Source organism: Paenibacillus assamensis DSM 18201, from assembly GCF_000422445.1.
Classification (GTDB): Bacteria; Bacillota; Bacilli; order Paenibacillales; family Paenibacillaceae; genus Paenibacillus_B; species Paenibacillus_B assamensis.
Window position 1 is genome coordinate 402,836 of sequence record NZ_AULU01000003.1, and the last position, 57,671, is coordinate 460,506.

The window sequence follows — 57,671 nt, forward strand, 5'->3', positions numbered from 1 at the left end:
CCCGTACACTCAAAGCTTCTGCAATCGTAAGTTCATGACTCATAACTTATATGCAACCCCCTTCTTAATTATGGAAGTTTTGTATGTATTGCTTGTTCATACGCTCATATTTAAAGGAAGTTGTGCTATTCTATGAAAATTACCAACAAGTATGTTAAACGTAGAACTTCATATGATGCTTCTCTTTTTTGTAAAAGTCTAACCTATCTTGCAAACAGCCCGTATGCAGTTCAAATTTATGACCGTCCAAATCTGTAAAATAGATGGATCGCCTATCCTCAATATCTCGTGCTCTACCAGAGAGAATATTCACGTTCAGCCGTTTCAACTTCTCCTGCCATGTTGCAAAATCCTGTTCCTCTATCGTAAAAGCCATATGCGTATAGGATTCATGAATCTCGTTCCGTGGTATATCCCGCTCTTCATTTAAAGCAATCCATAGTCCATTGAGATCGAAATAAGCAAGCTTGCGGCCTACGACTAACAACTTCGCATCAAATACTTGCTCATAGAAGGCCACAGACTGCTCCAAATTAGAAACAGAAAAACAAATATGATTCATAGGCCCCAATTTCATCATGATACCTCCTCAGCCCGGAACAGGATTTTCTTTGTAGTGACTGACATCTCCATGCAGCAAAATGCTTGGCTCATCACCTACAAATTTCACTTTGCATAGGCAAGCTGGATGAATATAAGGAAGGTCCCAAAGCTTGTTCATAGCTCTCCCTTCAAAATAAGCCATAAGCACCTTAACGACCACCGTATGTGTAACGATAACAATGGACTTCCCCCGATGCTCACTAACGATCTCATTCAGCTTGCGAACAGCGCGTTCAGATACTTGTTGAAACGTCTCGCTGTTGTCCACTTGGAATTGTGCGGGGTCCTTCCAAAAATAATCAAACTGCTCTGGATACCGCTCTTTCGCTTCCGTTTGAGAAATACCTTCCCAACTACCTAAGCCAATCTCTTTAAAATCATCCGTATCAATAATATCAATAGATCTTGATCCTCTTATAATCTCAGCTGTTCGATGCGCTCGCCCGCTAGAACTCGAATACATCTTATCAATGGCCTCATTTTCCATTGCCTCTCCTAACCATTCCGCTTGCCGCACACCAAATTCCGTCAAAGGAGAGTCTTGATGTCCTTGCAATCGATGCTCCACATTCCATTCCGTCTGTCCATGTCTGACGATATATACGGTAGTAATATGATTTGCCACGCTCAAAACCCCTCTCAAAGATGTATCTAGCTGCTGTTTCTACCTATCCAACTGCTCTTCTTGATGCACAGAATAGCTTCCCTATTTCCTATATAGAATCTTATCTATGAAATTAAAATTACTATACCATATTGCACCAATCACCCAAAATCGTCATACTAGCATTTATAAAATAAACTGCTGAAAGTAGTTTACCTCATCTTTTTTCACCTTCTACGAATTTTTACTTTCTCTACCATCACCAATAATAAAATAGAATTAGCAACTAGTACTTTCATAAAGGAGAGTTCCTCATGACACCAGAACACGTGGTTAGACAATTTTTTGAGCAAGTACGTTCAGGTAAACAACCTGATTTCGCAAATCAATTCATGGCAGAACAAGTAATCGCGCATCAAATTGAATCGGAAGAAGAACAAACCGTATTGCGAACACCCCAAGAGTACGCTGAACACGTCGTCGAGATGTTGGAAGCCTATGGTCAATTTTCAATAGAGATTCAAGAGTGTTTAGCAGCCGGGGATAAAATATATGTGCGCTGGAAACAAACAGGTACGCATATAGGAGAAGTGAATGGATACCAACCGACGGGGCTTCCAGTCATCCAACTGGCCAGTGCGGTATATCGAGTAGAAAATGAAAAAATTGCAGAGTACTGGATTCAAATTGATCGAGCGGGAATCCAGAAGCAATTAGAAGACAATAAAATAAGAACGGCAGTTAACTAAACAAAATATTAAATTTACATACCGATTATCAGTTTTAATATGTAAGTACCAGTAGTAATGCAGCAATGCAACTAAAGCTAGCCTGAACATACTGGTGCCAATCTACTTCGTTCCTCACTGAGCGAAAATAGGCTGGCACTTTTTTATAAAAAGATGAATTCTAGGACATTGTAATTGAAGCATCTAATGCCTTTAAAACCCACTACGTTCATGAAGTATCACACCATTTCTTCTAACGACTGCCACTGACGTTATTTTCGTGAAATCGTTCGTTTTTAATTTGTAACGGTTGCAGTGGAGCTTATTTTAGCAATAATCGCGAATAAGAGCGCTAAAACCAACAAATAAGCGCTCTCACGTTCGTTACATTTCAAAGTCGCCTCATTTTGACGAAATAGCCTCCATGGCAACCGTTAGCGTAAGCAGCCAGTAGCAGGCAGCATCGCTATACTGAACTCCCACAACATTTTTTGTGTTTTTTCCCACTTCCGCAAACACAAGGTTCATTTCGCCCGATTTTGAAAACATTAGCATGTTGTTTACTACCACTCGATGCTGCCACATCGTCTCTATTGCTCAACGCCCGAAGCTCAACAGGAGTATGCCCGCGATTGGACCATAATCGCGTATGATTATAAACATCCATCACGAGGCTTGCTACTTTTTTTACCTGATCATAATTTTTGAAGTCTATTCCTCTTCTTGTTATTTCATCTATTGCTTCTTGCATAGGGAGTTCCATCGAACACACAAGTTGTATATCATCTATTATGTAATCGGCGTTCTCTTCATTTTGACGGAGTTCCTTCTGAATGAAACGTTTAAGCCGAAGCAATTGGGGAGTTATTTCATAATAATCGGATGCAGCATACTGAACGAAAATTTCTTTCTCCGGCATATAGTACGGTTTGGCTTTAGACCTAACTAATAAGTCTTCTAATTCATGCATGGTAGCTTCTTCAAAATAATCACTAACGAAGTAATCATCATGCCAATAAAAGCTCTGCAGTCTTTGACTATGGAATGAATCCACCGTGCATAATTCCTGCTCCGTAATCTGATTCGCATGATGTGCATTAAATAGTTGAACAACTAGTTCAGGTTTACAGGCTCCGTACAAATTTACAGCTGACTTGATATATTTCAGTATTACTTGCTGATCTTCTCTACTCTTGAATAGATGATGCCAATCAAGCTTCTTTACTGCTTCTTTCGTTTCAAGTGGAATAAAGTACTCATACTGAGTATCATCATGCCAAATACAATTTACAATTCCCCTATCAATAAGAAATCTAAGCTTGAACGGCATAATTTTACACGGAATTTCCCTCTCCGCCTTCATGACATACTGGTAAAAGTCATACTCTTCTTCATCTAATAAGAGCATTGTTTCTTGCAATACATTCGGATCGTTAATAACTTTAACTAATGTGGATATAAGCTCTAGCTTCTTCATCTTGGATCGACCGGCTATTCCGTGAGCAACAGCCTTTTGCATCAGCATTTTTTTGTTGTGCTGCATAAGTACATGTCCAATTTGCAAGTTAGATACATGATCAAGTACATAATCATGATTTATTTCTCGCTGATATGCTGTAATGTCCATAACGCTACCTCACTTAGTCACCATAATCGGAATAGTATTGAGCTCAAACAACATCTGAACTCACTTTTCTTTTCATTACTATCTCATACAACGTTTACACGAAACAATGACAACGTCTAATTTAGACTGTAAAAAGTTAAGTGAAACCCAACATTTTATACACTATTCTCTCTATAATATCGAAATAGAAAAATGGCGACGCAGGAACAACTCCTACGTCGCCATTAATTCATGATGCCCCATGAACTAATTACACACTACCACACCACATCATATCAACGTTATCAACGTAAGCGTCAAACCCACCACCCACAAAGCCAGTTATACTCATGAGAAAATGAGATATGAATCCATTTTGGAAGGTACCCCATTACCAAAAACAAAAACGTGGGCTTGAACGGTAAACACCCATAGCCAACTACCAATTCAGTGGACTAACCATGTCTGCCTAGTGCCAAGCTCGAACTTGTTCATTCATTATTGTGCAAATGCCGTCTCAATAATAGTTATAATTGGGTTCTCTACGTCCTCGAATGAAAGTACATTCATATTTGCAGCGATTACATGGTTCCCGCCCTTACTACCGCCCGCATAAGAAGCCCATCCATCTATACTGCCTCCATGTCCCCAGATCGACTGTCCGTTCGGTAGCATTTGTTCCATAATACCAAGCCCATAATGTATACCATAGCCGGTATCTACTACTGTAAACATCTCTTCCAGTTGTGACCGATTCAACACCTTACCAGACAGCAGTGCTTGAAAAAAGGTATTCAAATTGTCTACAGTAGAGATCATATCCCCAGCGGCAAACACGAACGACGGATTGATCTCCGTCACATCATGAAACTGCCCCGCCTGATACATATACCCTCTCGCATGAGACCAAGGAATATAGCTTGTGTGGTCAGGCACATACGTCCTTGTTAGTTGTAAAGGTGTGAGAATGCGTTGCTGTACTTGGTCACCATAGGTTTCTCCAGTAACTTTTTCAATGACGAGCCCTGCAAGCACATAATTCGTATTTGAATAATTCCAACCCGTGCCTGGAGTGAAGTAAGGCGCATGCTTCAACCCTTCTTGTATCAACTTTTGCGGTGTAAATGACTGATACCTGTTTTGTGCGTATTTGTTTATAAATTCTAAATCGGTATAATTAGCAACACCACTCGTATGGTTCAATAATTGCCGAATTGTAATTTGACTACCGTCATATCCATTTCCTTGTACCACGCCCGGCAACCATTTTTCTACCGAATCATCCAAACTAAGTTTATTCTCGCCCGCCAGTTGCAACAATACAACGGCTGTAAATGTTTTTGTAATACTGCCAATTCGAAATGCATTTTCCACTTTAATCATCTGAGCATCATGCACGCTGGACTCACCGGCCGCATAAGCCTGTCGTTGTCCATTCTTCAACTCCACCGCAACAATACCTGGAATATGCGGCAAATTCGCACCGTTTTCAACGGCTTGTTTAACAGCAGCTCGTTGATTTTGTACAGATATAGAAGATTGTGATTGTACTGCGTTCGCATGGGCTTGTTCTTGAACTGGTAACACAATTGCTAAGGCCGCCGTTGCTGAGAGTGTGAGCAACAATCCTTTACGCCACCTTGATTTCGTCGCATATAAGTTGGTCAACTTCATCTTACTCCCCTCGATCCTTAAAAGTTTAGACTGAATCGACCACAGCTTCTGCTTGTTGTGAAATAGATATCGAACGTCATCCAACTCGCACGCTACCTGTACATAATGTTTAATGCCGCAGTTGATTTTCATCCAATAAGACGGGAGTCGTTAACACTCTCCTTCATATGCTCTATGTTGTGCCGCAATTAAGGAAATGTTATTTTGAGGGCTTCACTATATCAGGTCATATTTCTAGAAAACCATTTCGACGCAATAGACCAATAATAATTGCACCTCAGAATAATCTCACAAATTCTATTCTTCTAACGAGTGCCGCAGACGTTATTTTCGCGAAATCGGTTAATATTAATTTGTAATGGTTGCAGTGGAGCTTATTTTAGCAATAACCGCGAATAAGAGCGCTAAAACCAACAAATAAGCTCTCTCACGTTCGTTACATTTCAAAATCACCTCATTTTGATAAAATAGCCTCTGTGGCAACCGTTAGCTCAAGCAGTTAGTAGCAGAAGCAAACAGCAGCGCTATACTGAATTCCCGCAACATTTTTTGTACTTTATCCAGCTTCCACAAAAACAAGATTCATTTCGCGCATTCTACAATGACAGCATCTACATAACAGTATAAAAAGTTAAATACAGCCCCACATTGCATGCACTATTCGACTTCATTTATACAAATATACAAATAGAAAAATGGCGACGAAGGAACAACTCCTACATCGCCATTTTTTCATGATGCCCCATGAATTCATTTCACTACCATATCACGTCATATTAACCTACATTGCATCCATTATCATTCCGTCCAACACTTCATCCACTGATACTCTATGCTATATATAAACTTGCATCACTAGCCACTACCGAGCGCCTTGCAGCTCATAGTTATTCGCATGCCATTCCTTCACCATCTGATTGAGCAGAAATTGATCCTGATTACTCAAGCCGTACTGATTGTCATGCACCAAGTACTGTTGAATATTCCGTCGCAAAATTTCATTCCGTCTGTCCATCATTTCGATCTGTTCTGTCGTTTGTATCACCAAATCACTCCAATTAACAAGGATTTCCTGTTAAGGATAGGTCCAGTTTACAGGAAATCCTCCCCAATTGAAAATTGGATGTGAAAGGATTACTTCCCATTTGCAAGAGTGAGCAGGGCTGAGCCTGCCTCAGCAGGTCGAGATATACAATTACGCACAGATCCTCACGAATCCTGACGATAACGACAAAATAGTCTAGTCCAAATGCTCATGCAGCTTCGAGAAAATAGCAACGATCTCGTCCAATTTCATCCGTACAAGTCCACTAGATGATGGTGCAACGAACTCCCGGATCCCTTCTACAACAGGTGTTTCCTGAAACCCCCACTGTATGTCATGACGGGCACTATATTTTTCATACACACCTTTGCCAACAAAGCATACGATCTTTGGACGGTATGTACGAATCTTGTCTCGCAAAATAATTCGGCCTTCTGCGTATTCCTCAGCTGTAATATCTGCTGCTGCCAACGTTGGTCGTGCAACGATATTAGTAAATCCATATCCTAGCTCCAGCAAGTCCTGATCTTCATCAGGGCGATAACGCCGTGGCGTTAAACCTGCCTCATGGATGATCGTATAGAAACGATTACGGGGATTCGCATAGTGGTGTCCTGTCTCTCCTGAGCGTAAGCTCGGATTAAAACCGACGAACAACAGCTTGAGACCTGGCTGGAGATGATCATTGATGGCTGCTAACATTGTTGTTTCCTCCTATCCAGTACACCCTACTAGCTAACGGGACCAAGCAGCCCAAGCTCATAGCCTTTTGCAACAGCACTGCCGCGGGATTTAACCCCAAGCTTCTGATTAATCGAAATAATATGATGCTCAACCGTTCTCATACTAATCGCCAATTCATAAGCGACCTGCCTGTTATTTTTTTCTTCCGCGATGCGTCTAAGCACTTCTCGTTCAATAGCAGACAATTGTTCCTGCTTCAAAGGATTGGTCGGACGGCTAGGAGATAACAGGTTGCAGCCTCCAGCAACTTGTCTAATCGTATAAAGAATTTCTTCATAGGGGGATTGCTTAGAGATATAGGCATTGATACCAATTTGAAAAGCTTTCTGAATGAGTACGTTATACATGTAGCCTGAAAGCATGACGATCTTCATGGAAAAGGATTCAAGCTCCTTTAACTTAGAGGATAATTCGAAACCGGTCATATGAGGCAGCGAAGCATCTATAACGATTACATCAGCTTGGAGTTGGGGCGTATCTTCCAGCAAGAGCAATGGATCTGTATAGCTTGCTACGACTTCTATATCCGGTTCTAGTTGCAGCCGATTATGAATCCCCTCAAGGACTAGAGGGTGATCATCCAATAAAATAACTCTTATGGATTCATTCATGAATAATTCCCTACTTTCGAATTAGTTACATTATGTATGAATTACAGGCGGTTAGTAAGCAACAAATATCGAGAATAATGCTTCTTATTCATGTCTTTATGTTCATGGTATATTCGAACTCGCATGAATGGAGGGTAAAACGAATACTAGCTTGGAGATTGCTAATGGGGAGATAACAAAACAAACACTTCTAAAGAGTATAATATACACAGCTATCATTGTAAATTATTTCATCAACAAATTCGTATTCCTTAAAAAGTTATAGCGCTTATCTATAAGATGACACAAATGATGGAAAAACGCAAGATCAGCTTAGCTCTTATGCGCTGTTAATCACGCCACATATTTGTCAGCATAGGAACGGTCCATCAAACCTATGCTAAGACCACTTCTTGATTAGCGGTTTCGCCGCCCGCTGAACAGGAAGTAACGGGCTCATATCTATCGCTTCATCGTTAATAGTTGTCAAGCTTCAATTCGTAACACGTACTCAACTTGCTTCAAAAGTACCACCGCATCTCCATCATCAGATTAAGGGGGATTTCTTAATGTCCGTGCAGAAACGCCGTCGGGAAAATGCAGACAAAATCCGCAAGCAAACCCCACATCCACACGGTAAGATCAAATCTTTCCGTGAGCTGTTCGAACAGTAACGGTACAGACGCAAGCGACTTATCGCTTGCGTCCTCCCTTATACATGTGTAGTATAACCCAATTCAATCATCATCATGAAACAGAGCACGAAAACAGAAAACAACCGTAAACTTTGTAGCCATTAATGAGTGTCGCAAAAGTTATAATTTGAATCGAGATGCAGAATCCTGCAACGTTTCAGCAATCTTGGCGAGATGAGCAGCTGATGCAGCAATTTCCTCCATGGAGGCTGTTTGCTCTTCACTTGCTGCTGCTACCAAATCGAATTCTTCAACCGATTGTGCAATCAATTTACCCGTAGAATCAAATGAGGACAGCATCGTTGCATTTGTTGAACGCAATTGTCCGCTGCGATCTGCAATACTTTGCATATGGAATGCCATTTGTTCCAAAGAAGCGAATACTTCGTTAAGCTTATGTGTTACAGATATCGTTTGTTCATGACCTTCTTGTACAGAAGCAGCGCTCACCTGCATTGTTGCATATACGGTGTTGGAACGGTCCATAATCTTCGTAATTATATCCGTGATTTGGGAGCTTGCTTGAACCGTTTGTTCCGCAAGTTTGCGTATTTCACTAGCAACAACAGCAAATCCACGACCTTGCTCACCAGCATGAGCAGCTTCAATAGCTGCATTAAGCGCGAGGAGCTGTGTTTGCGATGCGATATTTTGAATAAACGCAACGATTCCCTGTACCTGCTGCGCTTCTTCGTTCAGCGCTTCACTTTCAGTGCTCGCTTGTACAGCATGTTTCTTCATATTTTCCATCTGCACGCCGACGTTGAATAATTGGTGCTGACCCTCAGATGCCAAGCGATTCACGCCTGATGTGGTCGCAGAAGATTGTTCCACCATCTGTACGATTTCCATAAGCTCCTGTCCAGCTTCCCTAGCTAGAACTTGCACTTCTTGCAAGCTTTCACTCGTCTCCTCCGTTTGAGAGGATACTTCTTGTAAGGATTCAGACACTTGTGTTATCGTACTCACATTTTGATCCGAATTTGCTGACAGCTCTTCAGACGCAGCTGAAACATTTTCAGAAGCCTCCATAATCTGCTTCATCATCTCGGATAGAGAATCGGACATCTCATTGAAATGGTTTTGCAATTGTCCAATTTCATCTGTGCGTGTGCTGTGCTCTGTACGAACCGTAAGATCACCCGCTGCAATACGTCCAGCAAGTCCTTGAATATGTCCAATTGGACGAATAACACTGCGTACAATGACTACAATATAGAACACCAACATCGCAAGTAGTAACACAACGAAAATGAATGCAATTTGATACAGGCCATATATCAACTCCTCCACTTCTGCTAGCGGAAGTACTGCTACGATATTTAGCCCCAGCAAGTTGCGTTTATCAAAGCTGACATACTCTTCTTGTCCATTTATCGTAATGTTCATATTGCCGTGATCGCTGGCTTTGAATGGAGCAAATTGAGCATCCGTAAGTTTGTCTCCAAATTTCATTTGTGGATGAACAAGCACATTGCTATCCTGATCCAGCAAACTTATGTATCCTGATTTACCTACCTTGTAGGACTTAATTAAATCGCTAAAATTATCGATCGACACGTCAATGCCGACTACACCCTCATTGGCTGCTAACGTTTTGGAGAAAGTTATGACGATTTTCCCAGTCACTTTATCTTGATAAGGCTTGGAAATAACTACTTGTCCTTTCGCCTTCATGGCATCCTGATACCAAGGCCGTGACTTTGGATCAAATCCTGCCTGCAACTGACCTGTGCTCTCATAGTATTCATTCTTATACGCAACGAACACCGCCAGCAGGTTGTTCATGTCATGCGACACATCACGAACTCGATTGTGCAAATATGTTGGGTCGGAACGATCTGGTGTAATGCTTTTAATCAATCCATCCAGCGTATGCGCGTAATTATCATAAGCTTGATTTAGCACCGTTGTAATCGTAGCCGTTGATTGCTCGACATCACCAAGCAGCGTATTTTCATTTTGATTAACCGCAAAATTTGTTATCGCAAACGTCATTGCCAATACAGGTATCATCACTAAAAGTATTAATCGTACCAGCGTTTTCTTGGCAAGTGAACGATAATAAGCCTTTCTCCACCTAATAAGCACGGCCTTACCTCCTCAATCATGCATGAAAATATCTAAATGTCCGTATACGATTTATCGGAGGAATATTTGAAAACTGAATAGGTAGAAAATTGTAATTGTTGGGATTAATATTTATAAATTATTAACAATTTTATTATCTTATATCTATCCAATCTAACATGTGTAAGTTGAGCAAGCTTATCTTTCTCCCCTAAGAAAACCGCGTTGTGATAGTGATTATCATTATACTGAGACTAATAATCAATTCTATTATCTATAATATCGTCAATATTAATTGTAAAAACTGTATCACAAATTTATAAATATAAGTTATGCTACATACATAACAAAACAACAAATAAACAAGCACCTTACTTTTGAGGAGGAATTATAAATGTCTATTATCAAATGCCCAATCTCTGAATGTGTGAACTGGAAAGAAAACAACTGTGGAGCTTCCGTCGTACAAATCAAGCAAGAGAGTGCTGAGTGCCTAACGTTCGAAAAGAAAGAGAACAGAAAGTAAGTTAGAAACATCATTTGTCTTGGAGACCCAATCATCATGAAGAGTCATCCATATAAAAGCCCCTTCCTAATGCTGCAAGTTGTTATTCGTACATGTGAATGACAACGCACATAAGCGGGGCTTTTTTGCTTTCTTATATTAGCTTCTAATTTATGGAGCACACGTGCATCTCCTAATCTGCCGATAACATAACTATAAGGAGGTGTTAGCTAAGATGAATGTAGCTGCAATATCTGTTCGTATGAATCAGAACATGTTGTCCCAAGCCGTCAGCCTTCGGGTCACAAAGATGTCGCAAGACCTAGCCAAGCAAGCTGGTAACGATATGGTCCAACTACTGCAACAAAGTATGCAACCAAACGTAGGACGCACTATTGATATCAAAGTGTAAACGCTTATTTTTTCCGCATCCCTCCACACCCCTTTTGAATGCCATAACAAACAAAAATGCAATCTTTCACGTTCTAATCAATGTGACAAGCAAATACATATGGAAATGTACCATAAATAAAAAGTTGTGTGGAGGGAATTCCAAATGAACGAATTAGCTCGTGAATTTATTGCCAGTATTCGATCGGAGAAAGCACCTTTAGACGGACAAAAGCATCGCTCTAGTGGAAACTTTAGTACAGAGGTTCTTCCTCCAGGTACGAAACGCTTGCTTTGGGAAGTAGAAGGCGGCGGCGTAGATCCGTACGATATTTCATTCGATGTAAAAAGAGATGTCTCCGCTGGAACCGATCCTACGGAACTAGAAGGTGTGATTACAGGCAATGCATCTAGAGTGATATCAGCCCGCTCCTTATATATCGCTAATCCAAAAGGCGCACAGTCATCCTTCATCGTGAAAGTTTACGCAATCACGTAATTATAGCTCCCCATAGATAAATAAAAGGGCATGCCTCGCGTCTATATGACGCAGGCTGCCCTTTTTCTCGTATATAACTACTGCATCGCAATTGAAATTTTGTCATCCTGCTTCGACCAGTTTACTTTGGCACCAAGCGTCTCACTGACGAAACGCAGTGGAAGAAACGCGGTATCACCAGATATAAATGGAGCCGTTTGCAGCTTCACGGGCTTATCATTCACTTTCGTCTCTCCAGTAGCAAAGTTAATAGAGATGACGGTTGTCGTTTCATTGGCTTGCTTCTGCGTAATAAGAGCTTGCTTATTTTCGGCATTCCACTTAATTTCAGCACCCATGCTGCCAAATACAGAACGAAGCGGAATAAAGGCTTGGTCGTTGCGGACAATAACACCGTTCGTCAATGGTACGGACTTGCCATTCCATTCAACGACAATTGGCTTTTGTACAGGAACTGGCTTGTCATAACTAAACTCGTAAGTACCGTGTCCAAGCTGTGCGTGCTTGTTAATTCCCCATCCCCATAATGAGCCGTCTTTTTTCTCGAAAATGATATGTCGAGAACCAGAAGCTATTTGCACGACATCCTTCGCTAACAATTCGAACTTTGGATTGGATGGCATCTTCTCGCGTTGAATCGTTGTACGGAATACATCACCATTTTTCGTCCAAGCTAGCAAGTCTCGTTCAACAATGAAAGCCCCTTTAACTTCCGCAATCGTCTTAAGTTGAACAGGATTCACCCCTGTATCATACTTAGTACCATCCGAATATCCCGTTACGGTTCCACTTAAAAACCATAGTCTAGATTGCGAATCAATGGCTACTTGAGTATCGTAGTCCGCGTATATGCTTTCCATTTTTCCAACACCTTTTACAAGAGATGGAACAGCCTGTTCCACTGAGGATACCTGCTTAGGAAACGCCCATAACGAACCATTCTTTTGTAAAGCAAGATTGTTCTTAATCTCTACAATATCCTTAATTATCGGTACTTGATTGGCAGGAGTCGACTGATTCATTTTGCTCTGCCACACCGTGCCGTCTTTTTTCAATGCGAGCCAATATGACTCCTGACTCTTATTTGCAATATGATACGAATAATAACTGAGATCACTCACTTCCTTTAGCCCCTCTATCGGAACTAACAAATCGGATAGTGGTTTTTCCAAATCTTCGTTGTCTACGTTTAAATCATAGACTTGCCCTTTCTGATCAAGCAAAATGTATTTGTTATAGCCATTACCAATGACTTCTTTGACCCCATATAACCCCTCTATCGGAATAACTTCTTGTTCTCTTGAATCCGCGAAACTTTTTTGTAAAAAATATACGGAATGATCTTTCTTCACAATAAAAGTATTGTCTACGATATACGCCACATCTGATATGTCATGTACTTGCGTAGGAGCAGATTGCTGCTGTCCCCACACCCATACAGATCCATCCTTTTTAACAATCGAATTGGACTCAAAGTTAGTAATAGTAGACTTCACAACTGCGGGCGCAGCGTAAGCCGGAATTGCTGCTACTGATAACATAGATACAATGCTAAGGCCAGCTATCCATTTCTTTATCACGCGTTTGTCTCTCCCCTTCTGTGTTCAAATCTGTAGACGTCTTATGTAGTTTGACGCTCGAACAAATTAGAAAGTTTCACCAAATACATATTTTTGTAGAAAAATATATTTTTGTAGCACTCCCACATTCAGTCCCATAGCAGCAGAGAACACCAAAAAAGCCGACTATTTATGAAAATAGTCGGCTTCGCATAAAGTTAATCATCCTAAAAAACGTTTCCGTACATCAGGGGATGGCAGCATACAACTGTCTTTTTTCCCAAACCATTTATAGCGATTGCTAGCTATTTGGTCATACATAAGATCTCTTACCACCCTCGGCACAACAAGCAAATAATAAAGCAGCTTCCAGCCACCTTTCAAACCTTTGCAAATTCGAAGTGCCGCAGATGACTTAACGTAATATTTCTCATCTTGAATCAAAATGACGCTATCGATACGACTAGGCACGTTATACTCTTTCATAAGCTGCTGTCCTATTTCACTCTGAATAGCAGCAAATTTATATTGAGCTTGTGGATCTCGTTTAATAATGAATTGAACACTATGGTCGCAGAAGTTGCATTCCCCATCGAATAAAATGACGTTATTGAGCTTGTCCACTGTATTCATGGCAACCCACTCCTTTATATGGACAAATTATAACACCACATGCCAGAGCCGCTCAATGACCATAAACGCGCCTCTTGACCAACTGTTTTTGCCTCACAGATTATTATTCAAACCTTATCAAATGATGTGTCGCATTTCCAGTTCTGTTACAATTCTACCCACCGCTTCCGATACCGTCTCCATCTCGGTCATAATCGTCATTTCCGCAGCTTGAGGCTCTTCATAGGGTGCAGATATACCTGTAAAATGAGGGATTGTCCCGCTGCGGGCTTTTACATACAACCCTTTCGGATCACGGCGTTCACATTCAGCTAATGAGCAGCATGCATAAATTTCGATGTAGGGATGTTCACTCAAAATATGACGCGCCATCGCTCGATCCGCTTGATACGGAGAAATAAAAGCGTTAATGACAATGAATCCTGCGTCCGCAAACAACTTGGACACTTCTGCAATTCTCCGAATATTCTCCATCCGATCCTGTTCGCTGAAGCCTAAATCCCGATTCAATCCCATTCTGACATTATCACCATCTAGTACATAAGCTCTAACTCCACGATTATATAAACTTCTCGCCAATGCATTGGCCAAAGTAGATTTCCCCGCACCAGATAGTCCTGTAAACCAAATCACTCCGCCTTGATGTCCATTCAATAACTCTCTTTCGGTTTTGTTTACAGATGCAGAATGCCATTGTAGATGATTCTCGCTCGACCTATTGTCCATAACATGCAGCCACCTTTCGCGATGATGATAACAATGAGAGCAGCGTAGACCCGACCTGTCCTTCTCCAATCATTATACGCTGTTTGTAAGTGATGGTGCATGCTGATTGCACTTTATACGTATTTTCCGAGCAATTTTAGTGATTATGTTTTAAAAAAAGAAAGCACGGGTACATCTAAAATAACCAAGGCAACAACCATTCTTAAATTAATCTGGAGGTGCTACCAACATGAAAAAACAAAGAATAGTAGGCTATTATCATTCCGAATCTGAAGCAATTTCCGCAATTGAAGAGCTGAAAAGACAAGGGTATACAACCAATGAAATATCTATTATTAGTAAAAATAAGGAAGACACAACCGCTATAGCAAATGAGACAGGGACACAAGTAGCAGAAGGTGCAGCAACCGGCGCTGTAACTGGCGGCCTACTCGGTGGCTTCGGCGGACTACTTGCAGGAGTAGGTGCTCTCGCTATCCCCGGCATCGGCCCGATTGTTGCGGCAGGCCCGATTCTTGCAGGGCTAACAGGTGCGGCGGCTGGAGCAGGCGTGGGTGGACTCGCAGGCGCTCTTATCGGCTTAGGTTTACCAGAAGAAGAAGCACATGTGTATAGTGCGCACGTGAACGAAGGAAAGATTCTAGTTCTCGTTGATAACGATAAGACGATCTACTAATTGTACAAATTAACCATACTTTAATAGATGATTAAAAATATTAGGAGGTAATTATTATGACAGCAGTAAATGTAACCGTTGAAAATGTAAAACAAGCGAAATTGGAAGTGGAGAAGCTAGAAATGCAGGGCTATACAAGAGACCAAATTTATATTTTCGCACATTCTAAAAAAAGAGGCGAACACATTTCAGATGCACTGCATACCGAAGAAGTGGGAATGAGCGAGCAAGGCTTTATTGATAGCATGAAAAATATGTTTAACTCCCGCGGCGACGAGCTTCGCAACAAGATGGAAGCCGTAGGTTTATCCGCATATGAAGCAGATCGTGCGGAAGAGCAGCTAGATAGAGGCCGACTCGTTATCATTGCTAATAAGCATGTGTAATCGCGTTTCACATTTCACCTGATACACTCTACAACTATATCCATAAGAAAATTAATCTCGGGGCAGCTAAAACGCATTGCTCCGGGATTTTTTCATTCTATCCCCGTGGTTTTAAGTAATATATCTGATTCATCGATTCCCTCCGTGATACAGAGTTTTTGAATGTCAAAACTAGAACCACTATCCCAATATCACACTAAGCAAAAAGAACCGTTTCCAACATCTAGTTCATTCTGCTGTATGTCAATCTCATCTTATCCGGTGTTTACAATTAAAATAAGATTACAAATTATCGATTTAAGAGCGCAATGTGTACCGCAACAATTTTGCGGAAAATACAAAGCACCTTTGCGCCGCTCTGTAAACTTTAACATGTTACAATTTAGTTGGAAAAAATAAACTCTAAAGGAGAATGATGATGAAGAAACGAATTTTTCTGATTTTCGCGGCTTTAACACTCGTACTTACATCGCTAGTATCCGCAGCACCGAGCACAACAATTGTTGAAGCTGAGCACCAAGAACGTAATTCGAACGTTGTGTATCTTAATGGACAACCCGTTAATGTGAACGATACCATTATTGCAACACCAAATAATCAAGAACAACTAGTAGAAAAATACGGATTACAAAAACCTTCAGCAGATGCACAGCTTGTATCTATCCGCATTGTACACAACGACTCCCCTAGTAGCCTTCCAAATGAACAATCAGCAGAAAAAAACAACGCACCAATGAGTTTATTAGGCTACAGAATGGTTAAAAACAGCCCTCAGCTTGTTGATGGTTGGCAAGAAATAGCACGAGGTAAATACTTCTGTAATAGACCAAAAACTCAAACCTGCGATAATATTCAAATTGATGTTAATGCAAATCAGTCTGTTACTACCTCAATAAATACATCTTTCGGTGTTGGATATGATGATGTTATATCTGCTGAATTCGGGGTTTCGGTAGGCCATACAGTTGGTGTTGCCACTACTGTTAAAGCTTACGCGCCTCCAATACCTGGGGGTAGAACTTTTATCGCTGTAGGATACCCTATTTATCAATCCACTTTCTTTACCTTGTACAAAAAAGGAATTTTTTCAGATACATTACTTGGGACTGGTACGTTTCTACTGCCTCAACCTAGCTCAATCGCAGTAACGGACTGGATACAATAATTGGAATTCGGACCGCTGGATATATTTTTAGCGGTCCTTTTACTGTTCAAAACTTCTCCCTCCGCTTCCTTACGTCAAGCCCCTTCGTTTTATGGACTAATTCTGTTATATATGTAACTTCTCCGTCTTTTGTAAACTGCTAGCATTACTATTCTTTACTATTGGTTTATTCCGATGCAACAAAAATGCAAATACAAGTCCAATTAGAAGTGCAGGTACAAATTGAAGTGCATCAAATAAATCCGTCCTTACCATACCACTGTGTGCTGCATCTGAAAAAAAGGTGTATGCCCAATGAAATAATACTGCCGCAAACAAATTCTGATTTGTTTTGATATAGATATAGGTAAAAATGAAACAACAGCTCGTGATCGTTATCATGAAAGTAAAAAAGGACAGTTGGTGCTCATGATAATTCGTACCTACGATATAAAACAATGGCAAGTGCCATAAAGACCACACTAACCCAATGATTAAGCTCGCCATGTTAGGACTTACCATGTTTAACAATCTCTTTAAAGCAAAACCTCTCCAACCATACTCTTCGGATAATGGGCCTAGTATTAGCAACGGAAAAATAGTAGGTAGTACAGACAATAATGCAGCATAATGAAAGTTTCCACCCAAAGCTACATAGATAACTATCCAAGATACAGCAAAATAGGCTGCTGCTAGAACACTGACCAAAACCCATTTGAATCCAATTTTAACTCGAAACGCTTCCTTCATAAAGGATTTAACTCGTTGTTTACCTTCAAAAACGGCAGTAAGAATGATACCTATTATCGAAGGGACAAAGCCTCCCATGATGAACAATATAATGGCCCACACCGGTCCAACTGCTCCACCTTTAAAGCCGATAGTTGGAACTCCCCATAAAGCAAGCGGCCCCCAAAATACAAATAAGCTTAAGAAAATGGTAATGATGAAAAATACGATAACCTCTTTTACTTGCTTATTTTTCATACATAGTCCCCCAAGGAAATTTTAATTATTTAACTCCTAACATATGTACAACGGAGCAGGATATCATCTTAAACATCTGTCTGACATCAATAGGATTGGCATTGACGTTGTAACATCTTTGCATAACTACTTTATGAACGGCACCATCAATAGAGGTCATAATAAAAGTAAAGATATCATGCAGCGGAAAGAGAGCCTGAAACTCTGCCTTATTTACTCCCTTCGTTATCTCGTTAAACAGTGTGCTTATGAAATATTGACCATTTTCCTGTTCGGTGAGATTGCTTTTGAACTTTTCTACCTTTTCAGGGTGATTGGCATAATATACAGTAAGTTCAAATTGAAATTTACCCAGTGTAGCTGGACTATTATGAATATAATTTGCCAGAAAATCAAATAGAGCTTCGATGGTACGTACGGTTATATCTGTACTTGCAACTATCTCATCAATTTTATGCTTATAATTGTTTTTAGCTGTTTCTCTATTCAGTAGAGCGATAATCACTTCATCAATATCCCCAAAATATCGATATATCCCCCCTTTGCTTAATCCCGCTTCCTTAATCACATCCAGCATCGTCATTTCATATAGTGGTTTTTGTTGAAATACCACAAAGGCCGCATCTAAGATTTGCGTTTTCTTTTTATAAATATAGTCTTCATTTACTTTTGGCACGCGTCTCTCCCCTTTCTTAAAATGAGACAACTCTCATTTTTATATTCTCATCTTACTACCAATAACAGATAATGACAATACAAAAATAACCACCCCCTAATAAAATGATTAAGAAGTGGTTATTGTTCGATTTATTATGTATAGTAAAATGTCCTATTTGTTCTAAAATAAAAGGAGTTTTCGATAAACCTAGCGTCCATATACCGCTCTGGCTCTTGATGTTAATAACACTACGTTCTTATCGGCATCCAGTGTCACAGTCAATTCTATCTTGTTGTCTTTAATGAAGTAGTAGTTTTTATTTGTGCTGTCCCACTTCACTTCCATGTTCGCAATGTCCATATTGAATAATTCCTTAGCGAGCGGAGCAACCACTTCTTTAGCATCATTTTCCGTAATTTCCTTGTTGGTCGTTACCGCTTTACGCGTTTTGTGATATAAAGTAGTGATCTTTCCCTGCTCTATTTCAAGCAGTACGCTTTTATCTTCAAGTGTCCAAGTAAAGCGCCTTAGATTAGCAGCTGTTACTTCCAAATCATGATTGAATACCGTTTTGACAGCATTTATTGCCGTTTCCAGCATCTTCGGATCTAGCTCGTCCTTAGTAAACTTTATCTCAAATGCACTAACTGCATTTTTAGGCATTTTAGGATGATTCTCTTTGAAGAAATATACATCAAAATCTTTCCCTGTCAATTTATACGACAAAGGCACACCTAGCTTTTCTTTTTTACCATCATAGCTTCGCTGCACGATCACTTCTTTATCAAAGACGTATGTTTTATTGGAATAGGCTCCTTTCAGCACATTCAGAACTTTCTCCTGATCCTGTTTACTGATTTTATCTATTGATACTTTTTCATTAATTTCCCATATAAATCCACTTCCGATGTTAAAAAAGATAGCGTATTTTCCGTCTACTGATTCAACCTTTGCACTCGATGGGAATTCTGTCTTCTCACCGAAATTGTTCAGCTTGATCTCTTTCCCCGCATATTGTTTAATCGCTTTTTTCAACTTAACAGCCAGCTTGCTGTCTATCTGAACTTTCTTATTCGCTTGCTTCTTCTCTTGCGCCGCTTCGACTCCCGCAGGAATCAGGATTGCCACGCCAGCATACATACTAGATACGATCATAGTCGCCAGAATAGCTTTTTTTACATTCATATTACTACCTCCCATAGACTATTATTAATAACTACAAATGTAATTGATTATTATATATTATATCCTATGTCATATTATGTCAATATATACACAGAGAGCAATGATTTATAGGGACTATATACACTTCTCTGGAAGCTAATCATATATTCTCTCAACACAAAAACGACTGCTTACTATTAGAAGCAGTCGTTCTGATTATAGAAAAGCTCTACACGTTTTTTGACTTGTTTTTCATTGTTCGTTTGAATAGAAATTTGCTTTCATATTTTTCATATAGCTGTATGATGCTTTGTGTGACACTTCGTTTAGGGACTATTACATATATGAAAGTTGCAGACGCTAAGCTAATCCATATTCCTGTAAACACATCTAAAGGATAATGAACCCCAACCCATATACGGGAGATTCCGACTAGAACAGCTAACCATACCCATAACATTGACCAGCCTCTCTTAAACAGCCAGAAAGTAAAACAATAGGTAAAGAATAACATGGTATGATCACTTGGAAAAGAATTGTCTTTTTCTTTATGTACCAATGTATTCACGTCGTTTAATTCATAAAAAGGTTGGTAATTCGAGTGAAATACGCCAGAAATCTTCCCTATCGCAAAAGCACAGATGAAAGCGATTGATGCACAAAGAATCATCATTCTATTATCTTTATCTCTTGTAAACCAATAAACAAGAACAGTTAACGCAAGTAAAACAACCATATATTCAGCTATAAAAACAAATGCAGGATTCAAAAAAGGGAATTCTTTTCCTAAATCATTAATCCACCTAAACAATGAATGATTCACTTCTGAAATATCCAAACTCAGCACCATCCAATCTCTTTTTAGAACATAATAAAAAAAGATTAGATGCTCTCCCATCGAATCAACTTACATTGTTTAGATTGAGCTTACATGTTTGCAACATATAGCAGCCCCAAACATATGTGAACATTTTAGGTTTGTGAACCACCTTTCCAGATTTAGATAGCAGAATGTACTAATTATTTCAAAACGTCTATTCTCCTAAATATGCATTCTACTACTTAGTGACTACCCACAATGTTTCTATATGGCAGTAGCCTTTAATTTTCTCGTGTCACTATTAAACAAGCCGTAGGATCATAGCTTTGATCCTCGGCTTGTCAAAGTAATTACCTTTATTATTTTATATCGCGACTCCACTCAACATAATGAGTAGGTTCTTGATAAGATCCCTTATACGGACCGTATGTTGTCGTAGACTGCCTGCCTTCGGTCGTGAATGTGCCGTAATCTAAGAATCCCGTATAATAGTAAATTCTTGAGAGGAAACTTGAAGTTTCAGCCGGGCCATTCCAAGTTTCTTCTACCGTATAAGATCTTGATACTTCATTTGTTATACTTCCACTGATGGAATGCGATGCGCCTGATGGGACGGATACTCCCCCTGTGAGGGTTACAGACCTTAACGTTTTATGCGTGAAGTTCTTTGTGATTTTTTTTGTAGCTCCTCGTGCAACCGAAATTATTTGTTTGGCTGCTTCGGGATTATCACGGCTTGAAATTTTTTTTACAGTTGTCCATGATATTGAAGCCGTGTTTATTGGTTGTTCTGCCTCATGTACATTATGAATGGTAATAGTGCCATTGCCAGCTTGTTTCGCTATCGCGTCTAATTGTTTTTTTGAAACTTTCCCCACAGCTTTCGGGCTAATTTTTACTGTAACACGCTCACCTTCTACGAATGCAGTATGAACACTAGCGATAGATTCCTGAGAGTCTTTTGCTGATACATCCACTCCTAACATCGAAAAAGCTAAACAAAGTGACAATGCGAAACTGACAACTTTCTTCTTCAAAATACCACAACTCCTTAAAGGTTATTTATTTTAATATCCAGTACGAAATGTGATACTATATACTGGATAGAAAAACCAAAATAAATCCAGGGAAAGGATGCGATTGTATGAAATACTCTGTGGTGGGATTAGTTCTTATTGTACTCTCGGGTTTCTTACACACATTAGAGCGTGTAGCAGCTAGGGTAGGTTCATATATTGCAGTTATCGGACAACAAGGAGGGTATGACACTACGCCGACGTATCCTTCTATAACAGATAACATCTTCGTTTTATCATTTTTAGTAGGCGGAATCATTCTTCTCTTAATCTCATTACTCCAGAAAAAGTCAACGAATTCCACACTATAGTCTTCATTTCCATTTAGGAACATATTGAATAATGATGGTGACACTATGAAAAAAGTTTAGCGCTAGCCCTAGCTATTACATTACTGTTGTTTGGGATCACGGCTTGTGGTCAATCTAGTAATGATGTAGATGCAATACAGTTCTCATCATTAAGTGAAGCAACGGACTATGGACTGAAGTCTGAAAAAGCAAATTTGCTGTTAAGTAAAGAATTTAAAAATAAACATTACAGGCTGATTGAAAACCATGAAAAGCTCTTTGCTTTGGCGGTTATTAATAAGAGTGGAAACTCGTATGTGTGGAACAGAGAAACTACCTATTTAAGTACGCCGTCATATATAATGTTTCTTTACAATCAAGGTTTAGAAGATGAAGTAAATATAATAATTGGGAAAACAGATAAAAAAGCTAAAAAGGTTATACTCGATAATAAATTAGATGCTATAGAATTAGATGTCTATAATGGCTACTATATATGGTTTAATGTTCCTAAGAGTAACTATGCCTACAATGTAGAAGTGGTTGAATGACATGCTATTCACCAGCACTTCATTTGATTGGTTGTCCATGCCCCACAAGAACAAGCAAATACATCAATAAAAGTTTCTGCAAAGTCAAAACGTTTGTAATATGATTTTTTATAAATACAGCCGCATTTAGTGTAATAATGAGCTTTGTTCGTAGTATCTACATCATCTATCTCTTTTCCCACCAACTTGTGCAATAGACGTTTATTCTCATCAGAGAATAAATTTGTGCGTAAATTTATTAATCTCAGCTTCATTAGTAGCACACTCCCTTTGGTACTTAAGCAATATTTTGTCCAAATCTTGACTCATCTCAATTAACTGAGCATCGGTCAATTCTAAACCTTCTTGATAAGCCTTATTCATACGAAGTCGTAAATGTTCAATTTCCTCAAGCATCAATTATCACCTACGTTAAGTACGAAATAACGTTGATGGAGTGAACCTCCCCTTATTCACCCCATCATCTATCAATGCAAGTCCTCTTCCCCTTTGCCCATTATTAAATTAACACAGGTTTCCACAAAATCCGCTAAATAAGTTTATTGACAAATTAAAACAGACACCACTTGATGGTGTCTGTTCAGGGGTAAGAGGACTTTCTTTTTACTTGCTGATTATCCAAGGATAATCAGTACCAAACGTCGTGACCGAATCTGTAATACTAGGAATAACAGGTAAAATCAAGAAGAGCGCAAGAATCATTTTTGCAACTTTATTTTTCACACACAATCTCCTCCTTCTTGAATCGATCATAGTAGTGTTCCACTTCAACTACCGTTTCTACATCTACTATGAGTTTGTTATTTCTATATAGATAAAACATTAACTGCAAGCATTCACGCTCGTTGTCAATGTCATCTATCTGAGAGTATTCGTATGCCCCGTCCATATAAAAATTGAGCGCTTGATTAATATCGTTTATTTGAGTATAGAAATCCCCTTGAAGTTTATAAAACCACGCTAACTCTCTTCTTCTAATTGGAGTTGCAAACGTCAAATCATTTATTTTATCTTCCAACGCCAAAAGAAGCTCTTCGACTTTCGAAGTCTTCTTATCTAAAAGTAAAAAAGAAATGTACTCATTTGCCACATGGGCAATAAAGCCTTCAGAGCAAGTCACAAGACAATCTTGAAACTGTAATTCTGCAAGCTCCTTGTTTCCTTTTTTCGAATTGAGCAATGCTACATATAATTTATCGTTGTCGGAGGTTTGGGAGGAATTTTGTTTTTGACATTCAATCGAGTACTCTTCTGCTAAATCAAGATTACCAAGATATAAATGGGAGTCTCTCAACATTCCATACGCGTAAGATTTCTCTATGTTTCCATGGGAAGCGTCATCCTGTACGATCACATTGCAATGTTTGATAGTTTCATTATGAAGCTGCAAAGTAAAAGCGTGGACAGCGAGTTTATAGTACAATGTAAGTCGCTCTTTGGGAGGTAGGAATTCTACGTACTTCAAAACATATTCTCCTGATTCGTATGTCTGACGGAGCTTCGTGAAGTCATTTCTTTCAACAAGATACATTTGATAAAGTGACCTTGTTAAGAAACGCATAATACCGTGACTACGTGAATAGTCGAGAATTGTTTTATATATTGCATGTTTAATCGAGGTGTTCTTGGCAAGTTCGGCAGTATTGTAAATTTCCTCTACTGCATCATAACTATCAGAAGCTAGTTTAAGATAGGTTAATATTATCTTTCGGACGAGGTTTGTACTGTTATCATGTACGGTTATGGATTCTTTGAATATTCCAAACATAGTGTCTGCATTTTTCTCAAGATCTATATAAATATTGATGTACTCATTGTAAGGTATCTTCAATACAGACGCAATAGATTTAATCGTGCTGTATTCAGGTTTCTTACGCCTTCCATTCTCAATTTTAGATATCGCACCTTTAGATAATTTAGTCTCAATTGCTAAATCATGAAGGGTCAAACCTAATTTTAACCTGTGGTGTCTGATCATGTCTGCAAGTGAAAAAATTGAATCATTCATCTCACATTCACACCCTTATTTTAATAAAAATCAACATCGAATTAACTTTGAGATCGTAATATGAATGTCTAAGGTGAGATTAAACACATGTCAGTTTCGAAGTGAATTACTTGGGGAGTTTTACAGAAACTTATCCTACGAAAGATTATTTTAACATAATTTTACCAGCTGTCAATACAGATCAATTATAGTTTCATGTAAAAAAAAATAAATATAAGGAATTAGAAATGCAAGCGTTTAAACATTTCATCGTATTGCATTTCTAATTCAGTGGGCTTATATAAATTTTTAAAAATTACACTTTGATTGATAGTTCCACGCCCCATTGTCATACTTTCAAACCTACAATCATCAAGAAATCTTAAAATACGAACTTTAACAATAAAAAAAAGACCACTCCATAAAAAGTGATCTTTTTGTAATTCAGAACAGTGACTGCTTCATAAATTCCCGTTCCATTGGAACGAAAATTCACTGCTAGGCACATGACGCACAAGGCTTTTCAGCCTTATTACATCATACCTCCCATATCAAGCATAGCTGGTTTGTTCTCTTCTGGCTTATCAGCGATTGCCGCTTCAGTAGTCAAGAACATAGCTGCAACGGAAGCAGCGTGTTGCAATGCAAATCGAGTTACTTTTGCAGGGCCTACGATACCTGTTTCAAGCTTTCTGAGTATTTTCATCACAGTTATTAATAACAAATCTAGAGCAATGACTACTTCTCGCATTCATGCTCACAGTTACATTGTAAAGTGGTGATTGCTTTACGTAAACAATCTCTTCAAACCTTACCTTAACTCACTAGTAACCCACTAATTCGGATCAAAAAAACTCTCTATCATCGACTAGCTAAAGCCATCTAATTCTACTTGCCCTCATTTTTTCTGTCCAACTAAGTGTAGCCGATCCAAGATGCTTCCTTAAGTCATTAGTTCATATCTGTAAGTTCATTTTGAGACAAGTCCACTAGACCATGTTTACCACTCAGAAAAGTATACTTAGTATACTTATCAACTTTTTCAGGTGGAGTATTCTCCACCAAGATAATTTGATGATTATCACTTAACTCGATTAAAATTTCATATAATTCCTGATAAACCTCTGGATCATTTATTTTACTTTTCTCATCAAGTATAGATTTAACTTCTTCCTGAGTAACTGTTTTCTCTACATCTAATTTTTCTTCTTCCTGATCATTCTTTTTCAACGTTCCAAAATATTTACTGATAGAATCCAATAATAAAAAACCAGGATGACCGAGAGCATAATTTTCCACTTTACTTATTAATATGGCTCCTAAGTATGACAATTGCATACATTCTAATAATCCGCCACTTTCATGTACATATACACTCGCACCTTCAAAATAAGGAATATGACTTTCGACATCTATATAAGTCGCGCCATCTGTATTATATTTCAATCTATACATTATTTTTTTATATTCTTTATCAAGAAAACTAAAGACTTCTTCTTTGTACTCTTCATTAACCTGTAGATCATTAAGTTCATTTTTATAACGTAGAGCCGTAGCTTCTAATCCAATAATATGATTTTTTTTCTCATCAATTTTATGATGAATTCTCAGTCCCTCTTTAATCATTTCATGATCTTTAATAAGTCTATTTATCATTACATTTATACTATCGATTTGAGAAAGGAAAGGGACATCAGTTTCTTTTGTGAATTCCACTATTGCTTCATTAAATAGATTTTGCTTTTTTGTTAGCCTCTTAATATGGATATCCATTTCTTCAATATTCTTCATTTCATGCTTCATCAAATTTGTTACAAGTACTATTTTATTTGTAATTTCTTTTTTTACGTTGCGCAACATTTTTTCTGAATTCTTACTTTCACCCTCTACCTCACTGGTAGTATTCACTACATTTGAGTTACAAAGAGGGCATTCAATTTGTTGTTCTGATATCACTAGTTTATAATTCACTTCCAAAGTTGCATCTACTTCAGCCTGCTCAATGTTGTACTCTTCCAATAATAATTTTTTAGAATTAATAGATAGCTGTATTTGCTTCTTTTTACTTTGATAATCATAGATCTCATTTGTTATTAATTCTAGATCTTTTTTGAGCTTGATATACATCTCATTCTCATTATTACTGTTAGATTTACTATTACTAATAATAGCTGTTTTAATTTTCTTTTGTTCATCAATACTTTCAATAAATTTATCTGACTTTGCTTGTAACCCAATTCGATCCTCAGCATCTTTATCTTTCAGATATGAGACCAGTCCTGATATATCTTTTTTTGTCTCTTCAATTTCATTCTCTGTTCTGACCAAACTATCACTTAATTCATTTTTATCAGCTTCAACTAAATTAAACATAAGTTTGAAAGCGTGAGGATTTTTATATCGTTTGAATGCATCAATATTCTGTAAGAAGTTATTAGTTCCCAACTCATGTTGGTGTATATACACATATCTAAATATGTCCCTGAAAGAAATACTCTCTATCTCTTTTTCATTACTATGTTTTTTATTTTTGATTAGTTTATACTCATTTATATTTAGCTTTCTCATTAAAAACTTCATTGCCTCTTTAATCCCAAATACTCTAGGTGTATAAGTATCAAGCTCTTCGAATGCACAGAAATATATACTTATTTTAGTCTGATTTTCTTTGATTGGTCGCCTAAGAGTGATTACCTCATCATTGATTTTCATTTCAAGAAAGACCTCATCACAATGCGATGCTAATTCTTTTTGAACTGACAAATCAATCTTTCCACTCTTTCCAAAACAATAATCTATTAAACTAAGTACTAGTGATTTTCCTGAGGTCTTTTCACCACTAATGATAGTAAGTCCCTCATTAAATTCTATTGTCCTTCTATACATCAGCCCTTGAATAATTAATTTTCTTATAAGTATACGACTCACTGTTGCACCCCCTTTATTACTTTCTGATTACTAACTGTGAATTTAACACTATTAATAGCATCTATGTAGTTATTTTTAAGTACATCAAAAAATCCCGAATCAATTGCTTCATAAAACTCTTTTCCAGTTGGTTTTAATTCGACTTTCATAGAATCAATTTTATCAACAACTTGACCTCTAATTTCAATGAATTGAAGGTGTACCATTTTGAGAAGAATTTCATTAAGCTTAGTCTGAAAACGAAAATACATATTTGGAGAAGGGATTGAGCCTTTCATATTTCCTTCATTACTATTAAATAGTTGGATCAGATCAAAATTAATAAGACTATAATAAAACATGATTTCTGACACTTTTCTTGGCTTATGATTCTTTGATGCAAAAGCATTCATTAAACATAGAATTTTCATTATGTCTAATTTCTCATTATTAAATAAAAGTTCAATAGAGTGAGGAACTGACGTCATTTTATTTTTCTGTTTAGTCTGGTTTCTCATCAAATCGTTCCTTTCCCCACCAAACATCCATTTCTTCATCCTCAGCTAATAGGTGAATGAACCCTCTGTTTTCATTTTCATCAGACTTATTGTTTTCAAATAGTTTTTCATACCTTCCAAAATCAAATTTTTTCAAACTTTCATGAATTACTTTCACAAAGGCACTACTATCACCATGTTTCTCATATGCATCAATAAATAACACCTTATATTGGGTGAATACCTTACCTAATAACGCGTCTATAATTTCTAAAGACATGCCAGTCTTTTTCAAAGCACGAATATATTCTTCGGAAGCTACATAAAAAATTGAACTTAATTCAATAATAGATTCATCAACATTTTCGAGTTTTAGTTTTTTATAAAACAGGTTTCCCTTCAAATTTTTTTTAAAATGGGCTAAACCTGCACCAAGAGCAACTGAGTTAATCAAATCATCAGCTTTACTCTCCACCTCATGAATATTTTCTGAAGTATAGCCTGATAAATTTTCACTTAAATAATTTAAGATTCTTCTTATCTCAGCCACATGTGAGGAACCACTTGTATCATACGGAATAGTAATTAGCCCGTATTCATCTCGTAGTTCTCTCACTCTATCTTGGGTAGGATTATTCAAAAGAATATAGTGCATCCCATTAAAATATTCTTTATAGTCTTTGATTAAATCACTCACAAATTTATCATCAAATGAAAAACCCATGAACAATAAATATTTACTACTTGTTACCGCTTTTAGTAATTCACCATACTTCTCATTTTGATAAAGTGATTCGTAACTACTTCTGCTTAAGACTATAGAACCCGGATTAGATGTGTACCCGTGAAGATGACAAATTCGTTTTTCATCAAACATGTCTTGAGTACTAAAATCCAATTCCTTTAGCAAAATTGGAACTGTATCACACTTTATATGTTCATAAAGGAGATTTTCATAGTTAGTTGTCAGGTAAAGAGAAAAATTTTCTTTTGCCAAATCAGAATAATTGTGAAGGCTCACATCCTCCACTTGAATTCTTTTTTCTTTTATCAATTTCACAATTGTTTTTTGAATATCTTGATCCGCTAAATTTGCATATTTTTTTAATTGATCAATTGCACCCCAGTAATCATAGTTCTCAAGGTGCCAATCAACAGAACTCCTTAACAGTGATTCTATTTTTCCTTTTGCGTATGTGTCAGTAATATTCTTGATTAATTCAGTCCAAGTTGGAATTTTAAAAGGCGTGGATAATCCTGCTCCTATAAAAGGAACTATTTTCTTTCCACGGTAGGCTTCTTTCAGTAGTTCTAAGTTACCATCCATTTTTGATTCCCTCATTCTACAATATGATAAAATATTTACTTTCCTGTCGTTATCTGCTGTATTTCATTATATCTTTTCCAACAATTTACCACCATTATAAATCGTAATATTTATTTACTTCATGAAAAAGAAACTATAGGCATGAATCGCTGCACTGTCGATCGCAACATGGCTGCCGTCGATGATGCCTTCTTCCTTACATTGCGCAACCAGATCGTCAAATAAACGTTTAGCCAGCCCTTTGTTGGTTAATTCAGCGAACACGCGGCTTAATGGAGCTTCACGGTCCAGCGGTAGCCCACATTGGTAACGAAAGCGAAGGTCGACATCCAAACGACGGTGCAAACCAGTAAAGGTATCGATATTCTCAAGCGGTGCAGCAAGTAACGCACTCAGAATCCCTTGCCTGCAATGACCGTCCGCACCACGGGGTGAACGACTCCTCAATTCTTTGGCATAAGGTCGCAAATCCAGTGCACTGAAAAAGATAGGCAGTCGTTCCTTAGATTCAATTTTTTGAAGCTCCTCAAAGAAAAATAGACTTTCTTGGAGAATATACATAGTGACTTCACTCCCTTGGATTTTCTCGTTTGGTCACTTGAAAACTTCTCCAAGTTGGGTGAAGTCCTTTTTTTGTGCTCAAAAACCTTTGTAAAGCAAGGACTAAGATTTATGCAAAATGCTCAATTATCAGTCTTCACAACACCAACTCCTCTACATTTTTGTCTAGATTATTCATTAATCTTTATACTACTTACATTAGGAATATATAAGTACTCATCCGTAACATCATAATTTCAAGCATCAATTCCTTTATTGTTTCATAGACTCTGTCCAGCTAATCTACAACGTGCAACTTGAACTTTTCCAGGCACATTAAACCGCTTCCTCACTTCGTTCTATTTCAATATCGCCAGAAATGAAATTATTATCTTCGAAATTTTTCTTAAAAGATTTGTTTACTTTCATTTTAATAGCTTCTAAGATATACTTTACTTCTTCGTTTAAATCATTATCTTTAAGTTCATCTATGGGGATATTCTCGTAAGCAATAAACGATTCAAGCTTTCTCAAATTTTCGAGCCATTTTTCCTCGTCAAATACTTCAGCATTATCTTCAAACTCTGAATATTCATCTTGAGTATCATTTTCATCAACTGTGTATTCAGTGATTTCAATCAATGAACTTTCATCAATTTTATTACAATACATTTGATATAACATTGAAACAACCGTAACTCCTGATGCGATATATATCTCATATGGGCTGTTATGAGTTACGCTCTTTAAATCAATTTGGGTATTATCATTCCCCTCTTTTTTTATAAAGTTTATTGCTAAAATCTCTACCGACTTTGTTTCTTCGTTGAAAATCCCAATTATTGGTCTATGAATATCATTGAACTTTCTATAAAACTTAAACATGAGATTCTCAAACAATCTTTTATACCTTTTCATTTTTAATTTCCCATCAATATGCATATCTGAAAAAAATTGTTCGATTTGTTCAAACTCATTTTTTTCCACATTAAAAGAAGCATACTTTTGATTAACTTCTTTTATTTTCTCAAGTACCTTATTAAGTACCTCCGCTCTATCCTCATCTGATAATTCGATGGATCGAGCATTAAGATCATCCATGAAAGTACTAACATTTAACTCCTTATTGTTGGAGGAAAGAACATCAGTTATATATACATGTAATCTTTCCTTATACAGTTTAATTCGAGACTTATTTAATAATGTGTAAGAGTAAGAAAATAATTCGAATAACAACGAAATCGCTGTTATGTCTTTATTAGGATATAGTGAGATAAAGTTCCCCAGATGATATGTAAACTTTGCTCCCCTCTGTGTTAACAAACAATTCTCATTCAGATTGGAGTAGCTACGATGTATATTAAATGACTTTTCAAACAACAAAATATTTTCCGGCTTCACTCCAATCTCGAATCTGTTGCTTAGTTCTTTTAGTAACTCTTTTTTGTAATGTAGAGTAGTTATCTTTTCAATAAAATCTGTTATTCTCCAAGGCTTTACGTACCCAACTTCCTCTTGCTTAAATTTGATATTGTACCTTTGATTATTCATTTTCGTGTTTCTCCCCCTCATATTTTTTAATCATTTCCCCCATAACGTTAGTTGTGTGATTAAGCTTTTCGATAAGCGACCGATTTTGTGCATGAAGTTCAATATATTTTTCTTTTAGTTCGATATATTTCTCATCTTTATTGTTTATTTTATTTTTTAGGTTTGATATTTCGTCGTTCAAGTCTTTAATTTTATTCGCATCCGCTCGCGACCTATTTTCCGAATATTTTCTACCCAAGACAATAGTTCCAATCGTCGCAGCTAAAGCAATTAGAAGAACTGCATTTGAATCAATTTTTAACATATGAAATTTAATGTCTTCGTACCAAGTAAAGCCTGAACCTATAATCGCCAATAAAAAATAAATTCCCCCAACAGTAATCATTAGAAAATTGATCGCTTTTGATATTGCTTTATACACATTTCTGTTTATTGAGCCAGTGCAAATACCTGCTATTGTAAAGAAAAGAGCACTAACATTAAGACATGTAGCTGCATATTCATCTAAGAAGAAAATGTCAAGTTGCATTAAAACTCCTAAACTTATAAGCAGAAATACAATTAGGTAGTACACTGTCCTCCTCCTTTCACGTAATCATAGGGCAGAGCCTAGTTATCAAATATCACTAGTGCTAAATTACTATTTCGGCTCCTCTTAATATTAGCATATAATGGGTATGAATGATTATTTTCAAATAATCATTCATTAATTTGTAGCATAACACTTCGTGGAACAACATTATTATTGCAGGGAAGAAAGAGAGTTTTATCATACATTCTAGATTGATTCCACCTTCTCTTTGTAATCAATTATACAAAGTCACTCCCTTAAACCACTGCTTAATCCAACGGTCCAAGGCAGATACGCTCAGCTCGCACTCATCTACAATAGTTGCTCTTGGCTTCCCATTCTCGAATAATTGAACCATCTATCTCTTAAACTCAGAAGAAAACGTGCGTCTTTGTTTTGGCATAGTAGATCCGCTCCTTGTCATATTGCTCTTATTCTACTAACCCTTATTTTTTCTGTCCAACTAAGTGTAGCCGATCCAGTGTAGCCGATCCAATTGGGAGTTAATAAAAAACAAGAGGTGAGTACATTTGATAGCGAGAAAGATTTTACTATTGATCTATTTGTTCTTAATCTTCTTATTTGGGATTTTACTTGTACCATTTAAATTAGTGTGGGGAGCACAAAAGGAGATTGATAGTATTGTCTTTGCTCCAATATGGAGCACTATTTATCGAGGCAAAGTTGTGAACGGATATAGTCTCTTTTATGAACTTTACACAGGTAGATTAGCCCTGACTCTTGTTGTTTTGTCACTCATCTTCATTGCGCTGTTCAAGTTCTTCACTCCCAAAGAGGAAGTTTAAAACTTGTGAAAAGTATAAAAGGTTGCTCCTTATATTTGAGAAGCAACCTTTTTCTATTCAATCATGATATTTCATCGAGCACAATACCATGCTCTTCAAGAGCATATGAGATATTTGGGTTTGATCATGTAATCACGATATGCAACATAGTTTTTTTCTCTGCACCTAATACGTCTATTAAAGTTAAGCATCTGATTAATTTGATCATCTGAGGTTAGGTAACTTTAACAACACAAAAAACCACTCCCTAATAGAATTATTAAGAAGTGGTCATTGCTTGATTTATTATTCGTAACTGTGACTGCTTCTTAAATCAAGGCCAAAATAACCTCAATTTAAGGAGCTGAGTGGTCTAACGTAATGGCTCAAAAGCCTATTACATCATGCCGCCCATGCCACCCATGCCGCCCATATCAGGCATGCCTGGTTTGTTCTCTTCTGGCTTGTCAGCGATTACCGCTTCAGTCGTCAAGAACATAGCTGCAACGGAAGCAGCGTGCTGCAATGCAGAACGAGTTACTTTTGCAGGGTCTACGATACCTGTGTCAAGCATGTTAACCCACTCGCCTGTAGCTGCATTGTAACCAATGCCAACTTTCTCGTTCTTCAAGCGCTCAACGATAACGGAGCCTTCTTGACCAGCGTTCTCAGCGATTGTGCGAACTGGTGCTTCAAGAGCACGCAATACAAGGTTAACACCTGTTTGCTCGTCGCCACCAACTTGAACTGCATTAACTGCATTGTATACGTTCAAGAGTGCAGTACCACCACCAGCTACGATACCCTCTTCAACTGCTGCGCGAGTTGCGTTAAGAGCATCTTCGATGCGGAGCTTGCGCTCTTTCAATTCTGTTTCAGTAGCCGCGCCGACTTTGATAACTGCTACGCCGCCAGCCAATTTAGCCAAGCGCTCTTGCAATTTCTCTTTGTCGAACTCAGAAGTTGTTTCTTCCAATTGCGTACGGATTTGCTTAACGCGAGCGTCGATATCGGATTTCTCACCGTTACCGTCTACGATAATTGTGTTCTCTTTCGTTACGCGGATTTGACGCGCGGAACCAAGTTGCTCCACAGTCGTAGATTTCAGCTCAAGACCAAGCTCTTCTGTAATCACTTGACCACCAGTCAATGCAGCGATGTCTTGCAACATTGCTTTACGACGGTCGCCGAAGCCTGGAGCTTTAACAGCTACGCAAGTGAATGTTCCGCGAAGTTTGTTCACAACAAGCGTAGCAAGTGCTTCGCCTTCAAGATCTTCAGCGATAATAACAAGCTGCTTACCTTGTTGAACCACTTTCTCAAGAACAGGAAGAATCTCTTGAATGTTGGAGATCTTCTTATCTGTAATCAAGATGTATGCATTGTCAAGAACTGCTTCCATCTTGTCTGTGTCTGTAATCATGTAAGGAGAGATGTAGCCGCGGTCGAACTGCATACCTTCAACTACTTCAAGCTCCGTAGAGAAGCCTTTGGACTCTTCTACTGTAATAACGCCGTCTTTGCCGACCTTCTCCATCGCTTCAGCGATCAATTGGCCAACTTCGTCGTCAGCAGCAGAGATTGCAGCTACTTGAGCGATGCTTTGCTTGCCTTGGATCGGCTTCGCGATAGACTTCAACTCTTCTACTGCAGCTTTAACTGCTTTCTCGATACCTTTGCGAAGAACCATAGGGTTCGCGCCAGCCGTAACGTTCTTCAAGCCTTCGCGAATCATCGCTTGAGCAAGAACTGTAGCTGTAGTTGTACCGTCACCAGCAACATCGTTAGTCTTCGTAGCTACTTCTTTAACGAGTTGAGCACCCATGTTCTCGAATGCATCTTCAAGCTCGATTTCTTTAGCGATTGTTACACCGTCATTCGTGATAAGCGGAGATCCGAATTTCTTCTCCAATACCACGTTGCGGCCTTTAGGTCCAAGTGTAACTTTAACAGCGTTAGCAAGTGTATCAACACCGCGAAGCATCGCACGACGTGCGTCTTCTGAGAACTTGATTTCTTTAGCCATTATGAAACCCTCCCTGAATCGTTCAAATTGTTCGTACTATATTTATCCCGCCGCTCTCGACGGTCTCATTTACAAGTAAGTATGTGCGGGCAATTACCCAAGAATAGCGTGAATGTCGCTTTCTTTCATAATCAAATACTCTTTGCCTTCGAATTTGATCTCTGTGCCAGCATATTTAGAGAAGATGACACGATCGCCTTCTTGTACTTCAAGCGGAATACGTTGACCGTCTTTGATTGCACCGCTGCCTACTGCTACTACACGGCCTTCTTGCGGCTTCTCCTTAGCTGTATCTGGCAATACGATACCAAATGCAGTCGTTTCTTCTTTCGCGATTGCTTCGATCAATACGCGTTCTCCTAAAGGTTTGATCATGAAAAATAGCCTCCTTCTAACTGAAAGGTTATATAGTTAGAGCAGCAGCTACATTAAGCAGCGCGCTCCAGTAAACCACTTTGTCATTATTAGCACTCGTAATCGGTTAGTGCTAATAACAATCTCTATGATACTGATTTTATGTCTAGTTTGCAAGTAGTAAGCCAGCATTTTTTATAATAAAAATGCCTTGCGAGCCTATCCGTCACGTTCCGACACCGCTTACGAACACCTTCACCATCATACCCGAAAACGTACGAAAAAAAACAACCCAAGCCACTTGTAAGCAATGTCGCTTGTTATGGCTTGAGCTGAGAGATCGTGTCTAGCTTACTGAATACGGATGTTCTGCTTCAAACTCTTCTTCCCACGCCTTATCTCTAGCTAACTGCTTGCGATAGATGAAGGAAGATAACAGCACACTGAATTCATATAACAAAATAAGTGGAATCGTTATCAAAATATCCGAGATAAAATCCGGAGGCGATATGGAGACCCCGATTAGAACCAGTCCGAAGTAAGCAAACCGCCGCATTTTGCGCAGCCGCAGCGGATTCAAGATCCGTATAGCCGTCAAAAACATAATCACCAAGGGCAGCTCAAACAGTAAAGCCATCGGCAATACAAGATTAAACAAGAACGTTAAGTAATGTGTAATCCCATACAGCTCTTGCAGCCCTAGCTGTTGGTTCACATTCGCTGTGAACTGGAACGCCATCGGCGCAACAATATAGTAAGCGAAGCACATCCCTGCAATGAACAATACAAATACGAAAGGTATGTACTTCAACGTTGCCCTTCGCTCATGCTTCCTTAAGCCAGGACTAACGAATGCCCAGAGCTGATACATGATGAAAGGGAGCGTTAACGATAAGGCGACGAGAAATGCAAACTTCATATAAATACCTACACCGTCCCAAGGTGAGAAGCTCTTGAACGTGTAGGTATCAGCCGGAGGTCGGCTAATCACGTATTGGAACAGCGGTTCCGCCAAAAAGAAACCGCCGATAAGACCGGCGATTAGCACAGCCACAATATACATAATTCGTCTGCGCAGCTCCGTAATATGCTCGATAACAGATAACTGTTGTTCAGTATCTTGCGACATGCCTACACACCAACCTGTTCTTGCCGTATTCCGCACAACGCTGCTTCACGCCACAAACCATAACATGGAAGCCTCAGCTCTGCTGGCAGATAGCTCCCTATCGCACCTGCTGGGCTATTCCAATTATTCTGGCAGGCGACGTGATGTGCTGGGCTGACTTGGCGGTTCGCTGGACAGTGAAGCGGCTTGTCCATTCGAAACGTTAGCAGATGAAGACAGCACTGTGGATTCGGATGAAACTTCCTTGCGCTCCGTACCCTTGTTATCCTCATCGTCTCGCATAACATCACGTGCGCCAGCCTTGAATTCACGAAGTGTCCGACCGAATGCACGGCCAAGCTCAGGCAGCTTGTTAGGTCCGAACAGCAGTAAAGCCAAGATCAAAATGAGAATAAGTCCTGGAATACCTATACCGGATGGCATACCTGGATCGACTCCTTTCACCCATGTCTACATACAAATGCTGTAATCATCATACCACAACATTCACCTATAAAATACCAACTTTTATTGTAGATGAGCAAAAGAAATCATTTTATAGCCAGCACTTGCACGAAAATGAAATTGGCAGGGGTGATTTAGTCATGATCATGGTAACGTCCGCTCGCTACCTCTAGAGCATGAGGCAGCTGATCAATAACGGCCATTAAGTTATCATGAACGCCTTTTGGGCTTCCTGGCAGATTGATAATGAGCGTACGATTGCGAATGCCGCACACACCGCGAGACAACATAGCTCTGCGCGTCTTCTGCATGGACGTATATCGCATTGCCTCTGCTATGCCGGGCACAATCCGATCTACTACCTTTAGTGTCGCTTCAGGTGTCACATCTCGGGGAGAAAGACCTGTACCGCCTGTGGTCAGAATCAAATCTGCTTTATAATAATCCGCCATTTCAATTAGAGAGGCCGAAATATCATTCATCTCATCTGGCACGATGCGATAGTCCACGATAACGCCGCCCAGCTCCTCTTCTACCAATTCACGAATAACCTGTGCGCTCGTATCTTCCCGTTCACCGCGTGATCCTTTATCGCTTGCGGTCAATAGCGCTACTTTCCAATTCATAACCAATCCTCCTCCCGACCGTTAACCTTACTGCTCGTCCTCAACCCGATAGTCGCCATTCTTTCCGCCTGACTTCTCAACAAGGTAAGTCGGTCCAATGACGATATCTTTTTGGAGAGCTTTGCACATATCATATACCGTAAGCGCAGCTGCGGATACCGCCGTCAGCGCTTCCATTTCGACGCCAGTCTTACCTGTCGTCTTCACTTCCGCTTCTATAGTCAATGTATCTTCATCGTTGTCTGAGAACGTAATATTCATACCTGTAAGCATAAGAGGATGGCACATCGGAATCCATTGCGCTGTCTGTTTGCCAGCCATAATACCAGCTATTTGCGCAACCGCCAGCACGTCCCCTTTTTCGATCTGACCTTGCTTAATACGCTGGAGCGTCACAGGGTTCATACGAACGGTCGTGCGAGCTGTAGCTGTGCGCTTCGTAACATCTTTGCTCGTAATATCAACCATCTTCGCATGGCCTTGCTCGTTAAAATGCGTCAACACGTCCATCTTTCACCGATCCTTCCCACAAGCTATGCCTGCATAAGTCCATTGTACACCATCTGGGCAAATTATGAGATGTACAGGCACATCATGGTTCTCCATCGGTACATTCACTACCTGCTGCCACTCATAAATAAGGGCAGCGATATACGGCAGTTCCTTGCGTCCCTGCTGCAGCTTCGCTAAGAAGCGGTCATAATAACCCGCCCCCATGCCAATCCTGCCCCCAGCTAGGTCGAATCCTAGCCCTGGCACGAGTACAGCATCGACATTAACGAGTTGTTCAGCGCTTAATGCGGGAACCGTATGTTCCGGCTCTTGGATGCCATACAATCCCATCTGCATCTTGCCCTCAGGGTGCCATGCATGCCAGCTCATCTCACGGTTTGCTTGATGTGTAACAGGGACATAGACCTCATTTCCCTCTTGAACAAGCGTTGTAAGCATAGGCACGATATCCAGCTCTTGTCCAAATGGCATATAGGCAAGCACCCGCAGCGGTCTATTGGCGTCCTGCCGTAACTGCCCGAGCCAACATAGAGCATGCATGCAGGCTTCGGCACTTGCTTGCTTACGTTCTTGAACTGTCACTGCTGATCGACGCGACTTTAGCTGAACGCGGAGCGCATGTTTCGAAGAAGCAGAAGAATCAGCAAGCTGACGCACATCTTCATTACGTTCTACCAATAGCTCACACCTCCTGCCAAGTTAAACATAGCTATCTTCCGCAGCACATGAAGTCATTGGTTTATGTTTATTTATGAGTACTTCCATAAGCACGTGAATGATTTTCTTCTTTAAGTGTATCACCCTTCCGTCGCTACGGCTAGCAATGTACGAACGTTTGTGGTCGTTTTCCAAGAATTCATGTACACTATAATCAGCTGGTGATACGGAGGAGAATTAGTATGCTGCTTCAAGTAAACAAAGTTACGAAATACTACGGCATTACGCCTGTGTTAACCGATATATCTTTTCATATTCAAGCCCGTGAAAGAATGGGGTTAGTTGGGGTCAACGGCGCGGGCAAGTCTACCCTGCTTAAAATTATTGCCGATGAGCTGTCGCCCGATTCAGGGCATGTATACAAAGCAAAGGAAACGACAATCGGCTACTTGGCTCAAAATAGCGGATTGCAATCCAATTTGTCCATATGGGATGAAATGATAGGCGTATTCCAGCATCTAATCGAAGCAGAGGCTGAACTGCGCGAATTGGAGAAGCAAATTGCAGATCCAGAGCTGGCTCAAGATGCTGCTCGTTATGAAGAAACGATGCACCGCTATTCAGAACGATCCGATTGGTTCCGGGAGCAGAACGGCTATGCTATGGAAGCTCGCGTCCGCGGTATTCTTCACGGTATGGGCTTCGGGTCCATGGATCCGAACACGCTCATTCATACGTTAAGCGGCGGGCAGAAGACCCGCCTTGCCTTGGCGCGCATGCTGCTGCAGCAGCCAGACATCCTGTTGCTGGACGAGCCAACGAACCACTTGGACATCGATACTCTAACATGGTTGGAGCAATACCTTCGCTCCTATCCGGGTGCTGTACTCGTCGTTTCTCACGACCGCTACTTCTTAGATGCTATGGTAACGGGCATCGTTCAGATCGAGCGCAATCATGCGAAGCGCTACACGGGCAATTACAGTAGATATATGGAACTGAAAGCTGCTGAATACGAGCAAGAATTGAAACAATACGAGAAGCAGCAAGAAGATATTGCGAAAATGGAAGCATTCGTACAGCGCAATATTGTTCGCGCTTCGACAACAAAGCGTGCTCAGAGCCGTCGTAAAGCATTGGAGCGTATGGATCGTATCGACAAGCCATTAGGCGATCTGAAGCGAGCTTCATTCTCTTTTGAGATTACACGAACGAGCGGACGTGACGTACTGCGCTTGAGTAATGCATCTGTGTCTTATGAGCCTGACAAAACCCTATTCAAGAATGTCGATCTCAATCTCGATCGCGGTGAAACGGTAGCCTTGATCGGACCTAACGGTATTGGTAAGTCAACGCTGCTCAAGAGCCTTATCGGCAAGCATAAGTTGGATAAAGGGCAGTTCCAATGGGGGACGCATGTATCCATTGGCTACTATGATCAAGAACAAGAAGCATTGAATCCGAACAATACGGCATTAGAAGAAGTGTGGAGTTCATTCCCACACTTAGATGAAGTGCGAATTCGTACGGTTCTGGGCAGTTTCTTATTCAGCGGAGATGATGTGCTCAAGCTGGTTGGCTCGCTAAGCGGCGGCGAGAAGGCTCGTGTAGCTTTAGCCAAGCTGATGCTGCTGCAAGCTAATATGCTCATTCTAGATGAGCCGACGAACCATCTTGATTTATTCAGTAAGGAAGTGCTAGAAGCTGCCCTAATGGACTACGAAGGGACATTGCTGTTCATTTCACACGACCGATATTTCTTAAATAAGATGGCAGAACGCGTTGTAGAATTGACACCACAGGGTGCCACTTCATACTTCGGTAACTACGATGATTATATAACGAAGAAGCAGGAGCTGGAAGAAGATGCTTCGGAGCTGGAGCAACGCGGAAAGACACCTCCTGCTACTGTGCACACGTCGACTTCACCTGCCTCTAACTCATCTGCTAGTAGTGACGGTGCTGGAGATACAGCAGGGCGTTCTGGCGCTGCCCAATACGAGTTGGACAAGCAGAAACAGCGTGAAGAACGTGCTCGCCAGCGCAAAGCGGAACAGCTGGAAGTTAAAATTGCAGAGCTGGAGTCGGAAATTGAACAGTTGGAGACGGAATTGGCTGATCCTGCAGTTTATAACGACTATGTTCGAGTGCAAGAGATTCAAGAACAAGTACAGCAGAAGAAATCTCAGTTGGAACAGCAATATGCGGACTGGGAAGCTTGTATGTAATCTGACGTGGATATGGTACATCCTTGTGTAATTGACATGCCCCACGAAAAATGTCGTAATTAAAATAGGAGCCCACTGTAATCGTTCTTTACGAGAATACAGCGGGCTCTCTATTTTTCATGTTCCACCACTTGGAGGAAAAATGTGGACAGTAAATTTTATTCACAACATAAAATGGATTTATTTACATTCGATTCATAAATGAGCACCGCCAACTTCGCTTAATACCAGCATTTTCAACAAGATATCCAATCTTATCCACCGTTTTATGCACACTATCCACAATTTTGAAAATACTTTGTGAAAAAATGATCCCCTATTTTCTTCGCATTCAACTCCTTGTGGCAATTGGCCCTATGGTACTTTTCCCCATTAAATATCTAATATGTGGATAACTATTGTCCACATGAAAAATGTCACACTTTGTCGCTTTTACTCTTTTCTCGCATGTTCGCGTGCACTGGACGTTTCATTTATGCACATCATGCGCGAGCAGCATGCTGTATACCATTTTTGAACGCTTCATCCATCTATCCTTGTACCGCAGACTGCTGCGAATCCGTTGCTTCGCTCTCTGATAATCCGGCACTGCTCCAAGCTTGATTACAAGAGGCCATATAAGCCTCTGCTATCGCAAGCATAATGTCGCAATGAGCAGCCGTTCCACGATAAGAATGACCATTCACCTGTACCGTAACTGCGGCTTCTCCCACTGCCTCTTCACCAGATGTAAGGGAATGCAGCTCCAAATCCTCAAAGCCAATCTCGTTGCCATGTGCCTGCTGCATCGCTCGAATCAGCGCCTCTACAGGACCTGCTCCGATACCTGCATACGTGTACTCCTTCTGTTCATGAATGTTGAAGATCGTCACGCTTGCTACTCTTGCGCGGGAGGTGCCTGCCACAACCTGCACATCAACGAGCTTGAAACGCCCCCACTCTTGATCAAGCGCTTCACCTACGCAGGTCAACAATTGTTGATCCGTAACAACTTTTTGGTTGTCAGCAAATTGCTTGAAACGATCGTATACATCATTAAGTTGATCTGCATTCAGTTCAATGCCATACTGGCTCACTTTGTGCTTAATCGCATGTCGTCCTGAATGCTTGCCCAGTACGATTAGCTCATGCGGAATGCCAAGACGGACAGGGTCCATAATTTCATACGTGTTGCGGTTCTTCAACAGTCCGTCTTGATGGATGCCCGACTCATGCTGGAACGCATTGCGACCGACGACTGGCTTGTTAAAGGCTATTGGCATATGCATCATGCGACTTACGCTGCGAGAAACTTCGTACAAATGCTCCATTTGGACGTTCGTTTCAAGCTGCCAATAATCTTTGCGCGTATCAAGTGCCATGACCAGTTCTTCCAATGCGCAGTTGCCCGTACGCTCGCCGACACCGTTGACGGTCACTTCAATTTGATTCGCCCCGGCTTCAATCGCGGCAAGGCTGTTCGCAACAGCAAGGCCAAGATCGTTGTGGCAGTGTGCGCTGAAGCATACGTTCTCAGCGCCACGCGCTTCCCGGCGAACGAAACGGAACATTTCGCCGAATTCATGCGGCATGGCATACCCGACCGTGTCAGGCAAGTTAATAATGCCGGCGCCTTCCTCGATGGCGGCTTCTACTAGCTCCGCCAAGTAGCTCTGGTCAGCGCGCGTCGCATCCATCGCGCTGAACTCGACGCAGTCGACGAATTGACGCGCGTAGGCGACCATTTCGCGAGCGCGCTGTTTGACTTCGGCACGCGTCATGCGCAGCTGATGCGTGAGGTGAATGTCAGACGCGGAGATGAACAAGTGGATGCGGCGCTTTTCCGCATCTGCGGTTGCTTGGACTGCCGCGTCGATATCCCCGCGCACGGCACGCGCGAATCCGCAGACTTCAATCTGCGGATAAAGGCGGGAAATGCGCTGCACGGCTTCGAATTCCCCTGGACTGGAGACAGGGAATCCAGGCTCCAGCACATCTACGCCCAAGCGAACCAATTTATCTGCGAGCAGCAGCTTCTGCTCGAATTGAAGTGCGGCGCCTGGCGCTTGTTCCCCGTCTCTCAACGTCGTATCGAAAATCGTAATGCGTCTCTTTGCCTCGTTCGTTACTGGACCTTTACCCGTAAAAATCATGTTCGTCATGTTCATGCTCCTCGCTTTCATATTTATATGCCTTGCTTGCCTCAGGTACAAAAAAACAGGCCTGCCATCTCCTAAGAGACGACAGACCTGCCGCGGTACCACTCTTGTTGGAACACGTCCTGGCTGCATCAACAGCCGCGCATTCCCCCTTATCCTCATAACGGCGAGGTTCCGGAACGGCCTGCTCCAACTTGTCGCATGTTGCGACAGCTACTATCAGCCACTCTTGCTCCCAGGCGAGTTCAAACGTCTCCCTACTGCGTCGCACCGACCCGCAGCTCTCTGTAAGGCAGTATCACTCTACTACTCCTGTTCATTGCGTGTATTTATGTTCGTTTCATAAGCTATCGGTTATATATTGAAGCTGTTTTGCCATACTGCTTGTTGTAAGTAACTTATACATTTGATTCGTTGATGTGCTGTTCATTTGTCCGTTTATCGTGGATTGTTGATGAAAAATGTCTTTCCAATAGTGGACAGTCTTTTGTTAAAAGATATAGTCTGCTCAGACTTTCGGTCTACCATATACAGCACATCATTCGAAATTAGACACCACATATAGCTAGGATTTTATTTGGAGCAGCTAACAACTACATTGTGCCTGGTGTCCACCTTTTTATAGACATTTCAGTATATTGTCCACGTTAGAAGAACAAATTTTCTAGTCGAAGCATGAATGAAGCTGGGTTTTATTTTTGATTCATCTTCCCTCTTCTGCTCAGAATCAGAACTAGTACATTCAATTTAGCAGTTCAGTCCCTCATACATACAAAATACAAAAAAAGCCCGCCGTCTCTTATAAAGAGACGACAGGCTGCTGCTGCCGTGGTACCACTCTCGTTGGTGAGCTGTCTTTCGCGAAAAGACAAACTTCACCCGCTCCACCGCACACGTCCCATGTCCGGACATCGACCGTGCGCGTGCCTGATGACGGGGGCTTCCGTAGCGAACTACACAGAAGGAGGTTCTAGTTCATCATGCTCTTTGAAAGATACTTAGATGCTCATGTCGGCATCTAGATCTAGCATAATTCACATTAACTGCCTAATCCTTCGCTCGCTCCGCTCCAAGGCGAGTTCAACGTTATCCACCTACCGCATCGCACCGTACTGCGGCTCTCTGAAGGCTTCACACTTCTACTGTTCCTTGTCACAGCGTTTGCATTATTCTTTTTCCAATTATTCGGAAAAGGTTTGTTGATTATTATAGTACCCCAATCATGAATAGTCAATTACATTGTCTCAAAAAAATGATCAACAGATTCAACATCCATCATGCACCTAAAGGGACTTACTATTTTCACTATTAATAGCACGCTCATGCACGGATAAAAAGAAGCGATGTCGGGCATCTTTTGCTTAGCCTGAACAACTATCAACTATTAAGAAGAGGTGAACCCGTTGCCAAACATCAACGTAAACGATACCTCCCTTTACTATCAGGTTCAAGGGCAAGGCGTACCTATTATGTTTATCCATCCACCGCTGCTAACGTCGGACAACTTCGATTATCAAGCGACCCAGCTATCAAACCATTTTCAAGTCATTACGTTCGACATCCGAGGCCACGGTTCCAGTGAGCGTTCGTTCGAGCCAGTCACCTATCCGCTCATCGTACAGGATATGCTGAAATTGATGGACGCTCTTAACATAAAACAGGCGTATGTGTGCGGCTACTCAACAGGTGGCGGTGTAGCGCTGCACGCACTGTTGACTGCTCCAGAACGCTTTCTTGGAGGTATACTTGTAAGTGGTATGTCAGAAGCTAGCGATATATATTTAAGACTTAGAATGGCTACAGCAATTGCACTCAGCCGCTCTAAATTAAAATCGTTTCTTAGATTGGTCATTACGTGGGGAAATGCGGACAACCTCATAACATTTCGCAATTTATATCGCTCTTCACAACAGGGAAATAGCGACAATTGGTACGAATATTACCGTTACTCCCTAGATTACAGCTGCACGGATCAATTGCACCAGATTCAGGCCCCTGTGCTGCTCGTGTACGGAAAAAAGGACAAAAGTTTTCATCGGTATGCAGTAAAACTACAGCGGTATTTGCAAAACAGCAAACTTATTTGGATTCCAAAAGCAAAGCATCAAATTCCAACAAAGAATGCTATCATGTTGAATGACTGTATGGAGAACTGGATTACTGAGCAGGAAACACGAGTGTAAAAGATGGATACTACTTCGATACTACTATCATCAATAAAGCTTGTCCGCTTGTTGCAAACAAATCAAAAATAAATATAATACTGTGCTCTATTTACACAAGAAAAATCCCCAGCTTCGTTAGGAACGGAACTGGGGATTGTCTAAATCTATTTTACAGACCAACCCTCCAAGGAGAACGTTGGATGTGCGTTAAAATCGAGTGACGAGAAGTCTTGCTGTTTCCATTTCAAATATCCAGCCGCACCAATCATCGCCGCATTATCTGTGCAATATTCCATCGGCGGCACGAGCAATGGCACACCTTCCGCTTCGCAGCGAGCTGTCAGTTCAGCGCGCAGGCCTTTGTTCGCAGCTACGCCACCGCACAGTAGAAGCTGCTTAGCATCATATTCCTTAACAGCACGCATCGCTTTGCCAACAAGTACGTCGATGACAGACTCTTGGAAGCCGCGAGCGATAGCCGAATAGTTAGGCTCATTGCCTTTCATTTTCGACTGGTTCACAACGTTAAGCACGGCTGACTTCAATCCACTGAAGCTGAAGTCATAGCTGTCAGGTTCCAACCAAGAGCGAGGCATTTCTACCACTTCTTCTGCTTCACAAGCAAGCTTATCGATATGCGGTCCTCCCGGGTATGGAAGATTAGCTGCACGAGCGACTTTGTCGTAAGCTTCGCCTACTGCATCATCTCGCGTGCGTCCGATCAGTTTGAACTGTCCTTCATTTTCAATATGAACAAGCTCCGTATGTCCACCTGATACTACAAGAGCCATACAAGGATATTCAATCTTTGCCGTAAGCTGATTCGCATAAATATGACCTGCGATATGATGAGTTCCGATAAGCGGAATGTTAAGGGCCATAGCTAGCGACTTAGCAGCTACAATTCCAACAAGCAAAGCTCCTACTAGCCCTGGGCCCTGTGTGACAGCGATCGCTGACACGTCTTCCAATGAAATGCCCGCTTCCTCCACAGCCTGCTCGATCATCACAGTGATGGTTTCCACATGCTTACGGGAAGCAATCTCCGGTACCACACCGCCAAAGCGGCGATGCACATCGATTTGACTCGAAATCATATTCGACAACACTGCATGCCCATCGCGCACGATAGCTACGGACGTCTCATCACAGCTTGTCTCAATTGCTAATATATAAATAGGCTTATCCGACGGCGTTGAAATGCTTATATCACTGTTGCCGTTAACGATACTACCTGTAACTTTCTCATTCACCGTTTGCTTTCCCACCTTTAAGCTCTTTAAGCTAGTAACTACTTGCACGTAATTGATCGATATTCGTCCACATAATGAGCGCATCTTCGTTATTATCAGAATAATAGCCTTTACGGACACCTGCAGGTTCAAAATCATATTTACGATACAAGCGCTGAGCCACTTCGTTTGTGACACGCACTTCAAGCGTCATTTTATTCATACCCTGTGCAGCAGCTTCTGTGATGAGTGTCTGCATAAGCTGCTCCCCATAACCGTGTCCTCTGCTGTCAGGATGAACGGCAATGTTTGTAACATGCGCTTCATCAATTACTGTCCACATGCCTGCATAGGCAATGATCGTACTATTTTCTTCAATGACCCAATAATGTGCAAAAATATTGTTTGTCAGCTCATTGTAAAACGCATCATTCGTCCATGGCAGCGTGAACGAAGCTTGCTCCACGATCTGTACAGCCTCAATATCTGCGACCGTCATTGGCCTTACTCGTGCAGGCTCAGTATGAAGGCTTGCTTGTTCCACTGAGTTCACGCTCCTTATCTAGCATGTATTCGATTCTAATCCTACTGAGATAGGCTGCTCCAACCATTATTCAAGGTGCAAATGAAATGGTGCATGGTCGAAAGACTATCTCTCGAAGACAGTTGATCCTATTAGTATTTAATACCGATTATCCCGTTTTATTGCCCCTGCTGTTGCTGCTTCAGCTTGGTTTCGGCTTCGGTCAATTGAGTGTAGTTCGGCTCCAAGCGATGAACTTCATCTGTATCGCCTGCAAGCAGACGCGCAAGACCGAGTATCCCTATCCATGCAGCGTCTATAGGTGATGATTCTAGATGGACACGGTGGCCAAATGCAGTCTTCAGCTCCTCCAACTTGGCCCGGTGCTGATCGACATCTCCAGCGAAAATAATATGCAGCTCTGGATTGTTCTCCAGTGCTTGTGCTGCTTCATCCGCAACATCTACTAACATACGAATGCCATCTGCTGATTGACGAGTACACGCTTCCTCTATCGATAAGCTGCCTGTTATTACATGCTTTATCAGCGGTTGTCCATTGATATCAAATGCAGCTGTATATACTTGACCACGACGTGCATCCATAATTGGATAAATACGTACAGGTGCGCTGCAAGCAATAGAGAGATCTTGGTCATTTGTATTTTTTTCCGCTACAAGTACGTTCGCTTTCTCCCCTTGCGCAGCAGCAGCAATCCCGCTCAACGCAAGTGCATGCAAGCTAGATACGCCAACAACCGGTTTACGCCATGCCCATGCCAGCGTTTTTGCTGCGGTCACCGAAATACGCACGCCTGTATAAGAACCTGGCCCGATACCAACTGCAATACCATCGACTTGGCTGCCTGTCCAACCTTGTTCCGTCAACATTGCCTGCATCGTTGGATTGAGTCTAATCGAATGATTACGTTCCTCCGAGGACTGGATTGTATTTATAATGCTCGTCCCTTCCAACAGCGCAGCTGCCATCGTAGCTGTCGACGTATCGAAGGCCAACATTTTTTTTGTATGCATTAGATTAAATTCCTCTCCACTTTATCTCGTTCAACTGTGTCGCAAATGGCTCGCCGTATGCCGTCAAACGTATAGAACGGCTCTGCTCTCCTTCATATTGAATGAATAAATGCAAATATTGAGGTGGCAGCAATGGTGTAATAATGCTCGACCACTCCACAATCGTTACTCCATCTCCGTAGAAATATTCATCCAAGCCAAGTTCATCCGCCTCAGCCATGCCAACACGATAAACGTCCATATGATAAAAAGCCATTTCGCTGCCTTCGTATTCTTTAATAATTGTAAATGTCGGGCTGTTCACGACCTCATTCACGCCTAAGGCCTTGGCAAACGCCTGCGAAAAGCGTGTTTTGCCTGCTCCCAAATCCCCGTCAAGCGCAATAACAGCACCTGGTCGGCATTTTTTAGCCAGATGCTCTGCCAATTTTACCGTATCTGCTTCACTATTTGATAGATAGGTCATTTCCACTGATTGCATTGCGTTCACTCCAAACGTTTACTGAACAGCGGTCAGCTGTACCTTTTCTCCATTTCATCATTAGCTGGCTGCTCAATTGTATTTCTATATTATATCGGTGCATAAAGTGTTGCCGCAAGGAATTTACAGAAGACGCCGCAATGTGGAGGAGGAAATTTCCTGAGGTAGACTTTATTTCATAAACGCAAATAAACAGATGAAGGATTTCACATTGCCTAAGCTCCCTTATCGTGCAAGGACAGCCTCGACCTTCTCCTTCATCTGTGATATTAATCTGTACCATTAACTAGCATGAGAAATTATTGATGGCTTTCTTCCTTCAATCGTTCAACGGATACCGTTTGTGTATCCGCAGGATTTGTACCCACTTGAACCGTAGCCATCCCGTTGGCAACATCCACACTTTCAATCCACACAGAGTGCTCCCCGTCTAGCTGTACAACGAAATTGCTTGGTGAATCATAAATTTCCTTGGCTCGATTAACATTCATTGGCTGCTTCCTCCTTCATCTTGCTAAAACGCATCGTAGTTACCTTTTTAGTCTTTCTTGTCGCTTTCATATTCAATGGTTAAAAGAATGGCTCTAGCTCTACACTTTGATTCATTATGTTCACTTCTATTGCCAGCATTAATAACGTCTCCCAATCATTCAAGATCATGCATGTAGCGTGTTCTTATATGGCATGTACTTGTATCCAAACGGGCATCCAACACTTACCCGTGTTGACTTCCTCCACGAATCTCATACTAACAGCATTAACGTGCAGTCTTGATCTTCATACCCATTCTAAAGCCTATCCCATAAAAAGGAGGGAAAAACATGCATACGGTGTGGAAAGGGGCTATTAGCTTCGGCCTTGTCCATGTCCCAGTTAAAATGCATACGGCCACCGAAGATAAGGACATTTCGCTGCGTATGATTCATAACAAATGCGGCAGCCCTCTATCTTATATTCGGGAATGCCCGGTTTGCGATACAGAAGTGCCTTGGGGCGACATTGTTAAAGGATATGAGTACGAGACAGGTCATTTCGTGCTATTTGATAAAGAAGAATTAGACGCACTTCAAGAAGAAGCCAGCCGTTCCATTGCCATTCAAGACTTCGTCGACTTGCAGGACATTGATCCCATTTATTATCAGAAGACTTATTATTTATCACCTGATCAAGCTGGAATGAATGCTTATCAATTGCTTCGTGAAGCGCTTAGGCATACAAATAAAATTGGCATCGCTCGTGTTACGCTGCGAGCCAAAAGCAGCTTGGCTGCCATAAGAGTTATCGATAATTGTCTCGTTATGGAGACGATGCATTTTCCAGATGAAATACGCGTATCCAGCGCAGTTCCAAATGTACCCGCACAGGTACAAGTTAACGACAAGGAGTTGGAGATGGCGAAACTGCTAATTGGCCAATTATCCACTTCTTTTGAACCACATAAATATAAGGACGAGTATCGTGAGCGACTCCTCTCACGCATTCAGCAAAAAATAGCTGGCAAAGAAGTGAAAGCTGCTCCTCAGCTTCATCAGGAGACACCTATTGTCGACCTGATGGCGGCGTTGCAGGCGAGCATCCAAGCTACGATGCCGGGAATGGCACCTGCCATGATAGCGACAGACGCAGGAATTACGGCGGCGGGGGCGCAACCATTGGGTGCAGCTAATGCCAGTGAAACCGCTGGCGCAAAAAACACTGCTGTTAAGCCACGCCGGCGCAAGGCTGCCTCTGGCACAGGCGCGGCTCCAGCGAGCAACAGCGCTGCTCCAGTGGACAACCGCGCAGCGGCAAGTGGACGTGGTCGCGGGCGCAAAGCAAATGCAACTGCGGAAGCTGGTGCAACCTCCCTTACGGGAGCGGCTAGCTTCACGGGCGAGCATATCGCCGCAAGCGCAGCGACGACTGCGAACGCAGCTGCACGCGCGAACGCGGCTGCTGGCGCTGCAGGTGCACGCAAGCGCACAGCGAAAGCTGCGCCTGAGGTGCTTACAGCTGGAGCTGCCGCTCTTGATAGCGGCGCCTCAGCGAAGGCAGTGCACAGCGCGAACGCTGCAAGCGCTGGCCCGGTTGATGCCAGCGCTGCGAAGCCGCGCAGCACGCGTCGTCGGCGCATGCAAGCAGCTGAAGCTGCGCCTGAAACAGCAGCAAGCCCTGCGGCTGCTGCTGACGAGAGCGCTGCCGCTAAGCCTGCGCGGCGCACACGGCGACGCAAGAGCGAGGCGCATGCCTAGGGCGCCCCGCTCACGCACTGCAGTGCGGCAAGCAAAGCAGGCTGCGGCATCTGCTCCATTTAACGCAGCAGACATGAACATTGCTGCCCCAGCCACTATTCCGGCTGCCGCAGAGCCAGCAGCAATGGCAATGCGTGTAAGCGCCATCGACCTGCACAGCTTTGTGCCGATGGCGCCCATTTTAGCTGATGCCGTCCCCCAAGGCCCCCAGTGGCTGCATCAGCTGAAATGGGATGGCATTCGCCTGATTGCGGACTGCAATCTTACTATTAAGGATCGAAGCATAAAATTGTATACAAAGCGAATGCTGGATCGAACTTCCTCATTTACGATAATCGAACAAGCTCTTGCTCAGCTACCTGCGTTGCAAGGTCGTTCTGCCTTGTTGGATGGGGAAGCAGTCGTCATCGATCCAAGATTGCGCAGACCTTCCTTTAGTCTTATTTTGCAGCGCCAGCGATCATCTATTGCAAAACAGAACGATATAGCCGCCCATCAGCGTTGGCCATTATCATACGTATTATTTGATCTTATCGCTCTAGACGGTCAAGATTTGCGGACATGGCCTTATGAAGCGCGGCATCAACAACTATTGAATTTATTTGCACAACAGAAGATCGATTCACTTTCCAACCAAGTCTCTGTTCAGGTAGCGGACGTTTATGAAGACGGTCAAGCACTTTGGTCATGGGCAGTAGAGCATCAATGGGAAGGGATTGTAAGCAAACTAAAAAAGGCTCCCTACAGCTGCGGCAAAAAGCATCAGGCATCATTTAAATGCAAAAAGGAATTAGAGCTAACAGCATTAGCCTACGGCGTAATCATGAACGAAGGACGCATAGCGAGCCTCATTCTTTTCTCTCACGAAGGAAGCTATTTAGGACGTGTTGCCATCGGTCTTCAACAGCAGCATCGAGAGCTTCTAGAAACGTGGGCACAGCATCCTGAGTATGCCACCAAATATGCAGCCGAACCAGCATTGTGCCCAAGTAAATCACTGCCACAAGAACTACGTCGTCTATCGATACGATGGTTTCATGCACCTCTGCCCTGCCTCGTAGCCGCATTGGAAATGAATGAATCGGGATTGCTTCGACATCCAAAGTTGCTTGCGCTCCCTTACTTGTCTGGACAAGCATGAACAGTAACCATTCATCGGATGATAAATGAACTAAAATACGCTCTCTGGTCATACAGCATCATCTGACATTGGATGCCTACTTGTTTTGTTCAACGTTTACTTTTTTACTCATGATTTCAATTTTTACATTCTTTTAAAAAGCAATCTCAGCAAAGCATAAGGAGTGTATAGAGGATGACAGCCCCCTTCATCATGCTGCAAGTCGAAGGTCATGAAGTCAAATTATCTAACCCAAACAAGCTATTATGGCCCGAGCTTCAGATTACGAAGGCAGATTACTTGATGAAGCTGCTGCATCTTGCCCCCTATTTGCTGCCTGCTTGTGCCAATCGTTATTTAACTACGATACGCTATCCAGGCGGGGTACCTGGAGAGTCCTTCTATCAAAAAAACTGTCCTGATTCTGCCCCTGCCTTTGTAGAAACAGCCATACATGGCGACATTCGATATGTGCTGCTAAATAATACGGCCACCCTGCTATGGCTGGCTAATTTAGCTTGTATCGAGTTTCATCCATCTTTGCATACCGTCGATAATCCATTGCCAGAGCAATGGATTATTGATCTGGATCCTTCTGTGACAGTTGAACCGCGCATTATGGAAGCCGCCAAGCTAGTCGGTGAACTGCTATCCTCACTTGGCATCAGCAGTATTCCAAAAACGTCAGGTGCTACAGGTGTTCAAATTATCGTCCCTATTTCCAAAGGCCCAACCTTCGATGAACTGAAAGGTTTAGGGCTATTTGTAGCCCGTTATTTATGCGAGCGCCATCCTAATCTGTTCACAATCGAACGATTGAAAAAGCATCGTGGGACCCGCATTTATATCGATTATGCGCAGCATGATGCAGGCCGTACGATTGCTGCCGCCTATACGCCACGCGCCACTCCGTACGCCTCGGTCTCTACACCTCTAACATGGGAGGAAGTAGCACGTAATCCAAGCCCGCAGCAATTCACATTGTTAAATGCAGCAGAACGCTTAAACCAAGTCGGAAATCTATTAACACAAGTGCCACCACAGCAAATGGAGTCTATCCTACTTGCTCTAAAGCAGCGGTGATAACATTCGAGAAATGGCTTCCATCACACGCTGTTTATGGGATCGCTCAATAAAATGACGATATTCGATTTCTCTGCTTACTTCAAAGTCTTCAAAGAAATCGGCCTCCACACGATAAATAGCGTTGCTATCAAATAGAATAGCGTTAAGTTCAAAGTTGCAATAGAAACTGCGCATATCCATATTTGCTGTACCTATACAGGCTAATGTCTTATCAATGATGAGCGTTTTCGCATGACAAAATCCTTGTTGATATTCATAAAATTTGACCCCTGCCTTCATCAGCTCTTCTACATACGAACGAGCCGCCCAATCAACGATGTTCGAATCTGATTGATGCGGAATAATAATGCGAACGTCGACTCCACTCATTCCTGCCGTCTTAAGCGCCAGCCTAATGCTCAGATCAGGCACGAAATAAGGAGTCATCATCCATATTCTTTCTTGTGCACCTATAAGGGCTCCGAAGAATAATTCCTGTGTTGCTGCAAGATCTGCATCAGGGCCACTTGAGACCATTTTTACTTGTTCATCTCCTGTACACTGATGCGGCGGGAATAACTCCTCCTGCCAAACCTTCTGTCCCGAAGCAAACGACCAATCATGTAAAAACACAGCTTGCAGCGCATAAACCGCATCTCCCTCGATCTGCATGTGCGTATCACGCCAAAAACCAAGTTTCTCATGGTAACCAGCATATTCATCACCGATATTAAGACCGCCAACATAGCCGATTCGCCCATCGACAACAACAATTTTTCGATGATTGCGATAATTCAATCGCCGCCGAAATAGGGAAACCGTAAGCGGCAGAAAGAAATGAAATTCGACCCCCGCCTTCTGCAACTTCGTCACATAGGCTTGATTCAATTCCAAGCTGCCAACCCCGTCCGCGATAACACGAACTTTCACACCTTCACTTACTTTTTGAATAAGCAATTCCTGAATCATACGTCCAATTACATCATCTCGAATAATATAGAACTCCATATGGATATGATGTGTCGCTGACTTCAATCCTTCCAGTAAGGCGTTATAAGTCTCCTGTCCATTTGTTAAAATAACCGTTCGATTACACCCAGTTATAGGACTGTCCGACAAGGCTGATACAAGTCCAAACAAGCGCGGCTGCTTCCTCATGTACTCATTATTCATCCTATTCCGGTCTGTAATTCTAGTAATACTCTTTATACGTCCTAGCAAATCGTCCTCGTAACGATTATGCCGTACTCGCCTTCTCGCCGTATAATCCTGAGCTACAAAATAGTACAGTACAAAACCAATGAGCGGGAAGCAAAAGGAAATCAATAGCCATGCTACGGTCTTCGAAGGATGCTTATGCTCCAGAAACACAATCGTAATCAACTGGATTATGTAAATGACAAGTGCTGCAATAATCCATAACATCCCTACTCCCCCTCTACATGGTTCTATCCAAACATTACGTTTATGTCCATAAATCAGCATCCATTTTATGTATGTATTTTCACTTCCTATATGAAATAGACGCATGCACATGATTTGAATCATCATTTTGCATCATCATCGAGGCAGTCTCAGCACAGATCCAGATCTATTTATTTACCACATCACGACAAACCCTTTGGAACTTGTAGTCATGTTCTGTCCTACTATCGAATAAATTTGTATTAGGGTTTGTACAAGTTCGTTTAGGTATTCCATCCTGTGTTATTCAACTCTCGTTAGCCTTGCAAGTCTAGACTGAATAGAGTGAGGTGATAACTTATGAAGCGGCGGTGGTGGAAACAATCTACAACGCTACTCGTCATCCGAGAAGCGGAACAACCAGTCAAGCAAGTAAAGATTCCGAAGCTGCTCATCGTCTCTGTACCCATTGCAGCAGTCATGTCTCTTTCCGCATTTGTTTTACATTTACAATGGAAATCGGCTGAGCATATTCAAGAGTTGGAAGGTCAGTTAGCTAAGCAGACACTAGTACTCGATGTCACCGTGAAAAATAAGGAGCAAGCAGTAAGTAAGCTGCAACAGGAAATCATCCGTCTAAGCAAAGAGACAGAAAATGTGAAACAGCGCGTGTCCAAAATTAGTCATTGGGAACGACAGCTTAAACAGTTTGTCCAAGGTAATAAAAATCAATCGAAGGATGCTCCTACTCGCAGCTTATCCCGTACCAGCGCGCTGCCTATTTCACGCCTTAACAGCAAGCAACAAGGCGGCGAACTTCAAGCTCTGACGAATGAACAGCTGTTGAAGCTGTCCCAACAATCTCGGTTCAATATTGAAGAAGTAAACAAGCTGATTACCGAAATGGAACGTTCCCTCCCAACATCGATCAAGCAAGCGAAAAAGAAACAAGCGGTTATTCAAGGCACGCCGTCCTTATGGCCAACACAATCACAGCAGTTGACTTCTGGCTTTGGCTACCGGAAAGACCCTATAACAGGACAGGCTTCTTTCCATGCAGGTGTTGATATTGCTGGCGATATAGGCGATCCGATTTATGCTGCTGCTGAAGGAAAGATAACAACAGCTGAATCTCATTATGCAAGGGGCAACTATATCATTATTTCTCATGTGAATGGATTAGAAACGTGGTATATGCATCTTAACAGCATCCAAGTACGTGTCGGAGATCAAGTAGCCAAGGGAGATAAGATTGGAGAACTCGGAAATACAGGAAGAAGTACAGGGCCGCATTTACATTTTCAAGTTATGCAGCAAGGAGAAGCAACAAATCCATATCCATATATCGGATCTTCGGCCTCCTTCCCTGCCTCACATAAGCCACATAAAAAGATAGATGCTTAGCTAATTATTCAACAAGGAGTTGAGGCTCAGTGTTTGGAAAAAGTTCACGTCCCAGTATGTCAGATACGATCATCAGTTATGGAACAGTGATGGAGGGCCATCTGAACTGCCAATCCAACTTACGCATTGACGGTCAATTCAAGGGCACGATCACATGCCAAGGGACCGTTATTATAGGAAATAACGGGGAAGCTCACGCAAACATTGAGGCGAAGCAAATTATCAATGCTGGAACGATATATGGAGAACTTAAAGCCGCAGGAAAGCTAACGATAACATCGACAGGGCATCTAGTAGGTAATTGTGTATCGCAATCCATTATTATTGAAGAAGGCGGTACATTGAATGGCATTAGCAAAATGGAGGGGCCAGAATCATCGGCAGAACAAATACGCACATCTATCTCCCTTCCCTCCAGTAGCATAGAAGGCTCATCCACTTCCAATGATGACAATCAACAACTAGAGACAGATGTTTTATTTCCCCAAGATCAATCAAGCCGATATCATCCTAATAAGAAGAAAAAACGTAAAGAGAAGCAAGCGGGATGAAGCTTGCTTCTCTCTTTTTTTTTGCGAAGAGAAGTACGGAGGGGAACTAGCCGTAACACACATCGTCCTTGCATTTTTTATCGTTTTCAAAAGAAATGTCCGGTCTTCAAAGAATTCCACAATTGAGTCAATATTGTATGCATAGGTGTACAGCGATCACAGCTCCCCAGTGGTATTTGAGCTTTATAAAAGCCTGTACGGAATTGAATGACCGTACGCTCCGCTGGTACCCTCTCTTGACAGCCGAGACAATATACAGGGTTGTGAACAAGTGAGGGGGATGAATCCGACACATCCATGGCAATATAAGCCTCCTCATAATCCTTGAAAAAGGACCGTCTAATCACTAAAAATCGACATTTTTGCTACATTTCGTATCATAAATGTACGACTTCCTGCTTTATTTGTCAAGATTAGGCTCCAAATTGTTACGTAGTAAGTTATGAATGCGTAGCCGTTCCTTTTTGGATACTTTCCAATAATAAATGCCTGCGATCCGCTCAGAAGCACCTGTCAGTGTCGTTTTTTCAATCTGATTAATAGACGAAGCATGCTTCGCAGCAAGTGAAATCCAATCTTCGAATGCCAAATTGGTTCGTGTATGTTGTTGCAGCACATCAATAATTGCACCTAAACGTACAACACCATCTGTAGAAGCAGCTCTTTGCGCCAATGCACGAAGTACTAGACTTTGTCGATCCATACGCCCGAAATCTCCCTTAGGATCTTGTTTGCGCATGCGTACATATGCTAATGACTGCTCCCCGCTTAGCTCAATATTCCCCACTGCAAATCGATGCCCGTCCGTTTCAAACGGAATTTGGTTATGTACTTCTATGCCGCCTAGTTCATCAATAACAGCCTTAAATCCCTCCATATTTGTCTTAATATAATAATGGATAGGGATCTCAAATAACTGCTCGACGGTTGCAACTGTCATAGCGGTTCCGCCATAGGCATAAGCATGATTGATTTTATCCAGCTTGTTTAAATCTGCCAACTCTGTTCGTGTATCTCTCGGAATATGTACGATGACAGCACTACCTTGCTTAGGATTGACCGCAACCATAATTAAGCTATCAGAACGGCCACTGTCATGTGCTCGCTCATCGACACCCATTAACAGCATCGTAAACGGCTCGCTTTTGCCAACATCCGGTTGTGAATCCACTGCCACTGGCTCCATTACTGGAACAGAGGTACTCCTATTAGATTTACGATTATGTACTGGATTTACTTGATCCGTCTCTAGCGGCTCAATGGTTGAACGAAGCAACTCCTTGCGCTCTGGTAATGCCTCGTACATCGAATCCGCCGCACGCTTTAGTGTCATCCCAATGATAAGTACAGCAGTACAACTTCCAATCAGTATAAGTAAGCAACAAGAAACGGCGATTTTCTGCCAAGTTCTCCATCGACGCCATATTCGCAACATATTAGGACCACTCCGCTTCTCTTATTCGCTCCAAACCAGTAAGCATAGTTTGCGACTGCATCTTGTTCCACCATGTATATGCTTCTCTTGCTTCCTTGCCATTACGAGGCGAAGGTGAAGTCGTAGATGGCCTCCTATCAGCAATACACTGTACATATTCGGCTACTTGATCCTTCATCGTATACTGAAGGCGATGCCAACCTGCCAGCGCTTGCTCCAATGCTGCACACCGTTCACCATGCTCCGTCCCTATAGCTAGCGGAAGCGGACGATGCAGCAATACAGGAGGCACATATACAACATCTCCCGAGAAACGTTGAGAC

58 protein-coding genes, 3 pseudogenes and 1 other annotated feature (2 of these 62 running past the window's edge) are annotated in these 57,671 nt (G+C 41.4%); of the genes and pseudogenes, 16 read left to right on the forward strand and 45 right to left on the reverse strand.

Annotated elements, in window-relative coordinates:
• The 3 genes from H580_RS0101685 to H580_RS0101695 form a co-directional block, all read right to left on the reverse strand.
• Positions 1 to 43, reverse strand: the 5' portion of a protein-coding gene (locus H580_RS0101685) for a hypothetical protein (protein ID WP_028593254.1). It extends 485 nt beyond the left edge of the window; the window shows 43 of its 528 coding nt (coding positions 1-43); it begins with the start codon at positions 41 to 43; the stop codon falls past the left edge of the window.
• A gap of 111 nt (positions 44 to 154) precedes the next feature.
• Positions 155 to 577 (reverse strand): metallothiol transferase FosB, encoded by a 423-nt coding sequence (gene fosB, locus H580_RS0101690; RefSeq protein WP_028593255.1) that lies wholly within the window; start codon positions 575 to 577, stop codon positions 155 to 157.
• 12 nt (positions 578 to 589) lie between these two features.
• The gene (locus H580_RS0101695) at positions 590 to 1,228 is read right to left on the reverse strand and encodes a histidine phosphatase family protein (RefSeq protein ID WP_211224378.1); all 639 of its coding nucleotides are present in this window, start codon (positions 1,226 to 1,228) and stop codon (positions 590 to 592) included.
• Positions 1,229 to 1,521: 293 nt separating this feature from the next.
• Between H580_RS0101695 and H580_RS0101700 the strand changes: the two genes are divergently transcribed.
• Entirely contained in the window at positions 1,522 to 1,956 is a 435-nt protein-coding gene (locus tag H580_RS0101700) for an ester cyclase (RefSeq protein ID WP_028593257.1), read from the forward strand.
• A gap of 445 nt (positions 1,957 to 2,401) precedes the next feature.
• Here H580_RS0101700 and H580_RS0101705 read toward each other — a convergent pair whose 3' ends face one another.
• From H580_RS0101705 to H580_RS0101725, 6 genes and pseudogenes are all read right to left on the reverse strand, one after another.
• Positions 2,402 to 3,562 (reverse strand): YecA family protein, encoded by a 1,161-nt coding sequence (locus tag H580_RS0101705; protein ID WP_028593258.1) that lies wholly within the window; start codon positions 3,560 to 3,562, stop codon positions 2,402 to 2,404.
• A gap of 477 nt (positions 3,563 to 4,039) precedes the next feature.
• Positions 4,040 to 5,215, reverse strand: a complete 1,176-nt coding sequence (locus H580_RS0101710; RefSeq protein WP_028593259.1) for a serine hydrolase domain-containing protein — start codon at positions 5,213 to 5,215, stop codon at positions 4,040 to 4,042.
• A gap of 524 nt (positions 5,216 to 5,739) precedes the next feature.
• Positions 5,740 to 5,805, reverse strand: a pseudogene (locus H580_RS26935) (SEC-C metal-binding domain-containing protein); the annotation flags it as partial.
• A gap of 272 nt (positions 5,806 to 6,077) precedes the next feature.
• Complete coding sequence (locus H580_RS0101715; protein ID WP_036604292.1) at positions 6,078 to 6,260, reverse strand: hypothetical protein; 183 nt, start codon at positions 6,258 to 6,260, stop codon at positions 6,078 to 6,080.
• 195 nt (positions 6,261 to 6,455) lie between these two features.
• The gene (locus tag H580_RS0101720; RefSeq protein ID WP_028593261.1) at positions 6,456 to 6,962 is read right to left on the reverse strand and encodes a mismatch-specific DNA-glycosylase; all 507 of its coding nucleotides are present in this window, start codon (positions 6,960 to 6,962) and stop codon (positions 6,456 to 6,458) included.
• A gap of 29 nt (positions 6,963 to 6,991) precedes the next feature.
• Positions 6,992 to 7,615 carry a response regulator transcription factor gene (locus H580_RS0101725; protein WP_028593262.1) on the reverse strand — a complete coding sequence of 208 codons (624 nt, stop codon included), beginning with the start codon at positions 7,613 to 7,615 and terminating at the stop codon, positions 6,992 to 6,994.
• Between the two features lie 548 nt (positions 7,616 to 8,163).
• Here H580_RS0101725 and H580_RS26580 point away from each other — a divergent pair.
• On the forward strand, positions 8,164 to 8,268 hold the full coding sequence (locus H580_RS26580) for a DUF6254 family protein (RefSeq protein WP_245583458.1): 105 nt from the start codon (positions 8,164 to 8,166) through the stop codon (positions 8,266 to 8,268).
• Positions 8,269 to 8,409: 141 nt separating this feature from the next.
• Here the strand turns inward: H580_RS26580 and H580_RS0101735 are convergent, their stop codons facing one another.
• On the reverse strand, positions 8,410 to 10,380 hold the full coding sequence (locus H580_RS0101735) for a methyl-accepting chemotaxis protein (RefSeq protein ID WP_028593263.1): 1,971 nt from the start codon (positions 10,378 to 10,380) through the stop codon (positions 8,410 to 8,412).
• A 373-nt stretch (positions 10,381 to 10,753) separates the two neighbouring features.
• Between H580_RS0101735 and H580_RS25710 the strand changes: the two genes are divergently transcribed.
• The 3 genes from H580_RS25710 (at position 10,754) to H580_RS0101750 (ending at position 11,753) form a co-directional block, all read left to right on the forward strand.
• Entirely contained in the window at positions 10,754 to 10,885 is a 132-nt protein-coding gene (locus H580_RS25710; protein WP_084508819.1) for a DUF1540 domain-containing protein, read from the forward strand.
• A 214-nt stretch (positions 10,886 to 11,099) separates the two neighbouring features.
• The gene (locus tag H580_RS25715; RefSeq protein WP_084508821.1) at positions 11,100 to 11,276 is read left to right on the forward strand and encodes a YjfB family protein; all 177 of its coding nucleotides are present in this window, start codon (positions 11,100 to 11,102) and stop codon (positions 11,274 to 11,276) included.
• 144 nt (positions 11,277 to 11,420) lie between these two features.
• Complete coding sequence (locus tag H580_RS0101750; protein WP_028593264.1) at positions 11,421 to 11,753, forward strand: hypothetical protein; 333 nt, start codon at positions 11,421 to 11,423, stop codon at positions 11,751 to 11,753.
• Positions 11,754 to 11,830: 77 nt separating this feature from the next.
• On the opposite strand, the gene H580_RS0101755 is transcribed toward H580_RS0101750, so the two are convergent.
• From H580_RS0101755 to cysC, 3 genes are all read right to left on the reverse strand, one after another.
• Positions 11,831 to 13,333 (reverse strand): stalk domain-containing protein, encoded by a 1,503-nt coding sequence (locus H580_RS0101755; RefSeq protein ID WP_051217145.1) that lies wholly within the window; start codon positions 13,331 to 13,333, stop codon positions 11,831 to 11,833.
• Positions 13,334 to 13,534: 201 nt separating this feature from the next.
• Positions 13,535 to 13,945, reverse strand: coding sequence for a thiol-disulfide oxidoreductase DCC family protein (locus tag H580_RS0101760; RefSeq protein ID WP_028593266.1), 411 nt, complete (start codon positions 13,943 to 13,945; stop codon positions 13,535 to 13,537).
• Positions 13,946 to 14,062: 117 nt separating this feature from the next.
• Positions 14,063 to 14,671 (reverse strand): adenylyl-sulfate kinase, encoded by a 609-nt coding sequence (cysC, locus tag H580_RS0101765; protein ID WP_028593267.1) that lies wholly within the window; start codon positions 14,669 to 14,671, stop codon positions 14,063 to 14,065.
• A 229-nt stretch (positions 14,672 to 14,900) separates the two neighbouring features.
• Between cysC and H580_RS26775 the strand changes: the two genes are divergently transcribed.
• From H580_RS26775 to H580_RS0101780, 3 genes are all read left to right on the forward strand, one after another.
• Complete coding sequence (locus H580_RS26775) at positions 14,901 to 15,347, forward strand: general stress protein (protein WP_028593268.1); 447 nt, start codon at positions 14,901 to 14,903, stop codon at positions 15,345 to 15,347.
• 56 nt (positions 15,348 to 15,403) lie between these two features.
• Positions 15,404 to 15,733 (forward strand): YflT domain-containing protein, encoded by a 330-nt coding sequence (locus H580_RS0101775; protein ID WP_028593269.1) that lies wholly within the window; start codon positions 15,404 to 15,406, stop codon positions 15,731 to 15,733.
• Between the two features lie 418 nt (positions 15,734 to 16,151).
• Positions 16,152 to 16,898 carry a hypothetical protein gene (locus H580_RS0101780; protein WP_028593270.1) on the forward strand — a complete coding sequence of 249 codons (747 nt, stop codon included), beginning with the start codon at positions 16,152 to 16,154 and terminating at the stop codon, positions 16,896 to 16,898.
• A 105-nt stretch (positions 16,899 to 17,003) separates the two neighbouring features.
• Here the strand turns inward: H580_RS0101780 and H580_RS0101785 are convergent, their stop codons facing one another.
• The 5 genes from H580_RS0101785 to H580_RS0101805 form a co-directional block, all read right to left on the reverse strand.
• Positions 17,004 to 17,864 carry a CPBP family intramembrane glutamic endopeptidase gene (locus H580_RS0101785; protein WP_028593271.1) on the reverse strand — a complete coding sequence of 287 codons (861 nt, stop codon included), beginning with the start codon at positions 17,862 to 17,864 and terminating at the stop codon, positions 17,004 to 17,006.
• Between the two features lie 25 nt (positions 17,865 to 17,889).
• Positions 17,890 to 18,540: a TetR/AcrR family transcriptional regulator gene (locus H580_RS25295; protein ID WP_051217146.1), complete on the reverse strand. Its 651-nt coding sequence runs from the start codon at positions 18,538 to 18,540 to the stop codon at positions 17,890 to 17,892.
• A gap of 189 nt (positions 18,541 to 18,729) precedes the next feature.
• Positions 18,730 to 19,707, reverse strand: a complete 978-nt coding sequence (locus tag H580_RS0101795) for a hypothetical protein (RefSeq protein ID WP_028593272.1) — start codon at positions 19,705 to 19,707, stop codon at positions 18,730 to 18,732.
• Between the two features lie 208 nt (positions 19,708 to 19,915).
• Positions 19,916 to 20,536 carry an undecaprenyl-diphosphatase gene (locus tag H580_RS0101800; RefSeq protein WP_281167944.1) on the reverse strand — a complete coding sequence of 207 codons (621 nt, stop codon included), beginning with the start codon at positions 20,534 to 20,536 and terminating at the stop codon, positions 19,916 to 19,918.
• 329 nt (positions 20,537 to 20,865) lie between these two features.
• Positions 20,866 to 21,543, reverse strand: coding sequence for a hypothetical protein (locus H580_RS0101805; RefSeq protein WP_028593274.1), 678 nt, complete (start codon positions 21,541 to 21,543; stop codon positions 20,866 to 20,868).
• A 436-nt stretch (positions 21,544 to 21,979) separates the two neighbouring features.
• On the opposite strand from H580_RS0101805, the gene H580_RS0101815 reads away from it, so the two are divergent.
• A complete protein-coding gene (locus H580_RS0101815) occupies positions 21,980 to 22,423 on the forward strand; it encodes a hypothetical protein (protein WP_028593276.1) in 444 nt (147 codons plus the stop codon).
• A gap of 8 nt (positions 22,424 to 22,431) precedes the next feature.
• On the opposite strand, the gene H580_RS26335 is transcribed toward H580_RS0101815, so the two are convergent.
• The 17 genes and pseudogenes from H580_RS26335 to H580_RS22990 all read right to left on the reverse strand — a co-directional run bounded on the left by H580_RS26335 (position 22,432) and on the right by H580_RS22990 (position 38,358).
• Positions 22,432 to 22,677, reverse strand: a complete 246-nt coding sequence (locus H580_RS26335) for a hypothetical protein (protein WP_169449335.1) — start codon at positions 22,675 to 22,677, stop codon at positions 22,432 to 22,434.
• On the reverse strand, positions 22,634 to 22,819 hold the full coding sequence (locus tag H580_RS26940; RefSeq protein ID WP_036604296.1) for an aspartyl-phosphate phosphatase Spo0E family protein: 186 nt from the start codon (positions 22,817 to 22,819) through the stop codon (positions 22,634 to 22,636). Before H580_RS26940 ends, H580_RS26335 begins: the two co-directional genes overlap by 44 nt.
• 316 nt (positions 22,820 to 23,135) lie before the next feature.
• Complete coding sequence (locus tag H580_RS0101830) at positions 23,136 to 24,431, reverse strand: helix-turn-helix domain-containing protein (protein WP_028593277.1); 1,296 nt, start codon at positions 24,429 to 24,431, stop codon at positions 23,136 to 23,138.
• Positions 24,432 to 24,942: 511 nt separating this feature from the next.
• A pseudogene (locus H580_RS0101835) lies at positions 24,943 to 25,098 on the reverse strand (TCP-1/cpn60 chaperonin family protein); the annotation flags it as partial.
• 263 nt (positions 25,099 to 25,361) lie between these two features.
• Complete coding sequence (locus H580_RS0101840; protein WP_028593279.1) at positions 25,362 to 27,338, reverse strand: SMC family protein; 1,977 nt, start codon at positions 27,336 to 27,338, stop codon at positions 25,362 to 25,364.
• Entirely contained in the window at positions 27,335 to 27,862 is a 528-nt protein-coding gene (locus H580_RS0101845) for a hypothetical protein (protein ID WP_245583459.1), read from the reverse strand. Before H580_RS0101845 ends, H580_RS0101840 begins: the two co-directional genes overlap by 4 nt.
• Positions 27,819 to 29,141 carry an ABC-three component system protein gene (locus H580_RS0101850; RefSeq protein ID WP_028593281.1) on the reverse strand — a complete coding sequence of 441 codons (1,323 nt, stop codon included), beginning with the start codon at positions 29,139 to 29,141 and terminating at the stop codon, positions 27,819 to 27,821. The genes H580_RS0101845 and H580_RS0101850 overlap by 44 nt, the downstream gene beginning before the upstream one ends.
• Positions 29,142 to 29,276: 135 nt before the next feature.
• Positions 29,277 to 29,702, reverse strand: a pseudogene (locus tag H580_RS22980) (transposase); the annotation flags it as partial.
• A gap of 315 nt (positions 29,703 to 30,017) precedes the next feature.
• Positions 30,018 to 31,232 carry a hypothetical protein gene (locus tag H580_RS0101860; RefSeq protein WP_028593282.1) on the reverse strand — a complete coding sequence of 405 codons (1,215 nt, stop codon included), beginning with the start codon at positions 31,230 to 31,232 and terminating at the stop codon, positions 30,018 to 30,020.
• Positions 31,225 to 31,806, reverse strand: a complete 582-nt coding sequence (locus H580_RS0101865) for a hypothetical protein (protein WP_028593283.1) — start codon at positions 31,804 to 31,806, stop codon at positions 31,225 to 31,227. The genes H580_RS0101860 and H580_RS0101865 overlap by 8 nt, the downstream gene beginning before the upstream one ends.
• 1,179 nt (positions 31,807 to 32,985) lie before the next feature.
• Positions 32,986 to 34,614, reverse strand: coding sequence for a chaperonin GroEL (gene groL, locus H580_RS0101875; RefSeq protein ID WP_028593285.1), 1,629 nt, complete (start codon positions 34,612 to 34,614; stop codon positions 32,986 to 32,988).
• Between the two features lie 93 nt (positions 34,615 to 34,707).
• Positions 34,708 to 34,989: a co-chaperone GroES gene (gene groES, locus H580_RS0101880; protein ID WP_028593286.1), complete on the reverse strand. Its 282-nt coding sequence runs from the start codon at positions 34,987 to 34,989 to the stop codon at positions 34,708 to 34,710.
• Between the two features lie 325 nt (positions 34,990 to 35,314).
• Positions 35,315 to 36,097: a twin-arginine translocase subunit TatC gene (gene tatC, locus H580_RS0101885; RefSeq protein ID WP_028593287.1), complete on the reverse strand. Its 783-nt coding sequence runs from the start codon at positions 36,095 to 36,097 to the stop codon at positions 35,315 to 35,317.
• A gap of 123 nt (positions 36,098 to 36,220) precedes the next feature.
• On the reverse strand, positions 36,221 to 36,520 hold the full coding sequence (locus tag H580_RS22985; protein ID WP_036604299.1) for a twin-arginine translocase TatA/TatE family subunit: 300 nt from the start codon (positions 36,518 to 36,520) through the stop codon (positions 36,221 to 36,223).
• A gap of 155 nt (positions 36,521 to 36,675) precedes the next feature.
• On the reverse strand, positions 36,676 to 37,167 hold the full coding sequence (locus H580_RS0101895; RefSeq protein WP_028593288.1) for a MogA/MoaB family molybdenum cofactor biosynthesis protein: 492 nt from the start codon (positions 37,165 to 37,167) through the stop codon (positions 36,676 to 36,678).
• A gap of 27 nt (positions 37,168 to 37,194) precedes the next feature.
• Positions 37,195 to 37,677: a cyclic pyranopterin monophosphate synthase MoaC gene (gene moaC / locus H580_RS0101900; protein WP_028593289.1), complete on the reverse strand. Its 483-nt coding sequence runs from the start codon at positions 37,675 to 37,677 to the stop codon at positions 37,195 to 37,197.
• Positions 37,678 to 37,680: 3 nt separating this feature from the next.
• Positions 37,681 to 38,358, reverse strand: coding sequence for a 5-formyltetrahydrofolate cyclo-ligase (locus H580_RS22990; protein ID WP_051217147.1), 678 nt, complete (start codon positions 38,356 to 38,358; stop codon positions 37,681 to 37,683).
• 221 nt (positions 38,359 to 38,579) lie between these two features.
• On the opposite strand from H580_RS22990, the gene H580_RS0101910 reads away from it, so the two are divergent.
• The gene (locus H580_RS0101910; protein ID WP_028593290.1) at positions 38,580 to 40,565 is read left to right on the forward strand and encodes an ABC-F family ATP-binding cassette domain-containing protein; all 1,986 of its coding nucleotides are present in this window, start codon (positions 38,580 to 38,582) and stop codon (positions 40,563 to 40,565) included.
• Between the two features lie 530 nt (positions 40,566 to 41,095).
• On the opposite strand, the gene H580_RS0101915 is transcribed toward H580_RS0101910, so the two are convergent.
• Positions 41,096 to 42,706: a 2-isopropylmalate synthase gene (locus H580_RS0101915; protein WP_245583460.1), complete on the reverse strand. Its 1,611-nt coding sequence runs from the start codon at positions 42,704 to 42,706 to the stop codon at positions 41,096 to 41,098.
• Between the two features lie 71 nt (positions 42,707 to 42,777).
• Positions 42,778 to 43,032 (reverse strand) — a binding site (T-box leader).
• A gap of 1,065 nt (positions 43,033 to 44,097) precedes the next feature.
• Between H580_RS0101915 and H580_RS0101925 the strand changes: the two genes are divergently transcribed.
• On the forward strand, positions 44,098 to 44,886 hold the full coding sequence (locus H580_RS0101925; RefSeq protein WP_342663173.1) for an alpha/beta fold hydrolase: 789 nt from the start codon (positions 44,098 to 44,100) through the stop codon (positions 44,884 to 44,886).
• A 146-nt stretch (positions 44,887 to 45,032) separates the two neighbouring features.
• Here the strand turns inward: H580_RS0101925 and tsaD are convergent, their stop codons facing one another.
• The 5 genes from tsaD to H580_RS0101950 form a co-directional block, all read right to left on the reverse strand.
• Positions 45,033 to 46,076, reverse strand: a complete 1,044-nt coding sequence (tsaD, locus tag H580_RS0101930; protein ID WP_051217195.1) for a tRNA (adenosine(37)-N6)-threonylcarbamoyltransferase complex transferase subunit TsaD — start codon at positions 46,074 to 46,076, stop codon at positions 45,033 to 45,035.
• Positions 46,077 to 46,152: 76 nt separating this feature from the next.
• Complete coding sequence (rimI, locus tag H580_RS0101935; protein WP_245583461.1) at positions 46,153 to 46,644, reverse strand: ribosomal protein S18-alanine N-acetyltransferase; 492 nt, start codon at positions 46,642 to 46,644, stop codon at positions 46,153 to 46,155.
• Between the two features lie 158 nt (positions 46,645 to 46,802).
• Positions 46,803 to 47,657 carry a tRNA (adenosine(37)-N6)-threonylcarbamoyltransferase complex dimerization subunit type 1 TsaB gene (gene tsaB, locus H580_RS0101940; protein WP_028593296.1) on the reverse strand — a complete coding sequence of 285 codons (855 nt, stop codon included), beginning with the start codon at positions 47,655 to 47,657 and terminating at the stop codon, positions 46,803 to 46,805.
• Between the two features lie 4 nt (positions 47,658 to 47,661).
• Entirely contained in the window at positions 47,662 to 48,138 is a 477-nt protein-coding gene (gene tsaE, locus H580_RS0101945; RefSeq protein WP_028593297.1) for a tRNA (adenosine(37)-N6)-threonylcarbamoyltransferase complex ATPase subunit type 1 TsaE, read from the reverse strand.
• A gap of 299 nt (positions 48,139 to 48,437) precedes the next feature.
• Entirely contained in the window at positions 48,438 to 48,629 is a 192-nt protein-coding gene (locus tag H580_RS0101950; RefSeq protein ID WP_028593298.1) for an H-type small acid-soluble spore protein, read from the reverse strand.
• A 330-nt stretch (positions 48,630 to 48,959) separates the two neighbouring features.
• Between H580_RS0101950 and ku the strand changes: the two genes are divergently transcribed.
• From ku to ligD, 3 genes are all read left to right on the forward strand, one after another.
• Positions 48,960 to 50,369, forward strand: a complete 1,410-nt coding sequence (gene ku / locus H580_RS26945) for a non-homologous end joining protein Ku (RefSeq protein ID WP_084508827.1) — start codon at positions 48,960 to 48,962, stop codon at positions 50,367 to 50,369.
• 169 nt (positions 50,370 to 50,538) lie between these two features.
• Positions 50,539 to 51,510 (forward strand): ATP-dependent DNA ligase, encoded by a 972-nt coding sequence (locus tag H580_RS26595; protein ID WP_425414101.1) that lies wholly within the window; start codon positions 50,539 to 50,541, stop codon positions 51,508 to 51,510.
• A gap of 174 nt (positions 51,511 to 51,684) precedes the next feature.
• The gene (gene ligD, locus H580_RS0101965) at positions 51,685 to 52,572 is read left to right on the forward strand and encodes a non-homologous end-joining DNA ligase (RefSeq protein WP_028593300.1); all 888 of its coding nucleotides are present in this window, start codon (positions 51,685 to 51,687) and stop codon (positions 52,570 to 52,572) included.
• Here ligD and cls read toward each other — a convergent pair.
• Positions 52,558 to 53,979 carry a cardiolipin synthase gene (cls, locus tag H580_RS0101970; RefSeq protein WP_028593301.1) on the reverse strand — a complete coding sequence of 474 codons (1,422 nt, stop codon included), beginning with the start codon at positions 53,977 to 53,979 and terminating at the stop codon, positions 52,558 to 52,560. The two genes, ligD and cls, sit on opposite strands and share 15 nt — an antisense overlap.
• A 339-nt stretch (positions 53,980 to 54,318) precedes the next feature.
• Here cls and H580_RS23000 point away from each other — a divergent pair, with 339 nt between their 5' ends.
• Both H580_RS23000 and H580_RS25300 read left to right on the forward strand, forming a co-directional pair.
• Entirely contained in the window at positions 54,319 to 55,362 is a 1,044-nt protein-coding gene (locus H580_RS23000) for a peptidoglycan DD-metalloendopeptidase family protein (protein WP_051217149.1), read from the forward strand.
• Between the two features lie 29 nt (positions 55,363 to 55,391).
• Complete coding sequence (locus H580_RS25300) at positions 55,392 to 55,913, forward strand: bactofilin family protein (protein WP_051217150.1); 522 nt, start codon at positions 55,392 to 55,394, stop codon at positions 55,911 to 55,913.
• A gap of 86 nt (positions 55,914 to 55,999) precedes the next feature.
• Here H580_RS25300 and H580_RS26100 read toward each other — a convergent pair whose 3' ends face one another.
• The 3 genes from H580_RS26100 to H580_RS0101990 form a co-directional block, all read right to left on the reverse strand.
• On the reverse strand, positions 56,000 to 56,212 hold the full coding sequence (locus tag H580_RS26100; RefSeq protein WP_157282641.1) for a diaminopimelate decarboxylase: 213 nt from the start codon (positions 56,210 to 56,212) through the stop codon (positions 56,000 to 56,002).
• Between the two features lie 101 nt (positions 56,213 to 56,313).
• A complete protein-coding gene (locus H580_RS23010; RefSeq protein WP_051217151.1) occupies positions 56,314 to 57,348 on the reverse strand; it encodes an LCP family glycopolymer transferase in 1,035 nt (344 codons plus the stop codon).
• Position 57,349: 1 nt separating this feature from the next.
• Positions 57,350 to 57,671, reverse strand: the 3' end of a protein-coding gene (locus tag H580_RS0101990; protein WP_028593302.1) for a Rossmann-fold NAD(P)-binding domain-containing protein. The gene runs 338 nt beyond the window's last position; 322 of the gene's 660 nt are visible here — the last part of the coding sequence; the start codon falls outside the window, past its right edge; its stop codon occupies positions 57,350 to 57,352.

Coding starts and splice junctions, on each gene's coding strand:
- H580_RS0101800 (WP_281167944.1), bottom strand. CDS start 20,536: ATGGTGCTGAGTTTGGATATTTCAGAAGTGAATCATTCATTGTTTAGG.
- H580_RS0101845 (WP_245583459.1), bottom strand. CDS start 27,862: ATGTTTGGTGGGGAAAGGAACGATTTGATGAGAAACCAGACTAAACAG.
- H580_RS26580 (WP_245583458.1), top strand. CDS start 8,164: ATGTCCGTGCAGAAACGCCGTCGGGAAAATGCAGACAAAATCCGCAAG.
- ligD (WP_028593300.1), top strand. CDS start 51,685: ATGACAGCCCCCTTCATCATGCTGCAAGTCGAAGGTCATGAAGTCAAA.
- H580_RS0101785 (WP_028593271.1), bottom strand. CDS start 17,864: ATGAAAAATAAGCAAGTAAAAGAGGTTATCGTATTTTTCATCATTACC.
- H580_RS22985 (WP_036604299.1), bottom strand. CDS start 36,520: ATGCCATCCGGTATAGGTATTCCAGGACTTATTCTCATTTTGATCTTG.
- H580_RS0101780 (WP_028593270.1), top strand. CDS start 16,152: ATGAAGAAACGAATTTTTCTGATTTTCGCGGCTTTAACACTCGTACTT.
- groL (WP_028593285.1), bottom strand. CDS start 34,614: ATGGCTAAAGAAATCAAGTTCTCAGAAGACGCACGTCGTGCGATGCTT.
- H580_RS23010 (WP_051217151.1), bottom strand. CDS start 57,348: ATGTTGCGAATATGGCGTCGATGGAGAACTTGGCAGAAAATCGCCGTT.
- H580_RS0101895 (WP_028593288.1), bottom strand. CDS start 37,167: ATGAATTGGAAAGTAGCGCTATTGACCGCAAGCGATAAAGGATCACGC.
- H580_RS26775 (WP_028593268.1), top strand. CDS start 14,901: ATGAAAAAACAAAGAATAGTAGGCTATTATCATTCCGAATCTGAAGCA.
- cysC (WP_028593267.1), bottom strand. CDS start 14,671: ATGGACAATAGGTCGAGCGAGAATCATCTACAATGGCATTCTGCATCT.
- H580_RS0101750 (WP_028593264.1), top strand. CDS start 11,421: ATGAACGAATTAGCTCGTGAATTTATTGCCAGTATTCGATCGGAGAAA.
- H580_RS26595 (WP_425414101.1), top strand. CDS start 50,539: ATGGCGCCCATTTTAGCTGATGCCGTCCCCCAAGGCCCCCAGTGGCTG.
- moaC (WP_028593289.1), bottom strand. CDS start 37,677: ATGGACGTGTTGACGCATTTTAACGAGCAAGGCCATGCGAAGATGGTT.
- H580_RS0101915 (WP_245583460.1), bottom strand. CDS start 42,706: ATGACGAACATGATTTTTACGGGTAAAGGTCCAGTAACGAACGAGGCA.
- H580_RS0101830 (WP_028593277.1), bottom strand. CDS start 24,431: ATGAATGATTCAATTTTTTCACTTGCAGACATGATCAGACACCACAGG.
- H580_RS26335 (WP_169449335.1), bottom strand. CDS start 22,677: ATGAAGCTGAGATTAATAAATTTACGCACAAATTTATTCTCTGATGAG.
- H580_RS23000 (WP_051217149.1), top strand. CDS start 54,319: ATGAAGCGGCGGTGGTGGAAACAATCTACAACGCTACTCGTCATCCGA.
- H580_RS0101860 (WP_028593282.1), bottom strand. CDS start 31,232: ATGAATAATCAAAGGTACAATATCAAATTTAAGCAAGAGGAAGTTGGG.
- H580_RS0101710 (WP_028593259.1), bottom strand. CDS start 5,215: ATGAAGTTGACCAACTTATATGCGACGAAATCAAGGTGGCGTAAAGGA.
- tsaE (WP_028593297.1), bottom strand. CDS start 48,138: ATGCAATCAGTGGAAATGACCTATCTATCAAATAGTGAAGCAGATACG.
- H580_RS0101775 (WP_028593269.1), top strand. CDS start 15,404: ATGACAGCAGTAAATGTAACCGTTGAAAATGTAAAACAAGCGAAATTG.
- groES (WP_028593286.1), bottom strand. CDS start 34,989: ATGATCAAACCTTTAGGAGAACGCGTATTGATCGAAGCAATCGCGAAA.
- H580_RS0101725 (WP_028593262.1), bottom strand. CDS start 7,615: ATGAATGAATCCATAAGAGTTATTTTATTGGATGATCACCCTCTAGTC.
- H580_RS0101760 (WP_028593266.1), bottom strand. CDS start 13,945: ATGAATACAGTGGACAAGCTCAATAACGTCATTTTATTCGATGGGGAA.
- H580_RS0101910 (WP_028593290.1), top strand. CDS start 38,580: ATGCTGCTTCAAGTAAACAAAGTTACGAAATACTACGGCATTACGCCT.
- H580_RS25710 (WP_084508819.1), top strand. CDS start 10,754: ATGTCTATTATCAAATGCCCAATCTCTGAATGTGTGAACTGGAAAGAA.
- H580_RS0101950 (WP_028593298.1), bottom strand. CDS start 48,629: ATGAATGTTAATCGAGCCAAGGAAATTTATGATTCACCAAGCAATTTC.
- H580_RS0101700 (WP_028593257.1), top strand. CDS start 1,522: ATGACACCAGAACACGTGGTTAGACAATTTTTTGAGCAAGTACGTTCA.
- H580_RS0101720 (WP_028593261.1), bottom strand. CDS start 6,962: ATGTTAGCAGCCATCAATGATCATCTCCAGCCAGGTCTCAAGCTGTTG.
- H580_RS0101850 (WP_028593281.1), bottom strand. CDS start 29,141: ATGGATGGTAACTTAGAACTACTGAAAGAAGCCTACCGTGGAAAGAAA.
- fosB (WP_028593255.1), bottom strand. CDS start 577: ATGAAATTGGGGCCTATGAATCATATTTGTTTTTCTGTTTCTAATTTG.
- ku (WP_084508827.1), top strand. CDS start 48,960: ATGCATACGGTGTGGAAAGGGGCTATTAGCTTCGGCCTTGTCCATGTC.
- H580_RS25715 (WP_084508821.1), top strand. CDS start 11,100: ATGAATGTAGCTGCAATATCTGTTCGTATGAATCAGAACATGTTGTCC.
- H580_RS0101795 (WP_028593272.1), bottom strand. CDS start 19,707: ATGAATGTAAAAAAAGCTATTCTGGCGACTATGATCGTATCTAGTATG.
- H580_RS26100 (WP_157282641.1), bottom strand. CDS start 56,212: ATGGATGTGTCGGATTCATCCCCCTCACTTGTTCACAACCCTGTATAT.
- tsaB (WP_028593296.1), bottom strand. CDS start 47,657: ATGCATACAAAAAAAATGTTGGCCTTCGATACGTCGACAGCTACGATG.
- H580_RS26940 (WP_036604296.1), bottom strand. CDS start 22,819: ATGCTTGAGGAAATTGAACATTTACGACTTCGTATGAATAAGGCTTAT.
- cls (WP_028593301.1), bottom strand. CDS start 53,979: ATGTTATGGATTATTGCAGCACTTGTCATTTACATAATCCAGTTGATT.
- tatC (WP_028593287.1), bottom strand. CDS start 36,097: ATGTCGCAAGATACTGAACAACAGTTATCTGTTATCGAGCATATTACG.
- H580_RS0101705 (WP_028593258.1), bottom strand. CDS start 3,562: ATGGACATTACAGCATATCAGCGAGAAATAAATCATGATTATGTACTT.